The following is a 56,648-nucleotide window of genomic DNA, read 5'->3' as shown; positions in this document are numbered from 1 at the left end:
CTCAAAACCGATATCGCCTGGCCCGTACCACTACTGGCCTTCATAGTCCTCGTCGCGGTCGGCGCCGACTACAACATGCTTCTTATCTCTCGCCTACGCGAAGAATCCCAAAACAACATCCGCATCGGCGTCCTGCGAACCGTCACCAACACCGGATCAGTCATCACCTCGGCCGGACTCATCTTCGCTGCCAGCATGTTCGGACTCATGGCCGGCACCATCTCGATCATGACCCAGGTCGGACTCATCATCGGCATCGGCCTGCTGCTCGACACCTTCATCGTTCGCACCATCGTTGTGCCGACCATCGCCACACTTGTCGGCAGAGCAAGCTGGTGGCCGAGTACCCGAACCGCCACGCATCCAGCGTCCCGCTAGTACGCACACGTACCGGATCTGACCGGCTCAGCCAGTCATCCAGCCATCGCGCCTACCTCATCGACTGACACCCGCTCGACGGTCGGGCGCAGCAACCACACCCTACCGTCGCGGATCAGTGCCCAGACCACGTCAACCAGACGTCTTGCGAGAGCGATGAGGGCATGGACATGCGAGCGCCCCTCGCATCGTTTGCGCTGGTAGAACTCGCGAGAGGGCCCGTCGCGTTGCGAGCTGTTGAGTGCTGCCATGTAGAACACCTTTCGCAGACCTCGATGGTAGCGCTGGGGTCTACGCACGTTTCCACGCCGATTTCCGGAGTCGTGCGGTACCGGAGCAAGTCCAGCGTAGGCGGCGAGTTTGGCGGCTGAGCCGAACGAGGCGAGGTCGCCACCGGTGATCGCGATGAGCTCGGCGCCGCTTCGGGCGCCGATGCCAGGTACGGATTCGAGAATCTGCGCGTGAGGGTGTCGGCGGAACACTTCGGTGATCTGCTTGTCCAGCTCGGCGATCTGGCGAGTAAGCGCCATCAGGGAGGCCGCCGCCTGTCGCACCAGCAGTGCTGTGGTCGCCTCGCCAGGCAGGGCTATCGTCTGCGAGGCAGCCGCGGCGCGCGCCTTGTTGATCATCTTCGGAATGGTCGGTCGGCGGACGCCGTGCCCGCGGAGGTGGTCGTAGATCTCGTCGTCTGAGACCGCAGCGATCGCAGATGGCGTGGCGAAGCGGGTGAGGAACGCCAGACCGGTCAGTGTCGAGTAGTCGAAACATCGTTCCAGACCAGGGAAGATGCGAGTCAGCAGGCCGCGTAGGCGGTTGATTCCGCGCGTACGTTCGGTGATGAGGTCGCTGCGCTGGCCGGTCAGCAGGTCAAGTTCGATCGCGACATCGTCGGGCACCGAGATCGTCGTGAGATCGCCACGTAGGCGGGCCGTCTGGGCGATCACGACCGCGTCGCGGGCATCGGTCTTGCCTTCGCCGGCAAACGCACCGGTCATGCTGTGAACGACACGACCGGGCACATATCGGGTGTGCTGGCGCCGTACAGCCAGCACACCCCGCAACAATGCCGACTCCGGCGCGGTCATGTCGATCGCCCACACCACCGTCTCGACACCAGCGACCCGGTCCACCAGCGCTTCGATAGCAGGCTGATCGTTGGGAAGCCGCCGAGACCACAGCACTGTTCCCGTCTCGTCGACCGCGGCGGCGTGGTGCGCATGCCGACCGACATCGATTCCTACCCAAACCTTTTCGTCCATACTACCCTTCCGTGTGCGGTTGGCTCGTCAGGGTGGTTTCGCCGGCACACCTTTACACAGCGACAAGTTCGCGAACACATCTCAATCAGCGGCCGAAACGACCCGTCACGATCCGGGGTGACCTTCCACGCCAAGCCACCAGCGACGACAGGTGATTGTCGAGCCACGCCCCGAACCGCGGACAAGCGTCCGAGGCAACCGCCCCGGACGTACTCCAACGTAAAGGCGATTGTGCTGAGAGTTCAGGACTCAGAGGGTCAGGAACTCACGGCATGCGAGTCCGTCTTGCCCCACGCCGGGGAGTTCTCGATCGCCCCGATGATCCGCGGACGCAGCTCCTCGGCACCGATGACCGCGTCGACCGAACCGACCTCGACGGCCCGCTGGATGCTGTGCACCTTGTCGAACTCGGCGGCGATCTCGCTGATCTTCTCGGCACGAACGGACTGCCGGATGTCGGCGAGTTCCGCGTTCAGGCTCGAGCGATCGGTACCGGACGACTCGGCGACGCTCGCCTCGAGCTCGCGGACGCGAGGATCGGCGGCGACGCGCTTGGCGACCTCACCGGCGAACACGACCGCGGCCGCGGGCGCACCGCCGAGCACGGACGCGAACGAACCGTCGATGGCCAGCACGGTCATGTTCGGGTTCAACGCCTTCGAGAACACCACGAACGCACCGCCGTGATAGCGCGAGATCACGCAGAACACGATCGGGCCGCGGAAGTTGACGATCGCTCGGCCGATCTCGGCGCCGTACTCGAGCTGCAGTTTGCGCATCGACTCCGGCGAACCGTCGAAGCCCGACAGGTTCGCGAGAACGACGAGCGGACGGTTGCCGCTGGCCACGTTGATCGCGCGGGCCGCCTTCTTCGACGACTGCGGGAACAGCGTGCCCGCGGTGTACGTGTCGGGTCCGTCGGTCGGCTTGTAGCCACGACGCGCGACCTCACGCGACTCGATGCCCAGCATGCACACCGGGATGCCGCCCAGGTGGACGTCACACACGACGGCCGTCTCGGCGTCGGCCATGCCGGCCCAGCGTTCGAGGACGACGTGATCCTGGTCGGCGACGGCGCGCATCACGGTGCGGATGTCGAAGGGCTTCTTGCGATCCGGGTTGTGTTCCCGCGAGAAGACCTGACCCACCGTGGTGAAGTCGCTGCCGGCGAGCACGTGCGGGTAATCGGAGACGTCCCGGTCCGACGGATCGGTCGTGATCGCACGACGCGGGGTGCGCTCGCCCGGAAGCACGTAGGTGTGCTCGTAGTGGGACATCAGGACATCGCGTGCCGCACCGAGATTCGGTGCCCAGTACTGCGCCTGGCCGTTCGGGCCCATCACGCGGTCGTAACCACCGATGCCGAAGTTGTCCTCGGCCGAGACACCGCCGGAGAAGTCCAGCGACTGCTTGCCGGTGAGGACCATCGCCGAATCCGGGGTCATGACCAGGATGCCCTTGGTGTGCATGAGCATCGTCGCCTCGGCGTTCCAGTACGGCTGCGCACCGACATTGATGCCCGCCACGACGATGTTGATCTCGCCACCCGCCTGGGTGTACTCGACGACACGCTTCAGCGCGCGGGCGACCCAGTCCATGTTCTCGGTGCCGGAGTCCATCGAGATCCGGGCGCCCGAGGACAGCGCGTACCACTCGAGCGGCACCTGCATCTGTTCGGCGAGATCGAGTGCGGCGATGACCCGGCTGCATTCCGGTTCCGACAGCGCACCAAGCGATTTGGTGGGATCGCCGAGCAGGACCACGCGGGTGACGCCCTCGGGGAACTTCTCGGTCGGGGTGGTGACCAGACCGGCGACCATCGCCGCGGTGTTGCGGCCCTTGGGTCGGTCGACCGGGACGAGACGATGTTCGGCGTCGAGGTCGTATTCGGTGAATGCACCGAGGATCTCGGCCAACTCGTACGGATAGACGGTGTTGCGTGCCGCGGCGCGCTTGACCTTCTGCCGGTACTCGTCGACGGGCTCGATCGGGGTCTCGGACGGTTCCCCGACCTTGACGTCGAATTCGCCGGTCGCGGTGAGCGAGAAGTGAATCGACACCTTGGTGAGATCCCTGGTCTCGGGATTGCGTCGACGAGCGATCACCTGGACCTCTTCGAGGCCGATTCCCTGTGTGACACCGCGGATGTGACCGGCGATCATGTCGAGGATCGACGCGTCGTCGTCGATGGGCGGCCACACGTAGAGGACGATGCGGTTGGTGCTCGACGGACGGGCCGCTCCGCGCTGGGCGCGGCGGATCGAGTCCGCACACGAGGCGAGCGTCGCCTCCGCGGTGGGCAGCGTCAGCAGACGTCCGCCGGGTTCGCGGACCGCCGTGAGGTCACGCACCTGAGCGAACGCGATGAGCCGTTCGTCGGACGGGTTCTCCCTTGCAACACAACGGAAGAGGTACACCTCTTCGTCGTCGGCCGAGGAGAGCCGGGTGAGGTCGAACTTGCGGAGGCGCTCCATCCGCATCCGCTGCGCGATGTGCGGGTGCAGACCGCGGATGAGTCGTTCCTCCGCCATGCCGGTCGCGGACGGCCGGAAGGTGACGTGGTGGTGCATCCGCGCATCGCCGCTGCCGGCCACGGTGATCGTGACGCGGTGGACCTGCGGGGGGAGTGAGGCGTTGGAGACGATCTCGTGCAGCGTCTCGGCCAGCACGTCGAAGTCGTTCGGCTGCTGCTCCCAGCTGAGATAGATGTCCGAGTCGACCGCAGCCGCGCCCCGGGCGAGTTTGCCGAGACCCTCCAGCACCGACGGCAGCGCCGCGAAACCGACGGCCGCGGACATCAGGCTGCCGCCCTCGCGGTCGGCGACGACGAAGGTCGTGCCGCCGGCCTCGTGGTTGCGGATGTCCGAGAGCCCCTTGTTGCCGTAGTAGCGGCGGGTCAGGACCTCGAGCATCACCCGGTTGTCGGTGCTACCCCGCTCGATGCGCTGGCCGAGGAGACGGACCAGCGGCTCGGTGCTGCGCACCATGTTGTCGATGCGCTCGTCGCGGTCCGCGGCGTTCGGGTTCTCGTCGAGGTAGCGGAGTTGCTTGCGCACGTTGCTGTAGACGCGGGCACGATCGCGGAGCAGCAGCGGCTGGCCGTACCACGCGTAGACGACGCCACGGGCGAGGTCGGCGATCGCGGGGTAGCGCATCTGGGTCGCGGCGATCAGGCGGTCGAGGGCGGGGCCCACGTCGTCGCGCAGCTCGTCGCGGGGCGTCGGCTCCTGCAGCCACTCACGCAGCAGGGTGCTGATGACGGTGACGGACCCGGTCGGGTTCTGCAGCGCCAGGAAGATGCGGAAGACCGCGGCCTCGAGCTCCGGGGTCCGGTCGAGCTCGGTGACCCCGTAGTGCCGCAGCGCCCGGCTGAGCTGATCGTGGAAGGCGGCGCGCAGGCCGTCCCGCTCCACGTCGAGGCTCTGCAGGTACGTGTGGAAGTTCTCGCGCGCACTGTGGACGTGCTCGACGCCGAGCTCGTCGCTGGACGGCCGGTTCTGGCTCAGCTCGGCGATGTCGGCGAACACGGTGATGAGTTCGAGCTCGTCGGCGAGCGGCCGGCGACCGCTGGCCATCGCGGCGCGCCGCACCGCGAGGTACTCGTCGAGGAGACGGGTGCGGTCGTGCGGGTCGACGTCGTAGCCGAGTAGCTGGGCGCGCAGGTCCTCCTGCGTACGGGTGGTGCGCTCGTCGGCCTCGACCTCGGGTTCGACGGGCAGCTCGATGTCGACGCCCGCGACTTCCTCCGGAGTTTCTTCGTCCTCGTCGGCGAGCGGTTCGAGCCGCAGCAGCGTCGCTCCGGTCTCCACCTGTGCGCCCACGGACACCGCACATTCCTTGAGACGTGAGCGGACCGGAGCGCGCAACACGGTCTCCATCTTCATGGCCTCCAGGACCAGCACCGGGGCGCCGGCCTCGACCTCGTCGCCGACCTGCAGCGGAGTGGCGACGACCAGCGCGGGTGCCGGCGAGCGGACGATGCCGCCCTCGTCGCGGCTGACGCGGTGGGTGATCCCGTCGACGTCGACGAGGTGGACGGGACCGTGGGTGTCGGTGACGAGCCGGAACCGTTCACGGTTGACCACGAGCTGGGCGGCATGGTCGTCGAAGCGCTCGAGCTCGACGTCGACGGTGCGGGTGTCGGTACCTGCCTCGATGCTCACACGGAAGCGATGCGCGCCGATCCGCGCGACGCGGACCCGGTAGGTGGCGCCGCGCAGCTTGAGGTCGAGCGGACGACCGCTGTCGTGCTGGACCTGCGGACGGCCGCCCGAGGCGGTCGACATCAGACGCTGCTGTTCGACCTGCTCCTGCTCCTCGTAGGCGTCGATCGCGGCGGCGATCAGTGCGATCGCCGAATGCTGGTTCGCGACCAGGCGGCCCTCGGCGCGGACGCGGTCGATCCAGCCGGTGTCGGCGCTGCCGTCGATCACCTCGGGCTGGTCGAGCAGCTCGAGCACGAAGGACTTGTTGGTGGCGCCACCGGCGATGATCACGCGGGTCTCGCGCATCGCCCGGCGCAGGCGGCCGAGCGCTTCGTCGCGGTCACGTCCGTAGGCGATGATCTTGGCGATCATCGAGTCGAAGTCGGCGGGGATGGTGTCGCCCTCGCTCACGCCGGTGTCGACGCGGATACCCGGGCCGGCCGGCAGTTCGAGGAGGTTGATGCGACCGGGGGCCGGTGCGAAGTCGCGGTCGGGATCCTCGGCGTTGAGGCGCGCCTCGATGGCGTGTCCGCGCTCGCGCGGCGGTTCGCCGTCGAGCTTGCCGCCGGACGCGACGTGCAGCTGGGCACGGACGAGGTCGAAGCCGTTGGTGATCTCGGTGATCGGGTGCTCGACCTGGAGTCGGGTGTTGACCTCGAGGAAGGCGAAGAGCTTCTCGCCGGGGTGGTACAGGAACTCGACGGTGGCGGCGCCGCGGTAGCCGACGGCGACGGCGAGCCGCTCGGCGGAGGCCTTGAGCTCGGCGACCTGCTCCTCGGAGAGGACGGGCGATGCCGATTCCTCGACGACCTTCTGGTTACGACGCTGGACCGAGCAGTCGCGGACGCCGAGCGCCCACGCGGTGCCCTGACCGTCGGCGATGACCTGGACCTCGACGTGGCGCGCACCGGTGACCAGGCGCTCCAGGAAGACGACGCCGCTGCCGAAGGCGCGGGCGGCCTCGTCGCGGGTGCGCTCGTAGGCGTCGCGCAGCTCGTCGTCGTTGTTGATGACGCGGATGCCGCGCCCGCCGCCGCCGGCGGTGGCCTTCAGCATCAGCGGGTAGCCGATGTCGGCGGCCGCGGTCAGGGCCTCGTCGATGGAGTCGACGGCACCGCGGCTCCACGGTGCGACCGGCACACCGACTTCCTCGGCGATCAGCTTCGCGCCGATCTTGTCGCCCAGCTTGCGCATCGCGTCGGGCGACGGACCGACGAAGGTGACGCCGATCCGCTCACAGAGTTCGGCGAACACCGGGTCCTCGGCGACGAAGCCCCAGCCGACCCACGCCGCGTCGGCGCCGGTCTCCAGCAGGGCGCGCTCGAGCACCTTCATGTTGAGGTACGGGCGCGACGCGGCGGGACCGAGGTCGTAGGCGATGTCGGCTTCGCGCACGAAGGTGGCGGCGGCGTCGACATCGGTGTGCAGCGCGATGACCTCGATCGGCTGCCCGGTCTCGGCGGACAGGCCACGGACGGCGTGGATGAGGCGCATTGCGGCCTCGCCACGGTTGACGATGGCGATTCGGGAGAACATCACCGACTCCTTCGGTTCGTCGTGCCGAGGGTGTTTTCGGCACACGCGAGGTGGTTCAACAGATCGATAGTTGCGGACCGAAGCCATTACGCGCGAGTACGTTCACGCGCGCCGGGATCTCCTCGGCGCGACCCCGCGGCTCGCCGTGACCGGGAACGCGCTGGATGGAGCCTCTTTTCCGCTATCAGATCTTCCTACCGAAACGGCGCACAATTCGGTGCCGATCCGCGATCTCGAGGAAGGCGATTCGCCCGTTTCCGCTGAGACCGATGTCATAGTGCCGCGCAGAATCGCATCAGGCGACGAACAGGATCCAGCCGTAGACGAGCAGCCCGAACACCAGCACGCCGAGGTAGGCCCAGCCCAACCAGATCGCGACGTTCGCGAACGGCAGTCCGGCCTCCCGGGTGCGACGGATCTGGGCGCGCGCGCGGTAGCCGAGTACGAGACCGATCACGAAGGTGATGCCCAGCCCGGAGAGGACCAGGGCCCACACGGCCGTGCGATTGAGGCGTGGGCCGGACTGGGGAGCCACGTTGTCCTCCGGATCGTCCTCGAGTGCTGGGTTGTTTGCTGAGTAGGCCTGGGAGACCGGCGCGAAGACCGTGCGGTCGTCTGAGTCGGACGTCTCGCCGTCGAGCTCCGGGCGCGGACGAGACGGTTCCGGACGAGACGGGGGCGGTCCCGGACGGGCACCGAGCGCGTCCGGACGTGGTGCACCGGTGCGTTGCGAGGGATCACCTTGCGACGAATTACCTTGCGGCGCACCAGGAATGGGCGACTGGAGGGGGGCTCCGGGCGGCGGGTGGTGTCCGGCCGGGGGCCGGGCGCCAGGGGGCATCGGACGGGGATTGCCCTGCGGATCACCCGGAACCGGCCGCGGACGGGGCCCGGTCGTGTACGCGCCGGCCGGACGTGGGGGAGGACCCGGGTCACCGCCGGGGCGGGGACCGTTCGTGCCGGGCGGTTGCGGACGCGGACCGCCGTGCCCGCCGGGTCCGCCCGAGGGACGGGGACTGCCGGGAGGCGGACCGGGACGCTGGGCAGATGTGGGACCACCGGGCGTCGGGCCACCCGATGCGGGTGGGAAGGATCCGCTGGGCCCGGGACGGTTCGGTTCGGTCACGTCACGACCGCGGGGCGGGGAGGGTGCACTGATGGGTGCGCTCGGAACACGCTCCCAGGGGGCGGTGCCATGGGATCCGCCGGTGGGCACCGGGCCGGCGCCGCTCGGACCGGAACGGGTCGGTTCCGGGTCGCGAGGCCTCGCGTCGTCGGACATCGACCACAGCTCGCGTGCCCGCTCGGACGCGCCACCGGGGGAGGCGGGCGTGGTCGTAGAGCGCTCGTCGTCTGAGGTCACGTGTTTCAAATTACCCGTGGACGCCGCCGACGCCCGGATCGACCGTCGGCGGTGTCGTCACGAGGCCTGTGATTCCGTGCTCTCCACGAGGGCCTGACGGACCTCTTCGACGCGGGGAACAGTCGGGGAGACCGGCGGCGGATCCTGGCGCGTACGACGCAGGATGACCGCGCCGGCACCTGCGATGAGCGCCGCTGCGAGCACGGTCACCGCGACGACGAGGTAGTTCTTCGGCATGTCGACCAGAGTGCCAGCCGGACGGCCGCCGATGCCACCTCGGATCGTGTGACCCTGCGCGCGCCGACCACGTCTGCGGAATCGGATCCATGCATTTGAGAGCCATCTCCCGACCACCCGAAAGGCCACAAGTGGTTGGATGGTGGGGTGACCACTCAGAAAACCTCCGCAGTCATCCACACCAACCGCGGCGACATCAAGGTCGACCTGTTCCCGAACCATGCGCCGAAGACAGTCGAGAACTTCGTCGGCCTCGCCGACGGCAGCAAGGAGTACAGCAAGCCGAACGCGTCCGGCGGCAACTCCGGACCGTTCTACGACGGCTCGGTCTTCCACCGTGTGATCGCCGGCTTCATGATCCAGGGCGGTGACCCGACCGGCACCGGCATGGGCGGCCCCGGTTACCAGTTCGGTGACGAGTTCCATCCCGAGCTGCAGTTCGATCGTCCGTACCTGCTCGCCATGGCCAACGCCGGGCCGGGCACCAACGGCTCGCAGTTCTTCATCACCGTCGGCCCGACCCCGCACCTCAACCGTCGCCACAGCATCTTCGGCGAGGTCACCGACCCCGCGTCGCAGCAGGTCGTCGACGCCATCGCGACCACGTCGACCGATCGTCAGGATCGTCCGCTCGACGCCGTCGTCATCGAGAAGATCGAGGTCAACTGACCACTCCGGAACACACCGCCCCCCAGCGGGCGGTGTGCTACCGGCATCCCGACCGTCCCACCGGCCTGTCCTGCAGCCGGTGTGGGCGGCCGGCGTGTCCGGAGTGTCTTCGACCGGCGTCGGTCGGCCAGCATTGTCTCGAATGTCTTCGAGGTGACGGCATCCAGCAGACGCCGGCCTTCGGCGACCGCGGGATCCGGAGGATGGCCAGGACCCGGCTGTCCGAGGGCAAGCCCTACGTCACCTACACCCTGATCGGGATCAACATCCTGGTCTTCCTCCTGTGCGCGGTGCAGGGAGGCTTCGGCGACCCCGGGGCCGCCACGATCTTCAGTTCCGGAGATCTGCTCAAGAGCGACGTCGCCGCCGGCGAGTACTGGCGACTGCTGACGTCCGGCTTCCTGCATTTCAGCGTGATGCATGTGGCCGTCAACATGCTCTCGCTCTACATCCTGGGCCGTGACCTGGAGCTCGCGCTCGGCATGGCCCGCTACCTCGCGGTGTATCTGATCGCCCTGTTGGGCGGCAGCGCCGCCGTCATGCTCTTCGAGAACGACCGCGCCCTGACCGCGGGCGCCTCGGGCGCCATCTACGGCCTCATGGGCGCGATGCTGGTGATCATCCTCAAGGCGCGGGTCTCGCCGGTGCCGGTGCTGTTGATCATCGGGTTCAACGTGGTCCTGTCGTTCTCGCTGCCCGGGATCTCCGTCCTGGGGCACCTCGGCGGTCTCGCCTTCGGTTCCGCGGCCACCGCAGCCGTCGTGTATCTCCCGGGACTGGTCCTGCCCGAGGGGCGCCGGACCCCGCAGGCGACCGGCCGGGTCGGCTGGATCGCGCTCGGCGTGCTCTTCGTCGTCGCGCTCGGCCTGGGGATCGCCGGGGGCGTCACCTACGACGGGCTGACCTACATCCGCTGACGTTCACACGTCATCTGTCGTCGTCGACGTGGAATCCCGCAGCGCGGAGTTCGTCGACGACCGAGATGAGGTCGGTGCCGAGATCCCATCGGCTGAAGACCAGCAACCGGGTGTCGTCCCGGGGTCCGTCTCTCCCGGTTCCGTCATTCGGGCGGACGGGTTCGGCGTCGTCGTCGAGGACGTCGATCTCGAGCTGTCCCACCCGACGCCCGACGCGGCGCATCGACAACAGCCGGATGCGCTCGACGCGGTCGGGCGTGTAGCTGCGTCGCCCGGTCAGACCGCGGACGGTCAGCGTGGCCGGGTATCCGGCGGTGAGTTCGAGGCGCGGCCGGACGACCAGCGTGTAGACACCCAGGCCGACCAGCAGGATGCCGGCGATTCCCATGAGCACGGAGCCGCCCGGGTCGTTGGACACCAGAACCGCGCCGCCGAGCAGGATCACTCCTCCGAGGCAGCCCGCGACTCCCGCGCCGACGGGCGTCGACCATGCGTGTGTGGATGAGTCGCCAGAGTTATCCACAGGAGTTACTCACAGTGGGGAGAACTTACACACATGTTATTTCCACACTGTGGACAACTTACACACATGTGTTTCCGCAGTTCAGAGCGATTCGTCCGGCACATGAGCGGCAATGCGATCAGCGCCACCGCATGGTCATCAACAGGCCGGCCACCATGAGCGAGAACCCGATGAGGAAGTTCCAGGAGTTGAGCTGCGCCATCCAGTGGAGGACCTGACCCTCGCCGCCGTACGCGGTGGGGGTGGCGGCGAGGTAGTAGACGACGAGCCAGGCCAGCCCCAAGAGCATCAGGCCGAGCATCACGCTCACGTAGATGGTGCTCGAAGCGCCGGCCTTGACCTTGACCGGCGTCCTGCTCGCGGTGTTGATCGTGTAGTCGGTCTTCTTCCGGACTTTTGACTTCGGCATGACATCCTCTGTTGTGCTGTACCGCGGCAGCGGTCGTATGCGTGCCCTGGCGTCCCGAACGTCGTGGCGACGAGCGGTCCGGGGTCGGAAACACTCGACTTCTACGGTATCTCACCAGGTCGCTGACGGCGGTACCCGCTTTCGGCGGTAGCCTTTTGTCCGTGAGCCGCATCCTGGTCATCGACAACTACGACAGCTTCGTCTACAACCTGGTCCAATACCTGGGTCAGCTCGGTGTCGAGGCCGTCGTGTGGCGCAACGACGACCCGCGTCTGACCCCGTTCGACGCCGAACATCTGCGTGAGGCGGTCGCCGGATTCGACGGAGTGCTGCTGAGCCCGGGACCGGGCACCCCGCAGCGTGCCGGTGCGACGATGCCGATGGTCGAGGTGGCCGCTGCCGAGGAACTCCCCCTGCTGGGCGTGTGCTTGGGGCACCAGGCGATCGGCGCTGCCTTCGGCGGGACCGTCGACCGAGCTCCGGAACTGCTGCACGGAAAGACCTCGCTGGTCTTCCACGACGACAAGGGTGTGCTCGCCGGCCTGCCGGATCCGTTCACCGCCACCCGCTACCACTCGCTGACCGTCTTGCCCGAGACGATCCCCGACGAGCTCGTCGTCACCGGACGCACCGAGTCCGGCATCGTGATGGCGATGGCCCACCGCGAGCTGCCGATCCACGGGGTGCAATTCCACCCCGAGAGCGTTCTGACCCAGGGCGGGCACCGGATGCTCGCCAACTGGCTCGAGATCTGCGGAATCGAGGTCGACGAGGCACGTGTCGCGGCGCTCGAAGCGGAGATGGCCAGCGCGGTCGGCTGACGTGATCCGACCCTGCCGACCGGGCGTCCGTCAGTTCGGCAGCAGGCTGGCCTGACCGACGACGATGGTGATCGCGCCGTTCTTGCGCGCCTTCGATCCCACCGGGGGGTCCTGCCCGATGACCCGTCCGCTGTCGGGACTGTTCAGTGGCACGTTGCGCGTCTGACGCGTCAGCGTCGACCGTTCCCACCCGGCCTGCTCGAGGGATGCCTGGGCCTCGACGGGCGTCTTGCCCCGCAGGTTCGGCACGGTGAACAGGTTGCCACGGGACACCGAGAGCTGCACCGTGCTGCCCTGCTCGGCCGTCGAACCGGGCCCGGGATAGGTGGAGATGACCTCGCCCGCGGGCTGTTCCGAGTCGACCGCGATCACCTCGACCGTCATACCGAGCTCTTCGAGGACCGCGCGGGCGCGGTCCGCCGGCATGCCGACGACGTCGCGGACGGTGATCTCCTTGGGGCCGTTGCCCACGTTGAGGACCACCGCGCCGTTCACCGGCACCTCGGTGCCGATCTTCGGTGCGGTCGAGACGACCTTGTCCTTCATGTCGATCGTCGAGTCGACACGTTCGGTCCTGACGTTGGTGAACCCGAGCACCTTGAGGGCGTCCTGCGCCTCCGACGGGGTCTTCCCGACCAGGTCAGACGGTATCCGGTGCCGTTGTGGACCGGTCGAGATGTACAGCGCGACCTCGGATCCCTCGGCCGCCAGGACCCCTTCGCCCGGCGTCGACCTGGTGGCCAGTCCGGGCCCGACGTCGAGGCTGGGTTCCTCGAGGACCCGCACCTCGAAACCGGCGCGTTCGAGGGAGGACCGGGCGTCGTCGGAACTGAGTCCGGCGACTGCGGGCACGGTGACCTCGGGATCGGACCCCGAACTCCACGGGGACCAGAGGAACAGCGTTCCGACGAGCAGCACCACTGCGGCCATCGCGCCGGCCATCAGCCGGCGTGACCTTCGGCGTGGCGGCTCGTCGTCGGCGTCGACCCGGTATGCGTCGTCTCGTCGATGGTTGCCGCCGGCCCGCGCGGGGACGGCGCGCCGGGGCCCGGTCGTCTCCGACCGGGTGGGGCGTCGCGGCCCGGTGTCGATGAACTCGGTGCGCTCCTCGTCGGTGAGCAGCATCGGCGCCGACGGCTTGCCGCCGGCGAGCACCCGGATCAGGTCAGCGCGCAGATCCGCGGCCGACTGATACCGGTTCTCCTTGTTCTTGCTCATCGCCTTGAGCACGACGGAGTCGAGCTCACGCGGGATGTCGGGGCGCACGTGCGACGGCCACGGCGGGTCCTCGTGCACGTGCTGGTGGGCGACCGCGACGGGTGAGTCACCGGTGAACGGCGGTTCTCCGGTGAGCAATTCGAAGAGCACACAACCCATCGAGTAGATGTCGCTGCGCGGGTCGACCTTGATGCCGCGGGCCTGCTCCGGCGACAGGTACTGGGCGGTGCCCATCACCGCGGACGTCTGCGTCATGGTCGACGTCGAGTCGCTCATCGCGCGGGCGATGCCGAAGTCCATCACCTTCACCGCGCCGGACTTGTCGATCATCACGTTCGCCGGCTTCATGTCGCGGTGCACGATGCCGTTGCGGTGTGAGAAGTCCATCGCGGCCGCGACGTCGGCCATCCACGTCATCGCCTGCCGCGGTGCGATCGGACCGTTGGCGCGCAGCACGTCTCGCAGGGTGTCGCCGTCGACGTACTCCATCACGATGAACGGCAGCGGACCGTCCTCGGTCTCGGCCTCACCGGTGTCGAAGACCTGGACGATCGTCGGGTGATTCAGCTTCGCCGCGTTCTGGGCCTCCCGCCGGAACCGGAGGTAGAACGACGGATCACGCGCGAGGTCGGCGCGCAGCACCTTGATCGCCACGTCCCGGTGCAACACCAGATCCCGGGCATAGTGCACCTCGGACATGCCACCGAAACCCAGCGTTTCGCCGAGTTCGTAGCGGTCGGAGAGGTGGTGTGGTGTCGTCATCTGCCTCGGGGTCAGCCTCGGATCTCAGCTCGGTGTGGTGGTCGGACGTGATGTCAGCATGGCGCGGGGGTCTAGCACAGCGGGAACGGCACGCCGGGGAAGCACGGGGTACCGGTGGCGGCACCGGTGTCCGTCGTGTCCTCGGTGGTCGTCGGCGGAGCCGGTGTCGTCGTCTCCGTCGTCTGTTCGCTGGTGGTCGTCTCCTCCCGCGTGGTGGTGCGGGTCGGGCGCCGCGTGGTCGTGGTCTCTGTCGGTTCCTCGGTCGGGGCCACAGTGGTGGTCTGGGTGACTGTCGAGGAGGTGGACGGGGCCGGCGGTGCGGCATCGCTGCCACCGCTGCTGATCAGGTAGAAGCCGATCAGGCCGATCGCACCGACCAGCAGCGCGGCGGCCACACCGGCGAGGACCTTCTGGCCGGTCGTCCAGCTGTTGTCCGGTGGCGGCGCGACCGCCGTCCGGGACGTCGGACGCGGTGTGACTGGACGCGAAGCGGTGCCCGGCGACGTCGTGGCGCGTGTCGCGACGGCGGCCCCCAGCGCCGCGGCCCCGGCAGCACCCGCTGCCGCGCCGGCGACGGCACCCGGCCGCGGGGGCCGACGACCCGCGCGGACCGCGGCCACCGCGTCGGCGAACTCGCCGCCGTTGGCATAACGCTGACGCGGATCCTTGGCCATCGTGATCTCGATGAGCTCACGGACACCCGAGGGCAGGTTGGACGGCAGCGGCGGGGGTGATTCGCGGATGTGTTTCATCGCCACCGTGATGGCACCGTCGCCGAGGAACGGGCGCCGGCCGGTGAGGGCCTCGTAGCCGACGACGCCGAGCGAGTACACGTCGGACGCGGCCGTCGCCTCGTCGCCGACGGCCTGCTCGGGAGAGATGTACTGCGCGGTGCCCATGACCATCCCGGTCTTGGTGACCGGGGCGGAGTCGACGGCCTTGGCGATACCGAAGTCGGTGATCTTCACCTGGCCGGTGGGAGTGATCAGGATGTTGCCCGGCTTGACGTCGCGGTGCACCAGACCCTGACTGTGCGCGGCCTGCAGGGCCCGGCCGGTCTGTTCGAGCATGTCGAGCGTGTTGGTCAGCGACAGCCGGCCGAGACGCGAGATCACCGAGTTCAGCGGCTCACCGTCGACCAGTTCCATCACCAGATAGGCCAGGGGGTCGCCACCGTTGTAATCCGGCGTCTCGCCGTAATCGAAGACGTTGGCGATGCCCGGGTTGTTGAGTTTCGCGGTCGTCTGCGCCTCCGCGCGGAACCGCGCGATGAACTCCGGGTCGCTCGTGTACTCGGCCTTGAGGACCTTCACCGCGACACGACGGTTCAGGCGTGTGTCGAGGGCTTCCCACACCTGGCCCATGCCGCCCGTCGCGATCAGACGGATGAGCCGGTAACGATCACCGATGGTGGTGCCGTTCTGCAGGGTCATCGACTGCCACCTCCCACCAGTGAGTTGATCACTTCTCGTCCGATCGGTGCGGCGACGGTCCCGCCGACCGAGTCCGCACCGAATTGTCCATTCTCCACCACGACGGCCACGGCAATCTGTGCATTCGACGACGGTCCGAACGCGATGTACCAGGCGTACGGTGTCTCGGTGCTCGAACCGCTCTCGGCGGTGCCGGTCTTCGACGCGATGGACACCGGTCCGCCGGCGCCCGCGGTGGAGCGCTCGGACTCGATCATCATCGATGTCAGCTCGGCCGCCTGCTCCGGTGTGATCGGTTTGTTGGCGGTGTTCGGCGGTGTGGTCTGCAAGGTTCGCAGATCCGCCGATTGGAGCTTATCGACCAGGTACGGCTGCATACGCACCCCTCCGTTGGCGACGGTCGCCGCGATCATGGCGTTCTGCAGCGGCGTGAGCCGTACATCCCGCTGTCCGATGGATGCCTGTGCGAGAACGTCGAGAGACGGGATCTGACCCACGGTCGAGTCGGCGACGGGGATCGGGATGTCCGGGCCGGGTTGATCGAGGCCGAACAGGCTCGCGGTCTCGGTGAACTTGGGGATCGCGTCCGACATCTTCTCCGTCACCAGTTCGGCGAACGCGGTGTTGCACGAGTACTTGAACGCCGTCTCCAGCGACACGGTTCCGCCCGAGGACCCCGGGCAGGCCTGTCCGCCGTAGTTCGGCAGGGACACGTTGGTGCCCGGCAGCGGGAAACTCGGTGACGCGGTGAGGCGGATGCCCGGGGTGATGTTGTCGCGGAGCGCGGCCGCCGAGGTGACGACCTTGAAGGTCGACCCCGGCGGGTACAGCTGGCTTATCGCGCGATTGAGCATCGGCTGTGCGGTGTCGCCGGGACGGTTCCACGCCTCCCAGCTGCTCTCACGAACTTCCTGGTCGTGGCTGGCGAGTTTGTTGGGGTCGTAGCTCGGGGTCGAGACCATCGCCAGGATCTTGCCGGTGTTGGGCTGGAGCGCCACCACCGCGCCGCGGCACGGTCCGTCGCACGGCCCGTTGAGCATGGCGCGGTACGCGGCTTGCTGGACCTTCGGGTTGATCGTCGTGACGACGTTCCCGCCACGCGGGTCGCGGCCGGAGAACATGTCCATGAACCGCTGGCCGAAGAGCCGGTCGTCGGATCCGTTGAGGATGGAGTTCTCGTAGTGCTCGATCTGGCTCGCCAGGTACTGGAACGAGTAGTAGCCGGTAACCGGCGCGAATGCCTCGGCGCCTTCCCGCGGGTACTGACGCAGGAACTTGAGGCGGCTGTCGATGGGCACCGACAGGGCGATCACGGTGCCGTCGGCGGTGGTGATCAGGCCGCGCTGGCGCGAGTACTCGTCGAGCAGCACCCGGTTGTTGCGCGGGTCGGTCTTCAGGGCGTCGGCCTTGAACACCTGGACGTAGGTGGCGTTGGCGAGCAGCGCGACGATCATCACGATCACCGCGATCGACACGTTCCGGATCGGCTTGTTCATCGGCGCTTCACCACCTGGGTGGGCAGCGCGTCCACCGGCTTGGCCGCCGGACGTTTCTTGACCGGATCGGGTTCGCGGGCGGCGTTGGAGATCCGGATGAGCAGCGCGACGAGGATGTAGTTGGCCAGCAGCGACGATCCGCCGTAGGACAGGAACGGCGTCGTCAGGCCGGTCAGCGGGATGAGCTTGGTGACGCCACCGACCACGACGAAGATCTGCATGGCGATGGTGAACGCCAGGCCTGTCGCGAGAAGCTTGCCGAAGCTGTCCCGGACGGCGATGCCGGTGCGCAGGCCGCGATGGATGAACACCATGTAGAGCAGCAGGATCGCGGTGAGCCCGGCGAGCCCGAGCTCCTCACCGATGGTCGAGATGATGAAGTCGGTGTTGGCGAACGGCACGATGTTGGGTCGTCCGGAACCGAGGCCGGTGCCGAACAGACCGCCCGTGGCCAAGCCGAACAGGCTCTGACCGATCTGGTAGCCCGAGCCGTCGAAGTCCTCGAAGGGGTTGAGCCACACCGAGACACGCGTCTGCAGATGGGAGAAGATCGACCACGCCAGCACGGCGCCGATGGCGAACAGACCGATGCCGAGGACCAGCCATTCGACCCGGGACGTCGCCACGTAGAGCATCGTCAGGATGGTCGCGAAGATCAGCAGCGACGTGCCGAGGTCCTTCTGGACCACCATCACCGCGATGGCGATGGCCCAGGCGGCGATCAGTGGGCCGAGGTCGCGGGCGCGGGGGAGGTCGACGCCGAGGACGTGCGGGCCCGCGGTGATGAACAGGTCGCGCTTCGACACCAGGACCGCCGCGGCGAAGATGATGATCAGGATCTTCGAGAACTCGCTCGGCTGGATCGAGAAGAACGGCGTGATGATCCAGTTCTTGGAGCCGTTGATCTCCGAGAACGCGCTCGGCAGGATCGCCGGGATGATCAGGAAGATCAGTCCGCCGAGGCCGAGGGTGTAGGCGTACCGCGACAGGGTGCGGTGATCCCGGATGAGGATCAGCACCGCCGAGAACGCGATGATGCCCAGACCGGCCCACAGCAACTGCTGGTCGGCGTTGTTGGTCGACTCGGTCGGGTTGATCGACTCACCGGTGTTGCCGGACCCGAGGTCGAGGCGGTGGATCAGCACCAGACCCAGCCCGTTGAGCACGGCGACGACGGGGAGCAGGATCGGGTCCGCGTGCGGCGCATAGCGTCGTACGACCAGGTGGGCGATCCCGAACAGCGCCGTGTACGCGGCGACGTACTTGACGATGTCCCACGTCAGGTTCTGGCCCTGGGCGGCTTGGACGACGAGAAGGGCCACTGTCACGAGACCGATGGCGAACACCAGCAGGAGTAGCTCGGCGTTGCGGCCGGTACTCGTCGCGGGCTCGCGAGGCGGGGCATGCGGGGTGGGCGCGGCTTGAGTCATCTCACCTGCTGCCGGCAGCTGGTACCGGCGTCCTGTGGAGGTGCGGGCTTCTCGGTGGGTGCAGCGCCCGGTGCGGGCGGGGCCACCGACTCGGTGGCACCTCTCTGAGGGATGCCGGACGGGTTCGCGGAGGCACGGGGAGCGGGCGGTGCGCTCGAGGCCGGGGGCGGGATCGGCGTGGACGGCGGAGGCGGAGGAGTCGACGACGGAGCATTGTCGCAGCGGAAGGTGAGCTCCTTGGTCACCACGCCCTCGATCTCCTCGGCGCTGCGGTCGCGGATCATCACGTTCTTCACCGACTGGGCCGGTCCGGACACGAGATCGTCGACGTTGAGCGAGATCTTGCAGGTGTCGTCGTACGGGATGAAGGTGTAGGTGGGTTTCTCCTGGTCGAGATTCTCGACGCACACCCGTGTCACGGGTTCGCTCATCGACACGAAGAGGAAGTCGGCCGGCGAACCCTGATGGATCACGACGTCCCCGCCGGAGTCGGCGGCCACGTAGTAGTTTCTCTGCACGACCGCGCGGACGGCGAAGAATCCGGCGACCAGTGCGACTACGACCGCGACTGCGACACCGACGGCAAGCCACCGACGCCACGTGCTCTTGTGCTTCGGCGGCGCGTCGTCCTCGGTCAGGACCGTCGGGCGCTGCGGCTGGGCGGCCGGCGGACGCAGCGCGGCGGCGCGCCCGGCAGCGGTCGCGGGATCGGGGGTGTAGTGCTCCTCGTGGCCGCCGGCGGCTCCGCCGACGATCGGGCGAGAGTCGCCGTACTCGGTGTCGACGACGTCGGCGAGGACGACGGTCACGTTGTCCGGGCCGCCACCGCGCAGAGCGAGTTCGATCAAGCGGTCGGCGCACTCCTTCGGATCCGCGATCGAGCCGAGGGTTTCGGCGAGGGTCTCCTCGCTCACGACGTCGGACAGCCCGTCGCTGCAGAGCATGTACCGGTCGCCGGCGCGGGCCTCGCGCATGGTGAGTGTGGGTTCGACCTCGCTGCCGGTCAGCGCCCGCATGATCAGCGACCGTTGCGGGTGCGTGTGTGCCTGCTCGGCGGTGATCCGGCCTTCGTCGACGAGTGTCTGCACGAAGGTGTCGTCGCGGGTGATCTGGTTGAGTACACCGTCGCGGTACATGTAGCCGCGTGAATCGCCGATGTGGCACAGTCCGATTCGGCTGCCGGCGAAGAGGATGGCGGTGAGCGTGGTGCCCATGCCGTCGAGCTCGGGCGCCTCGTGGACCTGCGCGGCGATGGCCTCGTTGCCCGCGCGTGTGGCGCGGTCGAGCTGGCTCAGCAGATCGCCGCCGGGCTCGTCCTCGTCGAGTTCGGACAGGGCACGGATGACGAGCTGACTGGCGACCTCGCCGGCCGCGTGTCCGCCCATCCCGTCGGCGAGCGCGAGCAGGCGCGGACCGGCGTAGAAGGAGTCCTCGTTGTTGGACCGGACGAGACCGCGGTCGCTGCGCGCGATGTAACGCAACACAAGTGTCACGGGCGCAACTCGATCACGGTCTTGCCGATGCGGATCGGCGTGTTCAGCGGGACCTTCGCGGCAGTCGTCACCTTGGACCGGTCGAGATAGGTGCCGTTGGTGGAACCGAGGTCTTCGACATACCAGTCGTCACCCCGTCTGGAGAGACGTGCGTGACGTTCCGAGGCGTAGTCGTCGGTGAGGACGAGAGTCGAGTCGTCGGCGCGGCCGAGCAGCACCGGTTGCTGGCCGAGGCTGATGCGGGTGTTGGCCAAGGCGCCATGCGTGACGACGAGGTAGCGGGCCGCGCCTCGTACCCCACCGCTGCGTCGACGCTTGTCCGCGCCACCCGAGTAGCGCGGGATGCGCATGCCGCCGGCCGAGGCGATGTCGGCACGAAGAGTCCGGATCACGGCGAAGACGAACAACCACAGCAACAGCAGGAACCCGATACGGGTCAATTGCAGCACCAAGCCCTGCATCTCGTGTGTTCACCTCCAGCGCCGTCACATCTCGGTTCAGTCGTACTCGGCAAGCCGTACCGGGCGGGTGTCGATCTCGACTGCCGATCGCAACCGGCGGACCCCGTGTGCATCTTATGGGCAGTTCCGCCGAACCCGTTCATTCACATATGACAGTTCAGTATCAACCGCCCGCGCACAGTCGCCGGATCGCCTCGATCAGCGACGATCGCCGCCCGCGTTCCACGGGGCGTTCGTCGGCGGTTGCCGGGCCTACTGGAACCGGACGGTGATGTCGGAGTGACCCACGCGGATGCGGTCGCCGTCGGCGAGTTCCCAGGTGTTGACCTGCAGATCGTTGACGGTGGTGCCGTTGGTCGAGTTGAGGTCGGTGAGCATCGCGGTGGTGCCGTCCCAGCGGATCTCCACGTGGCGACGCGACACACCGGTGTCGGGCAGACGGAACTGCGCGTCCTGGCCGCGACCGATCACGTTGGAACCCTCGTGCAGCTGGAAGGTGCGGTTGCTGCCGTCCTCGAGGAGCAGGGTGATCGACGTCGGGGCGTAACCGGCGGCGGGACGTCCCGCGCCGTAACCCTGGTCGTAGCCGCCCTGGTAGTCGTAGGCGGCCGGCTGCTGTCCGTAGCCCTGCTGCGAATAGCCCTGCTGGCCGTAACCCTGGTCGTAGCCGGGCTGCTGTCCGTAGCCCTGCTGTTCGTATCCGGGCTGGCCGTAACCGGGCTGCTGTCCGTAGCCCTGCTGTTCGTAGCCGGCCGGTTGCTGGTAGCCCTGCTGCTCATAGCCCTGGCCGTAGCCGGGTTGCTGGCCGTAACCCTGCTGCTCGTAGCCGGGCTGCTGACCGTAGCCCTGCTGGCCGTAGCCGGGCTGCTGGCCGTAACCCTGCTGTTCGTAGCCGGCGGGCTGCTGACCGTAGCCTTGCTGGTCGTACCCCTGCTCGTAGCCGGGCTGCTGACCGTACTGCTCGTAGCCCTGCTGTCCGTACCCCTGCTGGTCGTAGCCCTGCTGCTCGTAGGCCTGCTGGTCGTAAGCGGGATCGGCGCCCCTGCGCTGGTCGTATCCGGGGTTCTGAGTCATCTTGGGGGCTCCTTGGTCGAGGGCGTCGGCGGGAAGGGCTTGTGCGGCCGGGCGAGGATTCGGGGCCGGGGGACCGGCCGGTGGGCGAGGGGCCTTCGGTGGTGGCGCGCCGTGTGGTTGCTCCGAACGCGGCGGCACCGGTCGGGGCCGTGCGTCCGGGTTCACCGTGCCGCGCGCACGGAAGATCCCGGTGTGTAGAGATGGCGATTGCTCGAACTCTACGACGACCTTGCCGTAGGTCTGCCACCCGTTGTCATGGATGAAGTGTTCCAAATGCTTCGAGAAAGTCTTGCGGTTCAGTTCGTATTCCGCCGCGATGTGCTCGTGATCGGTCGGACTCAACAGCAATGTGTAGCTGTTCGCCGCAAGGACCGTACCGTCGCCGAGGTTCTCCAGCGACTCCTCGGCTTCGCGCGCCAGGCCGTTCTCGATCTCCTGCGGGGCCACCTGACCACCGAAAACTCGCGCAAAGCCGTCGTCAACAGCACCTTCGAGCTTGCGTTCAATTCGTTGCAGGATCCCCACCGAGACCTCCTTCCGCGGCATTCGAGCGTGTCGCCGTGCATATGGCCTTGTTTGATGATAGCGACAAGACCGGACAACTGTGCCACCACGACAACTGGTTCACCGTGTGTAACACCTGCCCCAGGGGTATGGCCAGTCACCGGTGCCGCAGGTCACCGACGCTGCGAATGCCCGCGGAGACCCGGGTTTTGTAGTAGGGGCGCGGTGCTGTTATCGTCGTCCAGTCGCCGGACGAACCCAGTTCGACGGCATGCCCGCCGGAACTCCGGCGGCCACGGGCGAGTGGCGGAATGGCAGACGCGCTGGCTTCAGGTGCCAGTGTCCTTCGGGACGTGGGGGTTCAAGTCCCCCTTCGCCCACCACGAGCGGTTCAGCACAACTACACACACAAGGTCACGATGCAGACGGCGTCGTGACCTTGTGCTTTGTTGGTCAGTGGGTCAGCTGACGGTCGGACGATGCTTTTCCGGGACTTCTTCTCTTGTCGTCCCCTCGAGCCACCCAGACACCACATCAGAGATTAGTAGGGTTGGCCTGATTAGCGTCGAATCGCGTGGAGGCCCGTGCTGTGGCATTGAAGAAGTCTGATCTGTACTCATCCCTGTGGGCGAGCTGCGACCAGTTGCGCGGCAGCATGGACGCGAGCCAGTACAAGGACTACATCCTGACCCTGCTGTTCGTGAAGTACGTGTCCGACAAGGCCAAGGCCGATCCGGACAGCCTCATTGACGTACCTCATGGTGGGTCGTTCGACGATCTACTCAAGGCGAAGGGGTCGGTGGAGATCGGCGACCGGTTCAACAAGGTCATCGCCAAGCTGGCGACTGCCAATGAGCTGCGCAACGTCATCGATCTGGCGGACTTCAACGATGAGGAGAAGCTCGGAAAAGGCAAGGAGATGCAGGACCGGCTTTCCAAGCTGGTCGAGATCTTCAACGGCCTGGACTTTCGCGGTTCCCGGGCCGAGGGCGATGATCTACTAGGCGACGCCTACGAGTACTTGATGCGCCACTTCGCCACCGAATCGGGCAAGAGCAAAGGCCAGTTCTACACGCCCGCTGAGGTCTCCCGAATCCTTGCCAAGGTGGTCGGCATTGGACCGCACACAAAGAGGGGCAATACCGTCTTCGACCCCGCGTGCGGCTCCGGTTCGCTGCTGCTGAAAGCGGCCGCTGAGGCACCGCACGGCATGAGTATTTACGGCCAGGAGAAAGACTTCTCAACCTGGGCGCTGGCCAAGATGAACATGATCCTGCATGGCAACGAGATTGCCGAACTCGCGAAGGGTGACACGATCACCAGCCCAGCCTTCCTCAAAGGCAATCAACTCGAGCGCTTCGACTATGTGGTCATGAATCCGCCGTTCTCGGTGAAGTCGTGGAGCAACGGCTTGGAAAACGAGTATGGCCGGTTCGACTACGGCCGTCCGCCCGAGAAAAACGGCGACTTCGCCTTCCTGCTCCATGCGCTCGCATCCCTGAAAAGCACAGGCAAGGCCGCGATCATCATGCCCCACGGCGTACTCTTCCGCGGAAATGCCGAAGCTTCGATCCGGGAACGCCTGCTCCAGCAGGGATACATCAAGGGAATTATCGGACTCCCCGCAAACCTGTTCTACGGCACCGGAATACCGGCCTGCATCGTCGTACTTGACAAAGAGAACGCCAACGCCCGGACCGGTGTGTTCATGATCGATGCCTCCAAGGGCTTCATGAAAGACGGACCCAAGAACCGGCTGCGCAGCCAGGACATCCACAAGATCGTCGACACCTTCACCAACGAGCGAGAAATCGACCGCTACTCGCGCATGGTGCCGCTGCGAGAGATCGCCGACGCCAGGAACGACTACAACCTCAACATCCCCCGCTACATCGACTCTTCGGAGCCTGAAGACCTGCAGGACCTCGACGCCCACATCAACGGCGGCATCCCCAACCGCGACCTCGATGCCCTCAACGACTACTGGGATGCATTCCCGACGTTGCGCAAACACCTCTTCAAACGCAACCGGCCCGGCTACAGCGACCTCCGCATCGACGTCGGAGACGTACAACAGGCGATCCTCGACTCTGAGGAGTTCAAGGAGTTCGCAGAACGGGCCCAGGCCATCGCGACGGACTGGTTCACCTCACACCGTGCGCGGCTCAGCCACATCACTGCGAACACGAAACCGAACCACCTGATCACCGAGATCGGCGACGACCTCCTCCTCAGCTTCGCCGACGTGCCATTACTCGACGAGTACGACGTCTACGAACAACTCATGACCTACTGGCACGACGTCATGCATGACGACGTCTACCTCATCATGAGTGACGGCTGGCTCGACGCGGCCAAACCCCGCAAGACCATCGAAGACAAGGTCCGAAAACTCTCGGAGACACCCGATCTCGTCGTCGGCAAGGGACGAGGTGCCACCAAGTACAAGATGGACCTCGTCCCACCGGCACTGATCGTCGCTCGTTACTACGCTGCTGAGCAAGCTGAGCTCGACGAACTGAATGCGGCTGCCGGCGACGCGACACGAGCCGTCGAGGAGTACATCGAAGAGAACGGGACCGAAGACGGTCCGCTCGCCGAAGCCATGGACGACGGCAAGGTCACGAAGGCACTTGTAAGTGGGCGCCTGCGGACAGCTAAACGAGAAGGGGCAGACCCAGACGAAGCTGAATCCTTGCAGCAACTGCTCAAGCTCTACGACGCCGAGGCCGACGCGAAGAAGGCTGCCAAAGATGCGCAGGCTGAGCTGGACCAGGTGACACTGAGTATGTACGGAGATCTGACGACGAGCGATGTCAAGGCCCTTGTGCTCGATGCCAAGTGGCAGTCTGCTATCGCCCACCGCATAGATGGTCGGGTCGAAGCGCTTACGCTGAACCTGGTTGATCGAATCCTGCTGCTCGGGGAGCGATACGCGTCGACGATCGCTGATCTTGACAGTGAGTTGCAGAAGCTTGAGGACAGAGTCTCGCGCCATCTAGAAGCTATAGGAATCGTCTGATGAGGTGGCGAAAAACAAGTCTAGGAAGTGTTGCCGCGCTGCAGCGCGGCTTCGACTTGCCTGCGCGCAACCGTCGACCAGGACGTGTACCGGTTGTTAGCTCATCAGGCGTCAGTGGTTGGCATAACAAGGCAGTGGTTGCGGGACCGGGTGTTGTGACTGGGCGATACGGCACAATTGGAGAGGTCTTCTTCCAAAGCTCTGGATTCTGGCCTCTGAATACGACTCTATGGGTCTCTGACTTCCACGGCAATAGTCCTCGGTTCATTTATTATCTTCTTCAACGTGTGGACTATGACGCCCATAAGGGAAAAAGTGGTGTTCCCGGCGTCAACCGGAATGACTTGCACAATGAGAGTGTTCTGCTGCCAACTTCAACCGCTGAACAGTGCGCAATTGCGGATGCGCTCGACGACGCAAGTCAGATGATCTCCACACTCGAACGCCTCATCGCCAAGAAGCAGGCGATCAAGCAGGGCATGATGCAGCAACTCCTGACCGGCAGCACCCGCCTGCCGGGGTTCAATCAAGCGTGGGTACATGTCACGCTCGGTGAAATTGCAAGCTTCAGTAAGGGCTCGGGTTTGCCAAAATCCGCACTCACTTCGACCGGTTCCACGGAGTCTGTTCACTACGGCGAATTATTCACCTTCTACGGTGCGGAGATTACCGAAGTGAAAAGTCGTACAACGCCGAATGGGCGAGTGGTTCTCTCGGAAGCCCTGGATGTCCTGATGCCTACATCGGATGTGACACCTCGCGGCCTCGCGAAAGCGAGCGCGATCGGGGCTGCCGGGGTGGCACTGGGTGGGGACATCCTTGTCATAAGAGCCGACAGCGAGCGGGGGTATGGACCTTTCTTGGCGCGCGCAATTCGTCAGAACGCTGATCAGGTCCTTCAGCTCGTGCGTGGTTCGACCGTCTACCATCTGTACGCGGCGGACATGCGTAATTTCACAATTGCCCTTCCGGCTGTAAGTGAGCAGCAGGCTATCTCGAAAGTCTTGCGGGACGTAGAAATCGAGATTGAGGTACTCCACTCTCGGCTCGAAAAGGCTCGCGATATCAAGACTGGGATGATGCAGCAACTCCTGACTGGTCGTACACGCCTGCCGGTGGAGGAGGATGGATCGTGAGCGCTGGCAAAACGGTTCGGCTGTTCCTCGCTGACGGCACTCCTGGAGGATTGCTGACGGCAGAGATCATGAACTGGACCGGTCATGTTGTAGCGGCCCCGCGTTCAGACCTGGCCGCTCTGTTGAAGCGGCCCGACACTTCCCGCACAGGCATCTACATCTTGCTGGGTGACGATCCGGACAGCGTCGGCGGGCAGATGGCATACATCGGCGAAGGTGATGACGTTAGCAAACGCCTATACCACCACGCGCGCCCAGAAAACCAGAACGGCAAGGACTTCTGGGATCGGGCCATCGTGCTGACGAGTAAAGACGCGAACCTGACCAAGGCGCACGCCAGATACCTGGAGAGTCGGTTCATCACGCTCGCGCTGCAAGCCAATCGAGCGCGGCTCACCAACGGCACCTCGCCCGCGCCGATTGTGCTGCCCGAGGCGGATATGTCCGACATGGAGTACTTCGTCGACCAGAGCAAGATCGTGCTGCCGGTATTGGGAGTCAACATATTTCGATCCCCGAGAACAGCGGTGGCGTCGCCCCCAGATTCCCACGGTGGCCGCACTGATTCACCTGTGTTTGAGATGACGATGAAGAAGTTGGGTATCTCGGCGACCGCGCAAGAAGTCGATGGCGAGTTCACAGTGTTCGAAGGTTCCCATGCGCGTTCCGCGTGGATAGGGGCAGCGGGCCACAGTTACATTGGGCTGCGCACAAAGTTGGAGAAGGACGGAACACTCGTACTCTCATCGGATGGCGGCACGACGATCTTCAACCGCGACCACGCCTTCTCCAGCCCCAGCGCAGCGGCCGCTGTGGTCGCTGGCCGTCCTGCGAACGGCCGCCTCGACTGGAAGGTGCAGGGCACACGCACAACCTACGGAGAATGGGAGTCCGAGGGGCTCGAGGAGGCCATGAGCCAGGAGGCCAACCATGAGTGAGGTTGGTCAGAGGGAGCGCATCACGCAGAAACGTGTGGTGAATCTTCTCAACACGAATCTCGGGTACGACTACCTCGGCAATTGGGGTGCCAGAGTCGGCAACTCCAGTATCGACGAGGGTCTGCTGGTCGCAAGTCTCCGAGCCCGGGGCTACGAGAAGAACCTCATCGCTCGTGCACTAGACCGTCTCGGGAAGGCCGCAGCAGTCGGCGCCGGCCACGATCTCTATGAGGCGAACCGCGAGGTCTACGGCCTGCTTCGCTACGGGGTGAAGGTCAAGCCTGGCGTCGGGGAACAGTACGAAACTGTCTGGCTGATCGACTGGAATGATCGCGAAGCTAATCACTTCGCTGTCGCGGAAGAAGTGACGGTAAAGGGCGAACACACCAAGCGCCCCGACATCGTGATCTACGTTAACGGCATCGCCCTGGCCACCCTAGAACTCAAGCGGTCTAAAGTCGCTGTCTCCGAGGGTATTCGACAGACGATCGGCAACCAGTCACAAGATTTCATCCGGCCGTTCTTCTCCACCGTCCAGTTTGTGTTTGCTGGTAACGACGTCGAAGGCCTCCGCTACGGCCTGATCGACACACCCGAGAAGTACTGGCTCACCTGGAAAGAACCCTTCCGCCGCAAGGTAGGACCGCTCGATCGCGCCCTCCTCCAGATGTGCGAGAAGCACCGCTTTCTCGAACTCATTCACGACTTCATCGTCTTCGACTCAGGCGTGAAGAAGGGACCCCGACACAACCAGTACTTTGGCGTCAAAGCGGCGCAGGACCGTATTGCTCAGCGCGAGGGCGGCATCATCTGGCACACCCAGGGATCCGGCAAGAGCCTCACGATGGTGTGGCTTGCCAAGTGGATTCGGGAGAACCAGCCCAACGATCCACGCGTGCTGCTCATTACCGACCGCACCGAACTCGATGAGCAGATCGAGAAGGTGTTCAAGGGTGTCAACGAGGACATCTATCGCACCAGCAGCGGCGCCGACCTGATCGCCACACTCAACAAGTCGGAGCAATGGCTGATGTGCTCACTGGTGCACAAGTTCCGGGCCCCCGACTCCGACCGCGAGGACGAGGAGGCCACCGCCGAATTCATCCGGGAACTCAACGCGAAGATCCCGAAGAACTTCAAAGCGAAGGGCAACATCTTCGTCTTCGTCGACGAAGCCCACCGCACGCAGTCCGGCGCTATGCACGACGCCATGAAGCAGTTACTCCCCGAGGCGATGTTCATCGGTTTCACCGGCACCCCGCTGCTCAAGTCCGACAAAGCCACCAGCATCGAGACTTTCGGTTCGTTCATCCACACCTACAAGTTCAACGAGGCCGTGGCCGATGGTGTGGTCCTCGATCTGCGTTACGAAGCTCGCAACATCGACCAGCACCTGACGTCACCGGATCGGGTGGACCAGTGGTTCGAGGCCAAGACGCAGAACATGACCGACCTGTCGAAGGCCGAGCTGAAGAAACGCTGGATGACGATGCAGAAGATCGCCTCCGGCGAACCCCGATCGCGACAGATCGTCAACGACATCCTCCTCGACATGGAACTCAAACCGCGCCTCAAGACCTCACGGGGCAACGCCATGCTCGTCGGGGAAAGCATTTACCAGGCATGCCGACTCTACGAACTGTTCTGCAACGCTGGTTTCCAAGGCAAGTGCGCCATCGTCACCAGCTACGTCCCCAACACCAGTGACATCGCGAAAGAACGCTCGGGGGAGGGGAAGACCGAGAAGCTCCGGCAGTACGAGATCTACCGGCGCATGCTCGCCGACTACTTCAACGAACCCGCCGACAAAGCCATGAGCAAAGTCGAGCAGTTCGAACGCGAGGTCAAACGACAATTCGTCGACAACCCCGGCCAGATGAAACTGCTCATCGTCGTCGACAAGCTACTCACCGGGTTCGACGCCCCGTCGGCCACCTACCTCTACATCGACAAGAAGATGCAAAACCACGGCCTGTTCCAGGCGATCTGCCGCGTCAACAGACTCGACGGGGACGATAAGGACTACGGCTACATCGTCGACTACCGTGATCTGTTCAAATCACTGGAATCAGCTATCCACGACTACACTGCCGAAGCACTCGACGGCTACGAGAAGGACGACATCGAGGGACTCCTCACCGATCGCATCAAGAAGGCGCGCGAAGATCTCGACGAGGCACTCGAGCAGATCCGAGCACTCGTCGAACCCGTTAAGCCGCCCAAGGACACCTACGCGTACCAACAGTACTTCTGCGCCAAGGATGAAGGCGACACGAAGCAACTCAAGGACAACGAACCCAAGCGGGTCATGCTCTACAAAGCAGTGTCGGCGGTCACCAGCGCTTACGCGAACATCGCCAGCGACATGACCGAGGCTGGGTACACGAAATCCCAAGCAGCGCAGATCAAGACAGAAGTCGCCGACTACATCAGCATCCGCACCGAGGTCAAACTCGGTGCCGGCGAGAACGTCGACTTCAAACAATATGAAGCTGGAATGCGCTACCTCCTAGATACCTACATCCAGGCAGACACATCCAGGGTTGTCGCCACCTTTGAGGACAAAGGACTCATCGAACTCATCGTCGAACTCGGCCCCGATGTTCTCGGCCTCCTCCCAGCCGGCGTCAGAAGCAATCCGCAGGCTGTGTCGGAGACGATCGTCAACAACGTGCGCAAGATCCTCACCGACGAACGCATGATGAACCCCAAGTACTACGACCACGTCAGTGACCTCCTCACCGCACTCATCGAACGGCGGCGGAAAGAAGCGATCGACTATGAGAACTACCTCGCCGAACTCATCGAACTCGCACGCAAGGCACGACCCGAGCGCGAGAGTCCGATCCACACGGGACTACGGGCGCTGATCGACAACCTCGGCGACGAGCCTCTCGCCAAACGAATCGACATCGTCATCCGTGAGGTCAAACCGCACCACTGGATCGACAGCAAACTCAAGCAGCGACTTGTACGGAACGCGATCAGAGCCGAACTGCCAGCCGACTTCGGCGACGATGAATTCGACGAACTCATGGCAGTGGTGAAGGCTCACGATGAGTACCACTGACCATTCGCCAGACCCCACCGCCTCGACTGGGTACCTCACCGTCCGCGACATTGAGGTCGACGTCGAGTTCAAAGACGTCAAGAATCTGCACATCGCAGTCGAACCACCGCTCGGACGGGTCCGTGTGGCCGCGCCTCCAACTCTTACCGAGGACCAGGTCAGACTGGCTGTTCTGCAACGGTACGCATGGATTCGTACGCAGCGAGATCAACTCCGGAACGCACCCCGTCAGTCTGAGCGGGAAATGACAACCGGTGAATCGCACTACGTGTGGGGACGCCGGCTGCGCCTCGCCTTGATCGAGCGCCCTGGCCGGCCGCACTTCGAAGTCAGCGGCGGTCGGTTGTTGCTCTACACCCACGGCGAGATGTCACCGGAGCGGCATCGCCAGCTACTTGACCAGTGGTACCGGCAGCAACTTCGGCATGCGCTGCCCCCTCTCATCGAAACGTGGGAACAGCGACTAGGACTTTCTGTCCCCAAATGGAGTGTGCGAAAGATGAAGACCAAATGGGGCTCCTGCAATCGAGAAACGCGCCACATATGGTTCAATGTCGAGCTGGCCAAGAAGCAACCAGAATGCCTGGAGTACATCGTCGTTCATGAGATGACCCACTATCTGGAACGAGGGCACGGACAGCGATTCGTTGCTCTCATGGACGTGGAACTGCCTGACTGGCGCAACCGGCGAAGCCAGCTGAACGAGGCGCCACTGGCGGACGAGGAATGGAGACCGAAGTCATGACCGGCCTTCTTGTTTCGGGCCGGTGGTGTCGCGGTTCCCGCTCACTGCTCTCCGACGACACGTAGCACCTGCGACCGCTTCACGGCGTCGAGCGACAGCGTGCGGTAACCCTGCTCGTCGAAGAGCACGGTCACTCGATCCGGTTCGACGCGGACCACCTCGCCCTCTCCCCAGTCTTCGTGCCGCACACGGTGATTGAGTGGGAACGGTACGTCGGCGTCGAGGATCGCCGAGGGTGGGGCCGCTCCCGTCAGGCAGTTGTCGCAGTTGCCGCAGGCACCCACACGGTGTTCGCCGAAGTAGCCGAGCAGGAAGCGGCGTCGGCAGTCGGCGGTCTCGGCGTAGCCGCGCATCATCTCCACGCGGGACGTGTCCATCCGGGCCCCGACGTCGGCGGCGTGCACCGCTCCGGCGACCGCGTCATCCGCCGTCGTCTGACCGACTCGGTATCCGTCGGGTCCGGACAGCACCGCGCCGGCCTGCTCGAGAAGGTTCAGCGAGTTGATCAGGGTGCGTGTCCGGAGGTCGAGTCGCCGACCCAGGTCACGCAGCGGGATCGGCTCACCCTGCGGGGGCAGCGCCGCGAACACGCGGCGGAGTACGTTCTCCACGGGATGCCGACCGGCGAAGAACCGACGCAGGGCCAGATCCTCGGGCCGATAGAACAGTAGGGCCAGGGCCGGGTCGCCGTCGCGGCCCGCACGACCGATCTCCTGGTAGTAGTCGTCCAGCGAATCGGGCACCGACTCGTGGACGACGAACCGGATGTCGTGTTTGTCGATGCCCATCCCGAACGCCGACGTCGCCACCACCACGTCGACCTCGCCGGCACGGAAGTCGCCATGCACCTGCGACCGGTCGACCGCGCGCAGGCCCCCGTGGTATCCGGCAGCGCGGATCCCGCGCCCCCGCAATGCCGACGCGTACTCGATCGCCGCCCGGTGAGTGGAGACGTAGACCAGGCCGCATCCGTCGAGTTCGCTGACACGAGCGATCAGTGCGCGCCGCTTGTCCGTGGCGTGGGCGGCGCGTCGTACCTCGAGCCGGATGTTCGGACGGTCGAAGCCGGTCGCGACTACGACCGGTTCCCGCATGCGCAGTTCGGTGATGATCTCGTCGCGGACCGGTGGCGACGCGGTTGCGGTCAGGGCCAGGACCGGTGGCCGAGGCGACCACGGCGACGCCGCCAGGCCGGCGATCGTCGCACCCAGACGCAGATAATCGGGGCGGAAGTCGTGGCCCCACGCGGCGATGCAGTGTGCCTCGTCGACCACGACCAGCGAGACGCCCGCGTCGCGGAGACGGTCGACCACCTCGGTCTTCGCCAGCTGTTCGGGTGCGACGAACACGTACTCGGCGCCCCCGGCGGTCACGAGGTCCCACGCACGGGTCAGTGCCCGCGGACCGAGCGCGGAGTTGAGGGCGACGGCGATCGGTGCGTCGTCGGCGGCGGAGATCCCGGCCACCTGGTCGTGCTGCAGTGCGATCAACGGGGAGATGACGAGGGTGATCCCGTCGAGCATGGCGCCGACCACCTGGTAGATCGCCGACTTCCCGTATCCGGTGCGCATCGCCGCAAGCACGTCGCGGCCGTCGAGGAGCGGCTCCATCGCCTCGATCAGCCCGGGTCGCGGCATGGTCCAGCCGAAGTCCTCGCGGGCGATCCGCCTCAGCTCCGCACGACGGCGTTCGTCGATCGATTCGGTCATCCTCGCTGTTTCTCCTTCCAGACGAACCACGGGAAGACCACGACGTGCCATCGTGGAGAGAGGGGGCGTCGCCCGGAATGCCGTGAACGCGGGATCCGTTGAGTATCCGGTACAGGGCGCGGAGGCGTCCCGGAGATGAGGTTTGACGATGACCGCCGGTGTTCATCGAGGACAGCACGAGCCTGCCGACGTGCTGCTTCCTGTGCACGATCCGTTCTACGACGAGCCGGCCGATGTGGCCACCCTGGCCCCGGGAGACATCATCCGGTGCCGGCAGGTCGAGCTCAAGGACTACTGGGCCTCCCAGCACCGCACCGATGCCTGGCAACTGCTGTATCGGTCGACGGACCTCCGTGGCGTCGCCGGGGTGGCTGCTACCACGGTCGTGCTGCCGCGGCGACGAGCCGGCGAGGCAAAATTCCAGCTGCTGTCGTTCCAGTGCGCGATCGATGCCGTCACCTCGCAGAGTTTCCCGTCGTACGCGCTGCGAAAGGGTGCCCGGGCGGGGCACGCCATCGCACCCTTCGAATTCCTCGTGGTGCGTCGCGCGCTCGCGAAGGGCTGGGCGGTTTCCATCCCCGACCACGAGGGCATGCTCGGCGCCTGGGGTGCTCCACGAGAGCCCGGATATCGCACCCTCGACGGCATCCGCGCAGCGCTGGCCTTCACCCATCATGAACTCTCACACGACACCCCGGTCGGCTTGTGGGGTTACTCCGGTGGCGGTATGGCGACGTCATGGGCTGCGGAGATGGCGCCGGAGTACGCGCCGGAACTCCGGCTGGTCGGCGCCGTCCTCGGATCACCGGTCGGTGACATGGCCTCGGCGCTACTGCGACTCAACGGGAGCCTGCATGCCGGTCTGCCCGTCATGGTGATCGCCGGTCTGCGCCGGGTGTATCCACAGCTCGACCAGGTGATCCTGCAGCACGCGACCCCGTCCGGGCGTCGGCATCTCGACGAGATCGCCCAGATGCCGACGCTGCACGCGGTGCGCCGGTTCCGCAACCACGACATCGACCGATACCTCGACATCCCGCTCGCCGACGTCCTGGCTCAGCGCGAGATCGTCGAGATGATGAGCGACGTGCAGCTCGGCACCCATCGCCCCGACATCCCGTTGCTCGTCGTGCAGGCGGTGCGCGATCCGATCATCGCTGTCGCCGACGTCGACCGGCAGGTCGCCCTCTACCGCGAGCAGGGGGTGCCCGTCACATATGTCCGGGATCAGCTCAGCGAGCACATCTCGCTGCTGCCGCTGTCCGGCCCGATGGCCGTGTCCTGGCTCGCGAATCGGCTCGCCGGCCGTCCGGCGACCGATCGCACGGTGACGACGCTCGCCGGACAGCCGTCGCCCGCATGGGCGCTGCGACAGGTGACCCGACGGCTGCGCGGCTCGGTGGCCGAGCGGCGTGGCGACACCGTCGCGTCCACTGGGGGAATCGACCCCACCACGGACGTGACGGTGCCGGTCCCGCCGTCGGAACAGACCGCGTGATCACTCGCTGAAGCTCGGCGGGGCAGGATCTGGTACGCGGATGTCCGGTGTCACCGGCGCGCGACCCACACGGAGTCGCCCGTTTGGTGATGTTTGCCGTTTTCTGCACAGTTTTTCTCCTGTTGTTCACCTACTGGCCGGCTGCCGGCCGCCTGCCTGGTTGTCCGGGGCCCCTATGGTCATGCGGTCCGAAGGTGGCCCCGGAAGTGCTGGGGCACAAAGAGAAAGCGAACTCGATGAAGTTCAACAAAGTCCTTGCCACGGCGGCAATGGTCATCGCGTCCATGGGTGTGGCTACCGGTACCGCCTACGCCGACACCGCAGGCCCGGTCAGTACCCAATGGAACGTGGCTCGGCACGACTCGAGCGTCGTCGTCTCCACCGACACCGGTTCATTCGTCAAGTCCGGTAATCAGCTCGTCCTTCGCGACCGCAACGGACACAACGTGGAATCGATCCCGCTGACCCTGGCCGTCGACGACTTCACCCATCCCGTGAATGCCTACGTGCACGGCCGGTCGGCCACGCTGACGGTGAACACCTCGCCGCTGGCCGCCCGGCTCCAGCCGGTTCGTCACAATGTCGACCTGCAGGCCGCCGTCGCCGGCGTGAAGGACAACATCGGCCTGACCGCGAGTGTGGGAGGCTTCCTCGGCGCGGCGACGGGCCTGGTCGGTGGCTGTCTGCTCGGCGCCGTGGCTGCGGGTGTTGTTTCCGCGCCGGTGGCCCTGCTCTTCGGAGCCGGCCCCCTCGCCGGTTGCATCGGCGGCGCGATCCTGCTGGGTTCGGCTGCCTCGCTGGGCGGAACCGCTGTCGGCGGACTCGGATCGGCCATCGCCAACGCCCAGCCCTTCATCCAGTTGCTCAACGCTCCGCCGAAGAAGAAGTAGCTTCTCCAGACCGCTTGACCTCTCACATCGAGGACCCCGTTCCGCAATCGCGGAGCGGGGTCCTCGACGTCATTCAGACTCGCGGGTCGTCGTTCACGCAGACGTGCCGAGCACGCGCGCGGCGAAGCCGGAGAGGCGTGTTCGCAGCGACTCGATTCGCTGCTGCCGGACGGCTTCCGGGTCATGGCCGCCCAACATCGGCGGCGGCTTCATCCGGACGTTCTTCGAGCACTCGAAGTTCGAGCAGATCAAGGTGCCGATGGTGTCGCCCTTGCGTCCGGCGGCACCGGCGAGCTTGGCGCTGAAAAAGGCGACGTCGTTGGGCAGGAGGACGTCCTCGCAGAACGAACACAGCGGGCGTTTGCGCGGCTGGCGTCCGCCCAGCCGGAGCATGACGCCGACCGGCTCGACGTCGGTCGGGATGACGACGTAGCCGACCACCGGCTGCTTCGGATCTCGCCAGCCGACGAAATCCGTCCGCTCCCAATTCGTTTCCGTGAAATCGGGCGGCAGGATGAGTGATTTGCGTTCGCGGACGGTCGCATTGACGAGGGAAGAGCGGATCTCGGACTCGGTCAGAGCATGCATGAAGGAAAAACACCTCGGGTGTCGTGAAGGGAATGAGGGCACGCGTCGACGGGCGCGGTCCGCGGATGCGGTACTCGCGCCGGTCGGGGCAGGTCACTCAACCGTCGGCGCGCACGACGCCGACGACCTCCTCACGCCCAGCGGGCGACGACACGAACGGATGCATGAACCAGATGCTCGCGTCCCGATGCAACTCTGTCAACGGAAATAACCACGATCGAGGAACCACTCTGCCGGCGGAGCCTTGCCGGCGGCGATTGGCACATGCCGAAAGCGGGTATCCGATCGTGGTGATCCCCACCACGGGCGTGCGGCCACCGGACGATCGTGTCGAGCCGACCGCGTCGGCACGCGGACAGAGGTGAGCAGCATGCTCCACATCGGTACCTCCGGCTGGCAGTACAAGGACTGGCGCGGCGCGTTCTATCCCGAGAAGCTCCCGCAGCGGCTGTGGCTGAACTACTACGCGGAACGGTTCACCACGGCGGAGGTGAACAACACCTTCTACCGGTTGCCCGAGAAGACGGCGTTCGAGCACTGGGCGGACGCGGTTCCCGCAGACTTCCGGATGGCGGCGAAGATGAGCCGCTATCTCACGCATGTGAAGCGGCTGAAAGAGCCGGCCGAACCGGTCGAACGCTTCCTCGACCGTGCCGCCGGCCTCGGGACGAAGCTGGGACCTGTGCTGTTGCAGCTCCCGCCCAACCTCCGGGCACAGCCCGACGCCCTCGACGACACCCTGAAGCTCTTCCCGGACAGTGTCCAGATCGCCGTGGAGCCGCGTCACGAGTCCTGGTGGACCGACGAGGTCCGTGAGGTCCTCGAACGGCACAACGCCGCGCTGTGCTGGGCCGATCGCCGTAGTCGGATCCTCACCCCGCTGTGGCGGACCGCCGACTTCGGATACCTGCGCATGCATGACGGCACCGCCACACGGCCGATGAGCTACGGCGTCCGCGCCATCGATACCTGGCTGCGCCGTTTGCGCGACAGCTTCGACGCTGAGTGCGACGTCTACGTGTACTTCAACAACGACCCCGGCTGCGCCGCGATCGACAATGCGCGCACCATGATTCGGCGCGCACAGACCCTGGGGATGCCTGTGAGGACGGTCGCACCGCGGTAGCCGAGTGATAGAGAACACGTCACATAAATTGGTATCGGTGATGCCAATTTATGTTTCACTTGCCGCATGCAGCTGACACGCTTCACCGACATCGGCCTCCGGGTCGTGATGCGACTCGCCGTCGCCGGTGAACAGTCTTCGGCTGCAACATCTCTCACCACAAAGGATCTCGCGGCGGAGCTCGCCGTCCCGTACACGCATGTCGCCAAAGTCGTCGGCAGGCTGTCGGAGATGGGTGTCGTCCATGCGCGCCGTGGCCGGGCCGGGGGTCTGACGATCACCGACCTCGGTCGCGAAGCACGCGTGGGCTGGCTCGCGCGATCCCTCGAAGGTGACGGGGAGGTCGTCGATTGCGAAGGCCCGCAGCCGTGCCCGCTGCGCCGCGGGTGCCATCTCCGGGGTGCGCTCGCCCGGGCGGCCGCCGCGTTCTACGACAGCCTCGATTCCGAAACCGTCGCCGATCTCGCCGGCGAGCCGACCACCGCGGTGCTGCTGTCGTTGTCGACGCGGCCGCCCAACGGTGACAACGACTTCCGGCCGGAGGCCGGAGACTCTCACCCAGTGAGCAAGTGAACAGAGGAGTTCTCATGCTGTCCGACACCCAACGCGCCACTCTCGCAGCGACCCTGCCCGCAGTCGAGGGAGCTCTCACCGAGATCACCCCGCGGTTCTATCGCGGACTGTTCGACGCACATCCGAACCTGCTGGACAACCTGTTCAACCGCACCCACCAGAAGAGCGGTGAACAGCCGCAGGCTCTCGCCGGTTCGGTCGCCGCCTTCGCGCGTCTCCAGCTCGAACCCGATGTTCGACGCCAGCGGTTCATCCTGGACCGGATCGCGCACAAGCACGCCTCGCTGGGTGTCACCGCCGATCAGTACAAGGTCGTCCACCAGCATCTGTTCGCGGCCATCGTCGAGGTCCTCGGCGATGCCGTCACGCCGGAGGTGGCCGACGCGTGGGACCAGTTGTACTGGGACATGGCCGATCTGCTCATCGCCTCCGAATCCGACCTGTATGCCGCTGCGGGTGTCGAGCCCGGCCAGGTGTGGCGCGAGGTCCGGGTCACCGACCGCGTCCAGGTCTCGCCCGACACGATCGCTCTCACGGTCGCCGCTGTCGACGGCGGTCTCCCGGGATTCCGTCCCGGGCAGTACATCTCGGTGCAGGTCCCGCTGAGTGACGGCGCCCAGCAGATCCGCCAGTACAGCCTGACGGGGTCTCCCGTCGACGCCCAGTGGCGCTTCAGTGTCAAACTCGCCGGCGAGGTCTCGGCCCACCTGCACGAGAACGTCTTCGAAGGCGACATCCTGCGGGTCAGCACTCCCTTCGGCGATCTCGTCCTGCCCGACGACGACGCCCCGCTGCTGCTGGCCTCGGCCGGCATCGGCTGCACGCCGGTGATCGGCCTGCTGACCGCACTGGCCGAGAAGGGCGACGCGCGCCCGGTGACGGTCCTGCACGCCGACCGGTCCCGCGACCGCCAACCGCACCGCGGAATGCTTGCCGCGCTGGTGGACTCGCTGCCGACCGGGCGACTCATCCAGTGGTACGAGAACACCTCGCCGCACATCGTCTCCGACTCGGTCCGGGTCGGCCAGATGTCGCTGGACAACGTCACCGTCGACCGCGATTCACATGTCATGCTCTGTGGACCCACCGGGTTCCTGTCGTCGATGCGTCAGGAGTTCCTCGGCCGCGACATCGCGGAGAGTCGGATCCACTACGAGACCTTCGGTCCGGAACTCCTGCGATCGGGTGCCCGATGAGCACCGCCGCGGCGGTGGTCACCGCGCTCACCTTCGTGTGGCTCGGCATGGTCGTCGCGATCTCTTTCCTGGAGGCGCCGCTGAAGTTCCGGGCGCCCGGCGTGACCCTGCCCATCGGTCTCGGGATCGGCCGACTGGTCTTCCGTGCTCTCAACGCCGCGGAGCTCGTCTGGGCGGTCGCCATCCTGGTCGCCGTCGTACTCGGTTCCTGGCCGGGGGCGGCCATACCGACTGCCACCGGGGTTGCGGTCGCCGCGTTGGTCGTCCAGCTCATCGCGGTCCGGCCGGCCCTCACCAAGCGGTCCGACGCCGTGCTGGCCGGACACGACGGCCCGCGTAGCTCAGCGCATCTCGTCTATGTCGGCGTCGAGGTCATCAAGGTGGCCGCGCTGGTCTGGCTCGGCACGGCGGTACTCGTCGGCGCGACCTGACGAGCTGACCCGAGCAACCCGTCGCTCATCGGTGACCTCAGTTGTCACCGATGAGCGACGCGGCCAATTCCTCTGCTTGCGTGCGGATCTCGGGTATGGCGGTGGACTCCCAGAGTTCACCGCGGCGCAGCGATCCCAGTGTCCAGATCGGGCCCGGACGGCCGGCGGCGTCGAGGACACGACCGTCGTCGGTGACCAGACCCAGACCGAGCGGGTCGGTCGTCGCCAGTCCGGCGTCGAACATCGAGTCGAGGACGGGATTGCCGAGTCGCCGCAGATCCGTCTGCGGGCCGGTGCAGTTCACGATCCAGGCATAGGTGCGCTCGTCCTCGCCGGTCGCGACGACCAGACCGCCCGGGACCGCGTCGACTCGGGTGATCCGCCCCGAGCGCACGACGAGACGACCCGTCCGTCGGGCCTCGTCGATCAGCGCACCGCTCGACGGCGGCATCCGATGACGACGCACACCCCAGTCCCCGGCGAGGTCGCGGACGAAGGTGCGGCGGTCCGTCTCGTCGAGCCGCCTCCACAATTCGGCGATCCGGTAGCGCACACCGTCGACGCCGGGTCGCCAGTTCCCAAGCAGGCGTTCGATTCTCGCTACATGGGTGGCGACCGCGGCCCGGATCTCGTCCAGGCTGTCGCCCCACGTCGAGGTGTCGGGGACGACCTCGCCGAGGTACGTGTCGGCATGACGTCGAGGCAATCGACCCCCGCGCGAGATGGCTTCCACGCGTCGGTCGTCGCCGGACTTCAGCAGGCTGATCGCCACGTCGACCATGGTGAGACCGGTACCGACCACCAGGACGTCCCCGTCGTCGGCCAGCACCGGTTCGAGGGCGTCGGGCAGCCACGGGTCGGCGATGTATCGAGGTTGTTCACTCAGGTCGCACGGCGCCCAGTCGTTGCCCACGCCGGGAAGTCCGGTCGCGAGCACCAGGCGGTCCCCGTCGAAGACTGTCCCGCCCGCCGTCTCCACGCGAACGCCGTCACCCACCGCGGTGACGATGGTGGCGTCGTCGCGCAGGTGCCGGACACTCAGCCGGTCTCCGGCGCGTTCGCAGGCCTCCGCCAGCCGGGATCGGAGGTAGCGGGCCCACTGCGCCCGCGGGGCGAAGAAGTAGTGCGCCTGTTCGCCGACGACCAGTCCCTCCGACCGGCACCAGTCCACGAAGTCGAACCGCTCGTCCGGGTCCACCGACATCCCCGATGCGGGGACGTTCAGGAGGTGGGCAGGATCCGTCGTGCCGAAGGCCGGCCCGGCGACCTGGTCGACCGCGTCGATGACCACGACCTCGAGTGTGTCTGTCCGTTCGTCCGCGGCCAGCAGTCGAGCCAGGTGGAACACGACGAGCGAGCCGGCGGCGCCGGCCCCGACCACGATGACGCGCATCACCCGGCACCTGCGCCGACGAAGCCGGAACAGACGGATCCGGCTCGTGGACGGGGACGCATTTCTGGCACCGGTACTTCTTACAGCAGACCGGTCCCGCTCGGTTGGACGAGGCGCAGCGGCAGTGTCGGCAGTCACTGGATGCGGGCCGGTGACCCCACCGCCCGAGGCAGCGCGGCCACCGTCGTCGCTCGTCCTGCTGTCGCCGCCGTCGTTGTACTTGATGCCCTTCTCGTACTACGTAAGTCCCTTTTCTGGGTTCGCGCCGCCATGTTGACTCCAGGGGAGGCTTGGTTGTGAGTGGGCCGGGCACCGTAGTCAGAACTCCCGGTTTGGAGGCGAGCCATGTTGCGGTTCTTGTCTCGCGAGTTGCACACCTGGCGGGTCATGCATGTGTCATCGAACGAGCTGGTGCGTTCGGCCGACCGTCTCGAAAGCGTGCTGCTGGCCGTCGTCTCGTTGATGGGTCTGCTGGGAGTGTTGGTCGCACTGACCATGGGTAGTGACGCCTACGCCCGAAACAAGGTTGTCGTTGAGAACCAGCCTCCACGGCATGAGGTGACCGCGAAAGTGGTCGGCACTCCGAAGCAGGACAACGACACATCATTCGTCGTGTGGTCAGAACGCGACGGTCGCCAGATCACGGCAGCAGTTGGGCGTGAGCGACAAGACCGTGTCGGTGGAACACGAGAGATCTGGCTGGCTCCGGACGGTGAGGTGGTCGACCGGCCCGCCACTACTGCAGACGCCATGTTGCACGCCATCGCGACTGGCGGAAGAGCTGTCATCGTCACAGCGTTGGGATGGTGGCTGCTGACCAGGTCGCGCAAGACGGCGAACTCAGAGCCGGACCGAGCCTAGAACGCGCGTTGACCGGTCGCCCGAGAGGTCTTTGTCTCACCGTTCTGTCGACGGGGTGCGGATGACCACGCCTGCGAGTCGTCGAGACCGACTTGCGCCGGCAGCGGCGGTAGCTGGGTCCCGAACACTTCGTGGGTGAATTTGCTCAAGGCACGGCACTCGTCGGCCCACGCCATGCGACCGGCCGGTGTCGCCTCGTAGGTGCGACGATTTCGGCATCTCCGCATTGTGTCGTGCCGCTCGATCAGGCCCCGTCTGACGATGTCGTCGAGCGCCAGGCGTAGATCGCTTGGCTGCACGCGGTAACCGCGGCGACGCAGTTCCTCCAGGAGCCGATGCTCGGAGACGTCCGACTGCAATGTGATTCCCAAGATGTGCACACGAATTGCGGCGTGTTCGATCGTTGTCATCACTCTTCCATGCCACCCCTTCGTGCAGCTGATGCCTAGAGTCGGTCGGACCGCGACGAAGTGACAAAGGTAGTCCACGTCGAATCGTCCCAGGGACGACTGTCGACGAGGTCCTGCAGAGACTGCGCAGCCCGAGCTCGGGTCTGTCGGTAGGCGTCGATGTGTGGATGATCTGGTAGTTTGGGACAAACCCACTGAGATCGGAACATGTTGTGACAGAGGCGAATAAGTCCGGCAAGCGTCCCGCGTACGAGGTCGTCGCCGACGCGCTGCGTGTACGGATCCTCGCCGGCGAACTGACCCCGGGCACCCGTCTCCCACCGGACACCGAACTCCGGGCCGAGTTCGGCGTGGGGCAGAGCACCGTACGCGAGGCCATCCGGACGCTCGCGAGCGAGAACCTGGTCCACACCACGCGCGGGGTCACCGGCGGGACGTTCGTCGCCACCCCCGACATCGGCCAGCTCAGCGCCCATCTCGAAGCCGGGGTCACCCTGCTCGCCGCCGCCGAGGGGGTGACCGTCGACCAACTCATGGAGGTTCGTCAGCTCACCGAGGTCCCCGCGGCCGGCGTCGCCGCCTACCGGCACACCGACGCTCACCTGGAAGAGTTGCGCGACACCATCTTCGACCCATCCTCCGGCATCGGTCCCGAGGTCTACGCCAACAACCAGGAGTTTCACCGCATCCTGCTGCGCGCGGCGGACAACCCGCTCCTCGATCTCATCACCGTCCCGGTGTTCCGGGTCATCGGCAGCCGCTTCAGTCGCGACGCCGCACCGGAGGGTTTCTGGCAGTGCGTCGACGAAGACCACCGTGCGATCCTCGAGGCGGTCGAGCGCCGGGACTCGATGACGGCGATGACCCTCATGCGCCGGCACCTCGACCACCTCGGCGACGTCTACAAGCAGATGGATCTGCTCAGACGTCAGAACTGACGCGGACCGGTGGGCGTCGGAGATGCCATTCGCTGTGCTCCTGCACCTGCTCGGCCAGCGCGAGGAGGGTCCCCTCGTGCAGACGCGCCGCCGTCAGCTGTGCACCGATGGGCATTCCGGACGGATGCACGCCGACCGGCAGCGCCAGTGTCGGGCCGTCGTGCAACGACCACGGATACGTCAGCTGTCCCATCCGGCGGGCCTGCGCCACCACCGCCTCCCCGACGCCGAGCTCCGGTACGTCCACCGGCATCGCCGGCGTGAGCACGACGTCCACCTCTCGGAACAAGTCGGCCATCGCCGACCGGAAGACGTCCCGCTGTCGCACCGCAGCGTCTCGCTGTGCGTCGGAGATGCTCAGTCCCAATTGGATTCGCTCCCGGGTCGCCGGCTGGAACCGGGACGGCTCGTCCCGCAGCCGCTCGGCGTGGGTGCGCGCCAGGTCCGAGTAGATCAGGGTGTAGACGACATCCTGCGCCGACTCGCTGTGCGGCACCGGACATTCCACGACACGGTGACCCACTCTCCGGAGGAGTTCGACGGTTTCGGTGACGGCGTCGGTGATGGCGGGATCGACGTCGCCGGTGACGAACGGCCACGGGACCGCAACTCTGAGGGGACCGGTGTCCGGGGGTGCCGGGTCCGAACCGGCGAGCACCGCGAACGTCTCGCGCACCCGGGTGGCCGTGCGGGCCAGCGGTCCGACGGTGTCGAAGTCCGCACTCACGGGGAAGATCCCGGACATGTCCAGCAGGCCGATGGACGGGCGCAGACCGGTCACCCCACAGCACGCGGCGGGCAACCGGATCGAGCCGCCGGTGTCGGTGCCGAGTGCCACGTCGACGAGCCCCGCGGCGACGGCGACACCTGACCCGCCGCTCGAGCCGCCGGGCACACGGCGGGCGTTCCAGGGATTCACCGGACCGCCCGATGCCGAGTTCTGGCTCGTGACGCCGACGGCGAACTCGGCGAGGTTCAGCGTGGAGGTGATCACCGCCCCGGCGCGTTTCAGGGCGTCGACACATGCCGCGTCGTCCGCCGCCACGCGGTCGGCGAAGAACTCCGATCCACAGGTGGAGCGCACCCCACCGACCTCGATGTTGTCCTTCACGCCCACGCGGACACCCGCCAGGGGACCCCGGGCCCCGGATGGATCGACGCCCAGCTCGCCGGGCACCCAGCTGATGACCGTGTTCAAGCGCTCGGCGACGGAAACCGCTTCGGCAGAGGGACTCCCGGAGATGCCGGAGGGGCCGGCGACAGCGACACTCAGCCCGCTCGCTTCGCTCCCGGCGCTGGCATCGCCGGCCCCTCCGAGATCACTGGTCAGGACGCCACCCGCGACGAGCGCAGGGCCTCGGTGGCAGCCTCGTCGACGGTCCAGTTGTCGGTGTTCACGACCACACCGTAGTCCTGGCGCGCCTCCTCGGCGGTCAGGTACTCGTCCCACACGTCGGACAGCACGGAGAACGGGTCGCGCCGGAACGGGTCGCCGAAACCTCCACCCGACGGCATCCGGATCTCCAGGCGGTCACCCGCGTGGATGACCTCCTGGGTGACCTTCGAGAAGAGCACCTCTTCTTCCGGTGTGCCGGGATTGCGGATGAACGATCCGGAGGCGCCGTCGCCGCCGCCGAGCGCACCCGCGGGCGGGTCGGTGCGGTTGTCGGCCTCCGAGCCGAGGAAGGTGTCGGTCTCCATGTACCAGGTGCGCACACTGCCGATGCCTCCGCGCCACTGACCGGGAGCCGGCGACTCGTCGCGCAGTTCGTAACGCTCGGCGCGCATGGCGTGATTGAGCTCGAGTTCCTCGATCGGGTTGTTGCGGGTGTTGGCCATCAGGGCGTCGACGGCGTCCATGCCGTCCTTGCCGTTGCGCGCACCGTAGGAACCCTCGTTGATCTCGATGTAGACCCAGTACGACTCGCCGTCCTCGGCCAGACCCGAATAGGCGATGGCACACAGCGCCGCCGACGAACCGGCGATCGCCCGCTCGGGCAGCACCGGCGCGAGCGCCAGGTTGATCGAGTCGAAGATCCGGTTGACCTGAGAGAACCGGGCAAAACACGACGCCGGGAAATCCGGGTTGAAGATCGTCCCCTCGGGTGCGTAGGCACGCACCGGACGGAAGCACCCGTCGTTCTGCGGGACGAACTCCTCGGTGAGGTACTCATCGAGGAGGATCGTGCGGATCGCGCTCACCGCGACGGGAAGCACCGAACCCTCGAAGGGCACGTTGAACGCCGTGGGCACCTGATCGTTCGAGCCGGTGAGGTCGATGAGGACGTCCTCGTCCTCCACCTGCACGCGGACCGCGACCTTCAGCGGGACACCGCGATTCTTGCCGTCGTCGTCGAGGTAGCCGATCGGTGCTTCGTAGCTGCCGTTGGGGATCGCCCGGATGCGGCTGCGCAGCATCTCCTCCGAGTAGTCCATCCACCGGTCGGCGGCGCTCATCACGACGTCGAGACCGTACTTCTCGAGCAGTTCGACGAACCGCTTCTCGCCGATGCGGGAGCAGGCGATCAGGGCCTCGAGATCGCCGCGGTTCTGCTCCGGTGTGCGCACGTTGTCCAGGATGTGCTGGATCAGCATGTCGTTGCGGACGCCGCCGTCGTAGATTTTCATGGAGTCCATCAGCTTGCCCTCGGCCCAGACGTCGACGACGTCCATGCACAGGCCGGGGAAGTTGCCGCCGATGTCGGAGACGTGACCGGTACACCCGGCGAACCCGATGTGCTCGCCCTCCCAGAAGATCGGGATGATCACGCCGTAGTCGGGGGAGTGCGCCGCGCCGTGGTACGGGTGATTGTGCAGGATCACGTCACCCGGCTTGTAGGTCCCGGCGAGCTTACGGTTGACGCCGCGGATGTAGGCCGGGATCGAACCACAGTGCATCGGAGTCGAATCCGACTCGCACAGTTCGCGACCGTTGACGTCGAAGATGCCGGCGCCGAGGTCCTCGGACTCGCGGATCAGGCTCGAGTAGGCCATGCGGTAGAGGACCTGGGCCATCTCCTTGGCCATCGAGTTCAGCGCACCACCGATGACGCGCAGGGTGATCGGATCGACCTCGACGGTGTTCCAGGTCCGATTGGCCTCGGCGGCAAGGGAAACGCCGTCGGTGGGCATCAGGGTCTTCGCCATCTCAGGCGCTCCTCTCGATGATGATGTGGCCCACGGCGTCGACCGTGGCCTTCTGTCCGATGCCGACGATGGTCGTCGAGTCGAACTGCTGGACGATGGCGGGGCCCTCGAAGGTGTTGCCCGCCTTGAACAGTGCGCGGTCGTAGACGGGGGTCTCGACCCATTCGGGGTCGGCGGAGTCGTTCTTCCAGAACAGCGCCTGGGTGGTCGACTTGATGGCGCCCGATGCGTCGGCGCCGCCCTTCTCGATCTCGGCGATGCGGATGTGCTCGACGGCACCGACACCGGTCACGCGGATGTTGACCAGCTGTACCGGCTTGTCGTCGAAACGCTGCGAGTAGGTACGGCCGTGCACCTCGTGGAAGGTGGCCGCGGTCTGCTCGACCCATTCGGCGGTGATCTCGCCGTCGGGTGCGGGCACACGAAGCTCGTAACCCTGTCCGACATAACGGCAGTCGACGCTGCGCTCGAGGGTGATGTCGTCCTCGGCGATGCCGTCGGCCCGCAGCTGGGCGACGGCCTGCTCGGAGAGCCGGTCCATCTCGCGGGCCAGCAGTTCGAGGTCGGGTTCGGCCGACGACGTCCACACGGTGGTCGGGACCTCGTAGCGCACGTCGGTGGTCAGCAGGCCGACCGCCGACGTGATGCCCGGATGGCCGGGGACGATGACGCGCGGAATGCCCAGGTGCTCGGCGATCTGCCACGCGTACAGCGGACCGGCGCCGCCCTCGGCGACCAGCGAGAACTCGCGCGGGTCATAGCCTTTGCGCACCGAGTGCAGGGAGATGGCCTCGGTCATCGAGTGGGCGAGGATCTGGAAGATACCCATCGCGGCATGCTCGAGATCGGCGCCGAGCTTGTCGGCGATGTGGGTCTTGACCGCCTCGGTCGCCAGCTCCGGCTTGACCTCCATGGTTCCCGACAGGAAGCTGTCGGCGCCCAGCCAGCCCATGACGACCATGGCGTCGGTCGAGGTGGGTTCGGTGCCGCCGCGGTTGTAGCAGGCGGGTCCGGGCATGGCGCCCGCGCTGCGTGGTCCGACGCGGAACATGCCACCCTCGTCGATGCTGGCGATCGAGCCGCCGCCGGCGCCGATGGTGTCGACCTCGGCCATCGGGACCATCGCGTGGTAGTCACCGATCCGGGTGTCGAGGAGGTGCTTCATGCGCAGCTTGCCGTCGGGTGCGACACCGATGTCGGCCGAGGTGCCGCCCACGTCGAGGGTGATGACGCTCGGGTATCCCGAGGCCCGGCCGATGAAGCAGCCGCCGAGCAGACCGGCGACGACGCCGCTGGTCAGCAGCGACACGGGGACCTCGCTGGCGCTGCGCGAGGTCACCAGACCACCGGCCGAGGTCATCAGGTGGACGTCCTCGCCGACCTGCGCGGCCTTCGCCTTGCCGGCCAGGTTCTCGATGTAGCGGGAGGTCTTGGGTCCCACGAAGGCGTTGAGGGCGGTGGTCGAGAAGCGCTCGTATTCGCGGTACTGGCTGGCGACGTCGCTGGACAGCGACACGAAGACGCCGGGGTACTCCTCGGCGATGATCTCGCGGACCCGCTGCTCGTGGGTGGGGTTGCGGTAGGCGTGCAGGAAGGCGACGGCGATCGCCTCGACCCCGCGTTCGCGGAGAAGTGCGACCTCGCGGCGGACGGCGTCCTCGTCGAGCGGCGTCAGCACGTCACCGGCGGCGTCGATCCGCTCGGGGACGGTCCGCCGGTTGCGGCGCGGGACCAGCTGCCACTTCTGCCAGGGCAGATCCTGGTAGTTGGAGTAGTTCAGGGGGCGCTTCTTACGCGCGATGTGCAGGAGGTCGCGGAACCCGTCGGTGGTGATCATGCCGACGTCGCTGCCGTTGTGCTCGAGCACGATGTTGGTGGCCACGGTGGTCCCGTGGAAGAACATCTCGATGTCGGCGACGTCGATGCCCGCACGCTGCGCCAGCACCTCGATCCCGTCCATCGTGCCGATCGAGGGATCGTGGTTGGTCGACGGCGTCTTGTGCACCGTCACCGTCCCGTCGTCGTCCCACAGGACCAGGTCGGTGAACGTACCGCCCACATCCACGCCGATTCGCTTCATCGAAACTCGCTTCCTCTTCTCATGCCGTCACCCCGACGTCGGATCGGTGCGCCCCATCCGGTGACGGGAGTGATCTGAGCCATAGCTGCGCTCGGAAGAATGATGCAATACATCGGATGTTTCGGCAACCCATGAGCAGATTCTCGGTGAATTCAACACGTTCCCGTTGTCTTGACGACTTAAAGATCAGATGTTTATGGTGGGCCGCGTCACGGCGTGTGCTTCTCGACGACGACGCCGCACCCTTCAGGAGGACCATTGACCACCCATCCCGCCACACTCGGACGCTTCTTCGAGGACTACGTCGTGGGCGACGTCTATCAGCACCCGATGGGCCGCACGATCACCGACACCGACAACGCGTGGATCACCTGTCTGTCGATGAACACCAATCAGAACCACTTCAACGAGCACCTCGCCCGGACGAATCCCATCACCGACGGCAAGGTGATCGTTAACTCGGGGCTGACCATCGCGTTGGTGCTCGGCCTGTCGGTGATCGACATGAGTCAGAACGCCGTCGCCAACCTCCAGTTCACCGACGTCAAACTCCAGCATCCGGTGTACGTCGGCGACACGATCTACGCCGAGAGCATCTGCACCGACCTGCGCCAGTCCAAGTCTCGTCCCTACGCCGGCATCGTGTCGATGGTCACCCGCGGGATCAACCAGGACGGCGAGGTCGTGGTGTCCTGGAAGCGCTCCGTCATGGTGGCGACCCGCGAGAGCGGCATCGGACAGAACTACTTCCCCGAAGTCAAGGCGCCCTCGCTGACCGAGCTCACCGCCGCCGCACAGACCGAGGATGCGCGCTCATGAGGCCGCTCGAAGACGTCCGCATCATTGCCGTCGAGCAGTACGGCGCCGGCCCCTTTGGCAGCGTCCATCTGGCCGATCTCGGTGCCGACGTGCTGAAGATCGAGGAACCGACCTCCGGCGGCGACGTCGGGCGCTACGTTCCGCCCTACAACAAGGGCGAGGACTCGCTGTTCTTCGAGACCTTCAACCGCAACAAGCGCAGCCTGTCGCTGGACCTCGGGACGCCCGGCGGACGCAAGGTCTTCGAAGATCTGGTCCGCACCAGCGACGCGGTCTATTCGAATCTGCGCGGCGACGTCCCGGCGAAGATCAAGATCACCTACGACGACCTCAAGCACCTCAACCCGGCCATCGTCTGCTGCAGCCTGACCGGGTTCGGCATGACCGGTCCGCGGGCCAAGCAACCCGGTTACGACTACATCCTGCAGGGCCTGGCCGGATGGATGGACCTCACCGGCGATCCCGACGGTCCGCCCACCAAATCCGGTCTCTCCCTTGTCGATTTCTGTGGCGGCTATGTCGCCGCGCTCAGCCTGATGGCGGGTCTGCACGCCGCCCGGCGGGATGGGGTCGGCGGCGACTGCGACGTCTCGCTCTACGACACCGCCATCTCGATGCTCACCTACCCGGCCGCCTGGCACCTCAACGCCGGCTACCGTCCGGGCCGCACGAAGAACTCCGCGCATCCCTCGCTGGTGCCGTTCCAGGCCTTCGAGGCCTCCGACGGGTGGTTCGTCGTCGGCTGCGCCAAGGAGAAGTTCTGGGTGCGGCTGGCCGAGGCCATCGGTCTCACCGAGCTGCTCGACGACCCGCGGTTCACCGACTTCGCCGCCCGCGGTCAGCACAAGGACGAACTGCTGCCCTTGCTGGAGAAGCGATTCGCCGAGGCGACGGTCGATCACTGGGTGTCGTTGCTGACGGAGGCCGGTGTGCCGACGGGGCCGATCAACGACGTCGAGCAGGCGTTGACCGAGGAGCACACCCTGGCGCGCGGGCTCATCGCCACCACCGAACACGAGGTGTGGGGCGAGGTCCGTCAGGTCACCTCACCGGTGCGCTTCGGCAACGAGCCCGCGGAGTATCGTCGGGCACCGCGCCGCAACGAGAACTTCGACGAGGTGATGGAACTGCTCGGCTACAGCGCAGACGACGTCAGCGGTCTCGTCGAGGCCGGCGCCTTCGGATCGATCGCACAGGGCACGCCGTGACCGCCCGCCGGCTCGCGCGATGGGCCGCGGGCCTCGACATCGACGACATTCCCGAGGTCACCCGGCAGGCCGCGGTGCGACATCTGCTCGACGGGATCGGCAATGCGATCGGCGCCCGTCGACTCGATCAGGGCGGCCCCGGACTGTCCGTCGCCCGCGGGCTCGGCGGCCCGGCGCAGGCACATCCGCTCGGTGACCCCGAGGCCATCTCCGCTCCCGCGGCGGCCTTCGCCAACGGGGTTCTGATGCACGCCCTGGACTTCGACGACACGCATGCCGGTGCGCTCGTGCACCCGACGACGGTCGTGGCACCGGCCGTCCTGGCCGTCGCCGAGGAAGTCGGCGCGACCGGTGCGCGGACGGTGACCGCGCTGGTGGCCGGCCTGGAGACCGCCTGTCGACTGGGTGCGGCCGCACCGCACGGCTTCCACGCGCGCGGACTCCATGCGACCGCCGTCGTCGGCCCGCTCGCCGGTGCCGTCGCCGCCGGCCTGCTGTACGGCGCCGACGCCGACCGTCTCACCGATGCCATCGGCATCGCGGCGTCGTCGTCGGGTGGGTTGCTCGAGTTCCTCGACACCGGGGCCAACACCAAGGTCCTGCACCCGGGGAACGCGGGTTTCAGCGGTGTCCTCGCCGCGCGCCTGGCCCTGGCCGGGGCCACTGGTCCCGAATCGGTGCTGGAGGGCCGGCGCGGCCTCTACCGGGCGCTCGCCGACCGGGACGTCGATCCCGACGTGATCGTCGCCGATCTCGGAACTCGTTGGGAGAGCGCCGGTATCGGTATCAAGCCGTACCCGAGCTGCCAGCTCATGCACGCCTCGCTCGATGCGGTGGCGCAGGTCCTGGCCGATGCGGCGCAGGCGGGTGTCGCGGTGACGGCGTCGCGCGTCGCCGCCATCAGCGTCGACGTTCATCCCGACAGCGTGGACATCGTCTGCGGGCCCGGAACCGGAACCCGCAGCCCACGCAGCGTCTATGACGCGAAGTTCGACCTGCCGTGGAGCGTCGCCGCACTCGTCCACGACGGAGCGGTCACGGTCGACACCTATGCCGAGGAATCGATCGTCAGACCCGACGTGGCCGCCACCGCCGGACTCGTCGAGGTCGTTCCCGTACCCGATGCCCGTCCGGCCGCCGACGCCGCCGGCCGGGCGGTCATCACCCTCGACGACTCCACCCGGCTCGTCGGCGAGGTTCCGTGCAGCCGAGGCACTTCCGGCCGGCCGATGGACGACGCCGCGGTCGCCGAGAAGTTCCGGGGCAACAGCGGCGGCGGAGCCGACGCGGATGCGCTCATCGAAGCGGTCCTCGGTTTGTGCGACGCCCCGTCCGTCGAACAGATCCCGGTGCTCGCGACCGCCCTCATCGGCTGACCGACTCTTCTCGCCGAAACCCCGGGCCGGGCCCGGAGTACCGTCCACACCTCAGATCAAGGATCACGCAATGGATTTCAGCTTCACCGAGGAACAGCGCGACTTCCGGTCGGCGCTCCGCCAGTTGGTCGACAAGGAGATCATCCCGGTCGCCAACGAGTGGGAACGTGAGGGTCGCTATCCCACGGAGATCGTCGCGCGACTGCGGGACATGGGCCTGTTCGGGATCACGACGCCCGAGGAGTACGGCGGACTCGAACTCGACATGGTGTCGTTCACTCTCGTGTACGAGGAGATCGCCCGCGGCTGGATGGGTATCGCCGGCATCCTCGGCAGTCACAACCTGGCGTGCTGGATGATCGCGCGGCACGGTACCGAGGAACAGAAGCAGCAGTGGCTGCCCCGGCTGGCGAGCGGGGAATGCCGGACCGGCATCGGCCTGACCGAACCGGGCGCGGGCACCGACCTGCAGGGCATCAAGACCACCGCCACCCGCGACGGCGACGACTACGTCATCCGCGGCACCAAGACCTGGATCACCAACGCGCGCCACGCAAACGTGCTCCCCGTCCTGGTCAAGACCGATCCGTCGGCCACCCCGGCGCACAAGGGCATGAGCATCCTGCTCGTCGACACCACGACTCCCGGATTCGAGGTCCAGCGCGACCTCGGGAAGCTCGGCTACAAGGGCACCGAATCGTGCGAGATCTTCCTCGACGAGGTGCGGGTGCCGGCGTCGACGCTGCTCGGCGGGGTCGAGGGCCGCGGCATGCAGCAGGCCCTGTCCGGCCTGGAGATCGGCCGCCTCAACATCGCCGGCCGCAGCGTCGGCATCGCGCAGGCGTCGTACGACGCGGCGCTCAACTACTCGCGGGAGCGCACCGCCTTCGGCAAGCCGATCTCGGACTTCCAGGCGATCCAGCTCAAGCTCGCCGACATCGCGACCCAGCTGCAGGCCGCCCGTCTCATGACGTATTGGGCTGCCGCGAAGGCGGATTCGGGTGCGCGCGTCGACGGCGAGGCGGGCATGGCGAAGTACTTCGCCTCGGAGACCGCGATCACCGCGAGCCTCGAGGCGATGCGGATCCACGGTGGCTACGGCTACTCGACCGAGTTCAACGTCGAGCGGTACTACCGCGACGCGCCGCTGATGTCGATCGGTGAGGGCACCAACGACATCATGCGGACCGTCATCGCCAAGGCACTGGTCAACGGGACCGTCACCGTCGGATGAGTTCGGCGCTGATCTACCTGTACGTACCGGGCGACCGGCCCGAACGTTTCGGGAAGGCGACCGCCTCCGGTACCGACGCCGTGGTCCTCGACCTCGAGGACGCGGTGCCGGTGGCCGCCAAGGACGCTGCGCGTATCGCGGTGGGCGCCTGGCTCGAGAACCGCGACCGGTCCGGTGTGCCCGCGTGGGTACGGGTGAATCCGGGTGCCGAGCTGCTCGACGACCTGACCATGGCGGTCCGGTGCGGGGCCGACGGCATCTGGCTGCCCAAATGCGATGATCGCGCGACCCTGGAACGCGTGGACCGGATGCTCACGGATCTCGAGACGCAGGACGATCGTCCACGGACACCGGTCTCGCCGCTGATCGAGACCGGTGCCGGACTGGTGAACGCAGCAGCGATCGCCGGCGGTCCCCGGGTCGAGTTCGTGCAGATCGGCGAGGTGGACCTGGCCGCGGACCTCGGGGTCACGCCGGTCGCCGGCGACGAATTGCTCTGGGCACGATCACAAGTCGTGGCCGCCTCGGCAGCGGCACGGATCCGGCCACCCCTCGCGGCCGCGTCGCCGGTCATCGACGATGCCGAGTCATTCGAGACGGAGACCCGGCGGCTGGCCGGGCTCGGGTTCTTCGGTCGCGCGTGCATCCACCCGCGTCAGATCGGGCCCGCGCGTGCCGGTCTCGCGCCGACCGCGTCCGAGGTGGACGCCGCGGTCGACGTGCTGGCGGCCTTCGACGCCGCCGGGCACGGGGCGGCGACCGACAGCGCGGGCCGACTCATCGACGAGGCGGTCGCCCGGATCGCGCGTAGGACCCTCGCTCGCCGGACCTGACACACCCGCGGACGACGTTTTCGTGACAGATCATCGACAGGGGGCTTGATTCCTCTCAGGATGTGCTCAGGGTGCCTGATTTGTCCGCTAATGTTTAGCAATGCGCAAAGGTCAGGGCCATTCCCGATGGTCGACGCGTCCGCTGGTTGCGGCGCTCGCGGTGTCAATCTCGGCGACGTTCCCGGTGGTGGGGATAGGAGCCTCCGAGGCGGCACCCGTCGTGAATCCTCAGGCCGGGAAGGTGGTCGCGCACTCGGGATTCGACGTCAAACGCGACGGCTTCTCCTTCGAGAACTGGGGAGACGACGACGCCCTGCACCGGCGCGGTCTCACCATCGACGGCATGCGTGCGGTCTTCGGCGACGAGGTATGTGCCCGGATCGTGCTCGGCGTCTGCTCACCGACCACCGTCGCCGAACTCGTGCAGAATGAGTTCAACGAGTCGATGACCGGGGGCCACTGCTATGGCATGGCGGCGCTGGCAGGTCTGTACAACACGAAGCGCCTGAGCCCGTTCCCGCTGGCGATGCCCTGGCAGACGGTCTACAGCATGCCCGCGTCGGGTCCTCTCGACGAGCTGATCGCCCGGATGTTCATCACCCAGGGCTTCCCGCCCACGGATCTCGCCATGTCCGAGGTCTCGGTGTCGCAGGCACTGACCAAGCTCCGGAACGCCTGGTCGCGCAACGACAACTACATCCTCGCCATCTTCACCGATGACGAGCAGACGGCCGGACACGCGATCAACCCGGTGGCGATTCGGGATCTCGGCGACGGCAAGCGCGGCATCGTGGTGTACGACAACAACTTCCCGGGTGTGGAGAAGATGGTGGTCGTGGATCCGGCCGCCGACACCTGGTACTACTCGACGGCGACCAAGCCGTCCGATCCGACGATGCTGTTCCAGGGCTCGCAGAAGAACAAGTTGGTGCTGGTCCCGCTGGGCACGGTCCTGGCGCGTCATCAGGATCCCGATCTCCGCACCGACGACACCGTCGTCGCGGTGACCGACACGAACGGTACGGCCAAGGGGGTCGGTGACGTCGACTGGGATGTCCGTGTCACCGATCTGTCCGGCAAGCCGATTCCCGGTGTGGAGCAGAGGATCCTGTTCAACAACGACAACACCGCGCGGTTCATCGTCCCCGCCGGCAAGCGTTTCCGCGTCGTCGTCGACGGTGTCGAGGCCGGACGTACCGCCGACATCAGCACGACGGTCCTGAGCAGCGGTGGTGCGGTGGCGGTCGGGGATCTCGAGGTTCCCGCCGGCGCGACGTCCGCGCTCGATGTCGATCCCGTTCGTCACGCGATCCGGGTGAGTTCGTCGGCACCGACGACAGCCCGGTTCGAGGTTGCGACCGAGGATTCGCTGCGTTCGGTCTCGACCCAGACCTCGCAGCTCGCCATCGGTCCGGGCTCGTCGGTCTCGGTAGGGGCCACGTCGCCCGTCGGCGTGACCGTGCAGACCGAGGGTCGTGCGCAGAAATTCCGGGTCGCGGTCGAACGCAGCGACACCATCGCCGACCGGAGCGCGGTCACACAGACTCCGGTCACACTCCGGCCGGGTGCGAAGCTCGATGTGCCGGTGGATCTCTGGACGGGGTGGACCCCGCTGACCGCAACGGTCCGCGCCGGTGGGTCGACCACCGCCGTGCCCCTGTCGGTGAAGTGATCTCGCCGGCAGTGACGCCGGCGAAGTGAAGGAACAGATCCATCCGGGACATTCGACGCCGATCGCGTGGGCGGTGGCGGCGAAGCCGGCGACATCGTGGTGCCGACACTCGGGACCGGTTGCGACAGAATGCGTGATGGCCTCGTGGCCGGAAAGGCAGGCACTGAATTGTTGCCTTCGTTGACCCTGAGCGACTCCCGGCGAACCCGCTGGTCGCCTGTCCCACTTCGATTTCTGGGCGTCGCACTCGCCGCGGGACTGGGACTGACGGCGTGCAGTGCCGACGACCCGGCGGTGTCGGGTCCGGTCAAGACCCAGGCGACCGAGGAGGTGCAGTACCTCGACGACGTCACCATCCACCGGATCGAGTACCCGACACCCAGCGAGGCCGACAGTGATCAGAACTGGGCCGAGTTGTACCTCCCGAAGGGCGAGCAGCGGGTCGACTCGATCCCGCTCGTCGTTCTGATCCACGGCGGTGCCTGGCAGAGTGCGTTGGGCGCGGACATCTTCGATCCGCTGGCTCGTGATCTCGCCGAGCGCGGCATGGCGGTCTACAACGTCGAATACCGGCGGGTGGGTTCGGGCGGCGGCTGGCCGACGACCTTCCGCGACGTCGCGAGTGCGCTCGACCACGTGTCGGTGGTGGACAAGCAGTTCCCGCAGATCACCACGGATGACGAGCTCGTCGTCGGACACAGTGCCGGCGCTCAACTCGCGGTGTGGGGTGGCACCAGGCACAAGCTGGAGGACGACGAGGTCGGTGCGCGGCCGGTGTTCCGGCCGACCCGGGTGGTGTCGCTCGCCGGACCTCTCGACATGGTCTATGCCGCAACACATGGCGACGATCGGATCGTGACCGCCCTGGGCGGCTTGCCTCGTCAGGTGCCGAAGCGCTACACCATGGTCGACCCGATCCAGAACATCGATCCGACGACACCGGTGGTGGCCGTGCACGGCACCAAGGACCGCATGGTCTCGCCGGTCAACTCGAGCCGCTACGTCGATGCCGTCGTGAGGCAGGGTGGTCAGGCCGAGGCGGTGCTGATCCCGGGCGGTGACCATGGCTCGGTGGTGACCTCGACCGCGCCCGAATACCCGCAGGTTCTCGACATCATCACCGGCGTCTCGGCGGCAGACCTCGATGACGTCGATGACGTGATCGACTGACGCAGCGGCCACGGACCTCCGATTCGACTTCGGTGCGGTTGCACGAACTTTCGCTCTATGAGGTGCCCACCCTCGCTCTCTGTGGTGTGAGGAGTGTTGGCGGTGAGTGGCCACTTGCTCTCTGTGGTGTGAGGAGCGTTAGCGAGTGGTGCCCACTTGCTCCCTCAGGTGTGAGGAGTGTTGGGGGTGTTTGCCCATCTGCTCCCTGAGGTGTGAGGAGCGTTAGCGACGAGCCTCGAAGGGCCGGTGACCGTCCCTCGCCACGCTTGCTTCACACGCGCGGGTATGCGGCGGCGAGCATTATCGAGGCGAGGGTGGCTTCGGCGTCGGAGGCGTTGCGTAGGTCGATGACTTGGCGCAGGTGCAGGCGCGACTGATCGCCGGACGCCGGGTCGGG

At 66.4% G+C, this 56,648-nt stretch carries 43 protein-coding genes and 1 tRNA gene; 25 read left to right on the top strand and 19 right to left on the bottom strand.

The window, feature by feature from the left end; all coding sequences use genetic code 11:
- Positions 1 to 378 (top strand): MMPL family transporter (locus NWF34_RS21115; RefSeq protein WP_258326002.1); only part of this gene is annotated, 378 nt, incomplete at its 5' end.
- Positions 379 to 413: 35 nt separating this feature from the next.
- Here the strand turns inward: NWF34_RS21115 and NWF34_RS21110 are convergent.
- The 4 genes from NWF34_RS21110 to NWF34_RS21095 form a co-directional block, all read right to left on the bottom strand.
- Positions 414 to 1,637: an IS110 family transposase gene (locus NWF34_RS21110; protein WP_064863346.1), complete on the bottom strand. Its 1,224-nt coding sequence runs from the start codon at positions 1,635 to 1,637 to the stop codon at positions 414 to 416.
- 257 nt (positions 1,638 to 1,894) lie between these two features.
- A complete protein-coding gene (locus NWF34_RS21105) occupies positions 1,895 to 7,378 on the bottom strand; it encodes a carboxyl transferase domain-containing protein (RefSeq protein WP_258326001.1) in 5,484 nt (1,827 codons plus the stop codon).
- A gap of 295 nt (positions 7,379 to 7,673) precedes the next feature.
- Complete coding sequence (locus tag NWF34_RS21100; protein WP_096272625.1) at positions 7,674 to 7,913, bottom strand: DUF4190 domain-containing protein; 240 nt, start codon at positions 7,911 to 7,913, stop codon at positions 7,674 to 7,676.
- Positions 7,914 to 8,798: 885 nt separating this feature from the next.
- Positions 8,799 to 8,978 (bottom strand): hypothetical protein, encoded by a 180-nt coding sequence (locus tag NWF34_RS21095; RefSeq protein WP_096272627.1) that lies wholly within the window; start codon positions 8,976 to 8,978, stop codon positions 8,799 to 8,801.
- 147 nt (positions 8,979 to 9,125) lie between these two features.
- Here NWF34_RS21095 and NWF34_RS21090 point away from each other — a divergent pair, with 147 nt between their 5' ends.
- Entirely contained in the window at positions 9,126 to 9,647 is a 522-nt protein-coding gene (locus NWF34_RS21090) for a peptidylprolyl isomerase (RefSeq protein WP_006437485.1), read from the top strand.
- A 203-nt stretch (positions 9,648 to 9,850) separates the two neighbouring features.
- Positions 9,851 to 10,564: a rhomboid family intramembrane serine protease gene (locus tag NWF34_RS21085; protein ID WP_159404600.1), complete on the top strand. Its 714-nt coding sequence runs from the start codon at positions 9,851 to 9,853 to the stop codon at positions 10,562 to 10,564.
- 10 nt (positions 10,565 to 10,574) lie between these two features.
- On the opposite strand, the gene NWF34_RS21080 is transcribed toward NWF34_RS21085, so the two are convergent.
- A complete protein-coding gene (locus NWF34_RS21080; RefSeq protein WP_159404599.1) occupies positions 10,575 to 11,087 on the bottom strand; it encodes a PH domain-containing protein in 513 nt (170 codons plus the stop codon).
- Between the two features lie 118 nt (positions 11,088 to 11,205).
- Entirely contained in the window at positions 11,206 to 11,496 is a 291-nt protein-coding gene (crgA, locus tag NWF34_RS21075; RefSeq protein WP_096272635.1) for a cell division protein CrgA, read from the bottom strand.
- Positions 11,497 to 11,657: 161 nt separating this feature from the next.
- On the opposite strand from crgA, the gene NWF34_RS21070 reads away from it, so the two are divergent.
- Positions 11,658 to 12,317 carry an aminodeoxychorismate/anthranilate synthase component II gene (locus NWF34_RS21070; RefSeq protein WP_159404598.1) on the top strand — a complete coding sequence of 220 codons (660 nt, stop codon included), beginning with the start codon at positions 11,658 to 11,660 and terminating at the stop codon, positions 12,315 to 12,317.
- Positions 12,318 to 12,347: 30 nt separating this feature from the next.
- Here NWF34_RS21070 and pknB read toward each other — a convergent pair whose 3' ends face one another.
- The 7 genes from pknB to NWF34_RS21035 form a co-directional block, all read right to left on the bottom strand.
- Positions 12,348 to 14,297 (bottom strand): Stk1 family PASTA domain-containing Ser/Thr kinase, encoded by a 1,950-nt coding sequence (gene pknB / locus NWF34_RS21065; RefSeq protein ID WP_258326000.1) that lies wholly within the window; start codon positions 14,295 to 14,297, stop codon positions 12,348 to 12,350.
- 71 nt (positions 14,298 to 14,368) lie between these two features.
- Positions 14,369 to 15,730 (bottom strand): protein kinase, encoded by a 1,362-nt coding sequence (locus NWF34_RS21060; protein ID WP_258325999.1) that lies wholly within the window; start codon positions 15,728 to 15,730, stop codon positions 14,369 to 14,371.
- Entirely contained in the window at positions 15,727 to 17,226 is a 1,500-nt protein-coding gene (locus NWF34_RS21055; protein WP_024497914.1) for a penicillin-binding protein 2, read from the bottom strand. Before NWF34_RS21055 ends, NWF34_RS21060 begins: the two co-directional genes overlap by 4 nt.
- Complete coding sequence (locus NWF34_RS21050) at positions 17,223 to 18,656, bottom strand: FtsW/RodA/SpoVE family cell cycle protein (protein ID WP_024497913.1); 1,434 nt, start codon at positions 18,654 to 18,656, stop codon at positions 17,223 to 17,225. Before NWF34_RS21050 ends, NWF34_RS21055 begins: the two co-directional genes overlap by 4 nt.
- The gene (locus NWF34_RS21045) at positions 18,653 to 20,149 is read right to left on the bottom strand and encodes a PP2C family serine/threonine-protein phosphatase (protein ID WP_191834627.1); all 1,497 of its coding nucleotides are present in this window, start codon (positions 20,147 to 20,149) and stop codon (positions 18,653 to 18,655) included. The genes NWF34_RS21050 and NWF34_RS21045 overlap by 4 nt, the downstream gene beginning before the upstream one ends.
- On the bottom strand, positions 20,146 to 20,610 hold the full coding sequence (locus NWF34_RS21040; RefSeq protein ID WP_006437475.1) for an FHA domain-containing protein: 465 nt from the start codon (positions 20,608 to 20,610) through the stop codon (positions 20,146 to 20,148). The genes NWF34_RS21045 and NWF34_RS21040 overlap by 4 nt, the downstream gene beginning before the upstream one ends.
- Positions 20,611 to 20,862: 252 nt before the next feature.
- On the bottom strand, positions 20,863 to 22,209 hold the full coding sequence (locus NWF34_RS21035; RefSeq protein WP_248664681.1) for a DUF3662 and FHA domain-containing protein: 1,347 nt from the start codon (positions 22,207 to 22,209) through the stop codon (positions 20,863 to 20,865).
- A gap of 276 nt (positions 22,210 to 22,485) precedes the next feature.
- Between NWF34_RS21035 and NWF34_RS21030 the strand changes: the two genes are divergently transcribed.
- The 6 genes from NWF34_RS21030 (at position 22,486) to NWF34_RS21005 (ending at position 31,099) form a co-directional block, all read left to right on the top strand.
- Positions 22,486 to 22,571 (top strand) — tRNA-Leu (locus tag NWF34_RS21030).
- Between the two features lie 206 nt (positions 22,572 to 22,777).
- Positions 22,778 to 25,210, top strand: coding sequence for a type I restriction-modification system subunit M (locus NWF34_RS21025; protein ID WP_159404593.1), 2,433 nt, complete (start codon positions 22,778 to 22,780; stop codon positions 25,208 to 25,210).
- Positions 25,210 to 26,346: a restriction endonuclease subunit S gene (locus tag NWF34_RS21020; protein ID WP_258325997.1), complete on the top strand. Its 1,137-nt coding sequence runs from the start codon at positions 25,210 to 25,212 to the stop codon at positions 26,344 to 26,346. Before NWF34_RS21025 ends, NWF34_RS21020 begins: the two co-directional genes overlap by 1 nt.
- Positions 26,343 to 27,284 carry a GIY-YIG nuclease family protein gene (locus tag NWF34_RS21015; protein ID WP_258325996.1) on the top strand — a complete coding sequence of 314 codons (942 nt, stop codon included), beginning with the start codon at positions 26,343 to 26,345 and terminating at the stop codon, positions 27,282 to 27,284. The genes NWF34_RS21020 and NWF34_RS21015 overlap by 4 nt, the downstream gene beginning before the upstream one ends.
- Positions 27,277 to 30,354, top strand: a complete 3,078-nt coding sequence (locus tag NWF34_RS21010; RefSeq protein WP_258325995.1) for a type I restriction endonuclease subunit R — start codon at positions 27,277 to 27,279, stop codon at positions 30,352 to 30,354. Before NWF34_RS21015 ends, NWF34_RS21010 begins: the two co-directional genes overlap by 8 nt.
- On the top strand, positions 30,341 to 31,099 hold the full coding sequence (locus NWF34_RS21005; RefSeq protein WP_159404589.1) for a M48 family metallopeptidase: 759 nt from the start codon (positions 30,341 to 30,343) through the stop codon (positions 31,097 to 31,099). Before NWF34_RS21010 ends, NWF34_RS21005 begins: the two co-directional genes overlap by 14 nt.
- Before the next feature lie 41 nt (positions 31,100 to 31,140).
- On the opposite strand, the gene NWF34_RS21000 is transcribed toward NWF34_RS21005, so the two are convergent.
- On the bottom strand, positions 31,141 to 32,808 hold the full coding sequence (locus NWF34_RS21000; protein ID WP_258325994.1) for an ATP-dependent DNA helicase RecQ: 1,668 nt from the start codon (positions 32,806 to 32,808) through the stop codon (positions 31,141 to 31,143).
- Between the two features lie 148 nt (positions 32,809 to 32,956).
- On the opposite strand from NWF34_RS21000, the gene NWF34_RS20995 reads away from it, so the two are divergent.
- Positions 32,957 to 34,306: a lipase family protein gene (locus tag NWF34_RS20995; RefSeq protein ID WP_024500027.1), complete on the top strand. Its 1,350-nt coding sequence runs from the start codon at positions 32,957 to 32,959 to the stop codon at positions 34,304 to 34,306.
- A 236-nt stretch (positions 34,307 to 34,542) separates the two neighbouring features.
- Positions 34,543 to 35,196, top strand: a complete 654-nt coding sequence (locus NWF34_RS20990) for a hypothetical protein (protein ID WP_024500028.1) — start codon at positions 34,543 to 34,545, stop codon at positions 35,194 to 35,196.
- A 93-nt stretch (positions 35,197 to 35,289) separates the two neighbouring features.
- On the opposite strand, the gene NWF34_RS20985 is transcribed toward NWF34_RS20990, so the two are convergent.
- Positions 35,290 to 35,784, bottom strand: coding sequence for an FBP domain-containing protein (locus tag NWF34_RS20985; RefSeq protein ID WP_024500029.1), 495 nt, complete (start codon positions 35,782 to 35,784; stop codon positions 35,290 to 35,292).
- Positions 35,785 to 36,154: 370 nt separating this feature from the next.
- On the opposite strand from NWF34_RS20985, the gene NWF34_RS20980 reads away from it, so the two are divergent.
- The 4 genes from NWF34_RS20980 to NWF34_RS20965 all read left to right on the top strand — a co-directional run bounded on the left by NWF34_RS20980 (position 36,155) and on the right by NWF34_RS20965 (position 39,110).
- On the top strand, positions 36,155 to 36,910 hold the full coding sequence (locus NWF34_RS20980; protein WP_258325993.1) for a DUF72 domain-containing protein: 756 nt from the start codon (positions 36,155 to 36,157) through the stop codon (positions 36,908 to 36,910).
- Positions 36,911 to 36,976: 66 nt separating this feature from the next.
- Positions 36,977 to 37,483 carry an Rrf2 family transcriptional regulator gene (locus tag NWF34_RS20975; protein WP_258325992.1) on the top strand — a complete coding sequence of 169 codons (507 nt, stop codon included), beginning with the start codon at positions 36,977 to 36,979 and terminating at the stop codon, positions 37,481 to 37,483.
- A 14-nt stretch (positions 37,484 to 37,497) separates the two neighbouring features.
- Positions 37,498 to 38,679 carry a globin domain-containing protein gene (locus tag NWF34_RS20970; RefSeq protein ID WP_024500031.1) on the top strand — a complete coding sequence of 394 codons (1,182 nt, stop codon included), beginning with the start codon at positions 37,498 to 37,500 and terminating at the stop codon, positions 38,677 to 38,679.
- Positions 38,676 to 39,110, top strand: coding sequence for a hypothetical protein (locus NWF34_RS20965; protein WP_191834637.1), 435 nt, complete (start codon positions 38,676 to 38,678; stop codon positions 39,108 to 39,110). The genes NWF34_RS20970 and NWF34_RS20965 overlap by 4 nt, the downstream gene beginning before the upstream one ends.
- Positions 39,111 to 39,147: 37 nt before the next feature.
- Here the strand turns inward: NWF34_RS20965 and NWF34_RS20960 are convergent, their stop codons facing one another.
- Positions 39,148 to 40,503 (bottom strand): FAD/NAD(P)-binding protein, encoded by a 1,356-nt coding sequence (locus tag NWF34_RS20960; protein WP_191834638.1) that lies wholly within the window; start codon positions 40,501 to 40,503, stop codon positions 39,148 to 39,150.
- A 345-nt stretch (positions 40,504 to 40,848) separates the two neighbouring features.
- On the opposite strand from NWF34_RS20960, the gene NWF34_RS20955 reads away from it, so the two are divergent.
- The gene (locus NWF34_RS20955; RefSeq protein ID WP_191834639.1) at positions 40,849 to 41,364 is read left to right on the top strand and encodes a hypothetical protein; all 516 of its coding nucleotides are present in this window, start codon (positions 40,849 to 40,851) and stop codon (positions 41,362 to 41,364) included.
- Positions 41,365 to 41,986: 622 nt separating this feature from the next.
- Positions 41,987 to 42,712, top strand: coding sequence for a FadR/GntR family transcriptional regulator (locus NWF34_RS20945; RefSeq protein WP_024500035.1), 726 nt, complete (start codon positions 41,987 to 41,989; stop codon positions 42,710 to 42,712).
- On the opposite strand, the gene NWF34_RS20940 is transcribed toward NWF34_RS20945, so the two are convergent.
- From NWF34_RS20940 to NWF34_RS20930, 3 genes are all read right to left on the bottom strand, one after another.
- The gene (locus NWF34_RS20940) at positions 42,696 to 43,910 is read right to left on the bottom strand and encodes an amidase (protein ID WP_191834641.1); all 1,215 of its coding nucleotides are present in this window, start codon (positions 43,908 to 43,910) and stop codon (positions 42,696 to 42,698) included. The genes NWF34_RS20945 and NWF34_RS20940 overlap by 17 nt on opposite strands.
- Before the next feature lie 128 nt (positions 43,911 to 44,038).
- Positions 44,039 to 45,859 carry a hydantoinase B/oxoprolinase family protein gene (locus NWF34_RS20935; protein ID WP_191834642.1) on the bottom strand — a complete coding sequence of 607 codons (1,821 nt, stop codon included), beginning with the start codon at positions 45,857 to 45,859 and terminating at the stop codon, positions 44,039 to 44,041.
- A gap of 1 nt (position 45,860) precedes the next feature.
- Positions 45,861 to 47,939: a hydantoinase/oxoprolinase family protein gene (locus NWF34_RS20930; protein WP_024500038.1), complete on the bottom strand. Its 2,079-nt coding sequence runs from the start codon at positions 47,937 to 47,939 to the stop codon at positions 45,861 to 45,863.
- Between the two features lie 258 nt (positions 47,940 to 48,197).
- Here NWF34_RS20930 and NWF34_RS20925 point away from each other — a divergent pair, with 258 nt between their 5' ends.
- The 7 genes from NWF34_RS20925 (at position 48,198) to NWF34_RS20895 (ending at position 56,251) form a co-directional block, all read left to right on the top strand.
- A complete protein-coding gene (locus NWF34_RS20925; RefSeq protein WP_024500039.1) occupies positions 48,198 to 48,758 on the top strand; it encodes a MaoC family dehydratase in 561 nt (186 codons plus the stop codon).
- Positions 48,755 to 49,966 (top strand): CaiB/BaiF CoA-transferase family protein, encoded by a 1,212-nt coding sequence (locus NWF34_RS20920; RefSeq protein ID WP_191834643.1) that lies wholly within the window; start codon positions 48,755 to 48,757, stop codon positions 49,964 to 49,966. The genes NWF34_RS20925 and NWF34_RS20920 overlap by 4 nt, the downstream gene beginning before the upstream one ends.
- Positions 49,963 to 51,342, top strand: coding sequence for an MmgE/PrpD family protein (locus NWF34_RS20915; RefSeq protein WP_024500041.1), 1,380 nt, complete (start codon positions 49,963 to 49,965; stop codon positions 51,340 to 51,342). Before NWF34_RS20920 ends, NWF34_RS20915 begins: the two co-directional genes overlap by 4 nt.
- Positions 51,343 to 51,412: 70 nt before the next feature.
- The gene (locus tag NWF34_RS20910) at positions 51,413 to 52,576 is read left to right on the top strand and encodes an acyl-CoA dehydrogenase family protein (RefSeq protein WP_096272663.1); all 1,164 of its coding nucleotides are present in this window, start codon (positions 51,413 to 51,415) and stop codon (positions 52,574 to 52,576) included.
- Entirely contained in the window at positions 52,573 to 53,409 is an 837-nt protein-coding gene (locus NWF34_RS20905) for a CoA ester lyase (protein WP_258325991.1), read from the top strand. The genes NWF34_RS20910 and NWF34_RS20905 overlap by 4 nt, the downstream gene beginning before the upstream one ends.
- Positions 53,410 to 53,509: 100 nt before the next feature.
- Positions 53,510 to 55,081 carry a hypothetical protein gene (locus NWF34_RS20900; protein WP_258325990.1) on the top strand — a complete coding sequence of 524 codons (1,572 nt, stop codon included), beginning with the start codon at positions 53,510 to 53,512 and terminating at the stop codon, positions 55,079 to 55,081.
- Positions 55,082 to 55,345: 264 nt separating this feature from the next.
- A complete protein-coding gene (locus NWF34_RS20895) occupies positions 55,346 to 56,251 on the top strand; it encodes an alpha/beta hydrolase family protein (RefSeq protein ID WP_375295697.1) in 906 nt (301 codons plus the stop codon).
- The last annotated feature ends 397 nt before the right edge of the window (positions 56,252 to 56,648 follow it).

It is taken from the genome of Gordonia sp. GONU, from assembly GCF_024733855.1.
Taxonomy (GTDB): domain Bacteria; phylum Actinomycetota; class Actinomycetes; order Mycobacteriales; family Mycobacteriaceae; genus Gordonia; species Gordonia amicalis.
Note: the sequence above shows the minus strand (reverse complement) of the source record. Positions and strands in the feature narration are given on the sequence as shown.

Coding starts and splice junctions, on each gene's coding strand:
- NWF34_RS21010 (WP_258325995.1), top strand. CDS start 27,277: ATGAGTGAGGTTGGTCAGAGGGAGCGCATCACGCAGAAACGTGTGGTG.
- NWF34_RS20935 (WP_191834642.1), bottom strand. CDS start 45,859: ATGGCGAAGACCCTGATGCCCACCGACGGCGTTTCCCTTGCCGCCGAG.
- NWF34_RS21055 (WP_024497914.1), bottom strand. CDS start 17,226: ATGAACAAGCCGATCCGGAACGTGTCGATCGCGGTGATCGTGATGATC.
- NWF34_RS21050 (WP_024497913.1), bottom strand. CDS start 18,656: ATGACTCAAGCCGCGCCCACCCCGCATGCCCCGCCTCGCGAGCCCGCG.
- NWF34_RS20985 (WP_024500029.1), bottom strand. CDS start 35,784: ATGCATGCTCTGACCGAGTCCGAGATCCGCTCTTCCCTCGTCAATGCG.
- NWF34_RS20900 (WP_258325990.1), top strand. CDS start 53,510: ATGCGCAAAGGTCAGGGCCATTCCCGATGGTCGACGCGTCCGCTGGTT.
- pknB (WP_258326000.1), bottom strand. CDS start 14,297: ATGACGACACCACACCACCTCTCCGACCGCTACGAACTCGGCGAAACG.
- crgA (WP_096272635.1), bottom strand. CDS start 11,496: ATGCCGAAGTCAAAAGTCCGGAAGAAGACCGACTACACGATCAACACC.
- NWF34_RS21110 (WP_064863346.1), bottom strand. CDS start 1,637: ATGGACGAAAAGGTTTGGGTAGGAATCGATGTCGGTCGGCATGCGCAC.
- NWF34_RS20960 (WP_191834638.1), bottom strand. CDS start 40,503: ATGCGCGTCATCGTGGTCGGGGCCGGCGCCGCCGGCTCGCTCGTCGTG.
- NWF34_RS20905 (WP_258325991.1), top strand. CDS start 52,573: ATGAGTTCGGCGCTGATCTACCTGTACGTACCGGGCGACCGGCCCGAA.
- NWF34_RS20975 (WP_258325992.1), top strand. CDS start 36,977: ATGCAGCTGACACGCTTCACCGACATCGGCCTCCGGGTCGTGATGCGA.
- NWF34_RS20965 (WP_191834637.1), top strand. CDS start 38,676: ATGAGCACCGCCGCGGCGGTGGTCACCGCGCTCACCTTCGTGTGGCTC.
- NWF34_RS21005 (WP_159404589.1), top strand. CDS start 30,341: ATGAGTACCACTGACCATTCGCCAGACCCCACCGCCTCGACTGGGTAC.
- NWF34_RS21095 (WP_096272627.1), bottom strand. CDS start 8,978: ATGCCGAAGAACTACCTCGTCGTCGCGGTGACCGTGCTCGCAGCGGCG.
- NWF34_RS21040 (WP_006437475.1), bottom strand. CDS start 20,610: ATGCAGGGCTTGGTGCTGCAATTGACCCGTATCGGGTTCCTGCTGTTG.
- NWF34_RS20995 (WP_024500027.1), top strand. CDS start 32,957: ATGACCGCCGGTGTTCATCGAGGACAGCACGAGCCTGCCGACGTGCTG.
- NWF34_RS20930 (WP_024500038.1), bottom strand. CDS start 47,939: ATGAAGCGAATCGGCGTGGATGTGGGCGGTACGTTCACCGACCTGGTC.
- NWF34_RS20980 (WP_258325993.1), top strand. CDS start 36,155: ATGCTCCACATCGGTACCTCCGGCTGGCAGTACAAGGACTGGCGCGGC.
- NWF34_RS21020 (WP_258325997.1), top strand. CDS start 25,210: ATGAGGTGGCGAAAAACAAGTCTAGGAAGTGTTGCCGCGCTGCAGCGC.
- NWF34_RS20970 (WP_024500031.1), top strand. CDS start 37,498: ATGCTGTCCGACACCCAACGCGCCACTCTCGCAGCGACCCTGCCCGCA.
- NWF34_RS20920 (WP_191834643.1), top strand. CDS start 48,755: ATGAGGCCGCTCGAAGACGTCCGCATCATTGCCGTCGAGCAGTACGGC.
- NWF34_RS20955 (WP_191834639.1), top strand. CDS start 40,849: ATGTTGCGGTTCTTGTCTCGCGAGTTGCACACCTGGCGGGTCATGCAT.
- NWF34_RS21085 (WP_159404600.1), top strand. CDS start 9,851: ATGGCCAGGACCCGGCTGTCCGAGGGCAAGCCCTACGTCACCTACACC.
- NWF34_RS21060 (WP_258325999.1), bottom strand. CDS start 15,730: ATGACCCTGCAGAACGGCACCACCATCGGTGATCGTTACCGGCTCATC.
- NWF34_RS20910 (WP_096272663.1), top strand. CDS start 51,413: ATGGATTTCAGCTTCACCGAGGAACAGCGCGACTTCCGGTCGGCGCTC.
- NWF34_RS20990 (WP_024500028.1), top strand. CDS start 34,543: ATGAAGTTCAACAAAGTCCTTGCCACGGCGGCAATGGTCATCGCGTCC.
- NWF34_RS21000 (WP_258325994.1), bottom strand. CDS start 32,808: ATGACCGAATCGATCGACGAACGCCGTCGTGCGGAGCTGAGGCGGATC.
- NWF34_RS21105 (WP_258326001.1), bottom strand. CDS start 7,378: ATGTTCTCCCGAATCGCCATCGTCAACCGTGGCGAGGCCGCAATGCGC.